General features: G+C 68.0%; 47 protein-coding genes (1 of these 47 only partly in view). 14 read left to right on the top strand and 33 right to left on the bottom strand.

Features of this window, described 5'->3' with window-relative positions; genetic code table 11:
• Nucleotides 1–1,568 precede the first annotated feature (1,568 nt).
• Together LNV23_RS20335 and LNV23_RS20330 are read right to left on the bottom strand one after the other, a co-directional pair.
• A complete protein-coding gene (locus LNV23_RS20335; RefSeq protein ID WP_263564665.1) occupies nucleotides 1,569–2,180 on the bottom strand; it encodes a YceI family protein in 612 nt (203 codons plus the stop codon).
• Nucleotides 2,181–2,338: 158 nt separating this feature from the next.
• Complete coding sequence (locus LNV23_RS20330) at nucleotides 2,339–2,740, bottom strand: cupin domain-containing protein (protein ID WP_263564664.1); 402 nt, start codon at nucleotides 2,738–2,740, stop codon at nucleotides 2,339–2,341.
• 197 nt (nucleotides 2,741–2,937) lie between these two features.
• Between LNV23_RS20330 and LNV23_RS20325 the strand changes: the two genes are divergently transcribed.
• On the top strand, nucleotides 2,938–4,506 hold the full coding sequence (locus LNV23_RS20325) for a methyl-accepting chemotaxis protein (protein WP_263564663.1): 1,569 nt from the start codon (nucleotides 2,938–2,940) through the stop codon (nucleotides 4,504–4,506).
• Nucleotides 4,507–4,530: 24 nt separating this feature from the next.
• Here the strand turns inward: LNV23_RS20325 and LNV23_RS20320 are convergent, their stop codons facing one another.
• Nucleotides 4,531–5,679: an acyltransferase family protein gene (locus tag LNV23_RS20320; RefSeq protein ID WP_263564662.1), complete on the bottom strand. Its 1,149-nt coding sequence runs from the start codon at nucleotides 5,677–5,679 to the stop codon at nucleotides 4,531–4,533.
• A 165-nt stretch (nucleotides 5,680–5,844) separates the two neighbouring features.
• Here LNV23_RS20320 and LNV23_RS20315 point away from each other — a divergent pair, with 165 nt between their 5' ends.
• From LNV23_RS20315 to LNV23_RS20305, 3 genes are read left to right on the top strand one after another with little or no spacing between them, the layout of a single operon-like run.
• A complete protein-coding gene (locus tag LNV23_RS20315) occupies nucleotides 5,845–6,063 on the top strand; it encodes a TOBE domain-containing protein (RefSeq protein ID WP_171829091.1) in 219 nt (72 codons plus the stop codon).
• 25 nt (nucleotides 6,064–6,088) lie between these two features.
• Nucleotides 6,089–6,682, top strand: a complete 594-nt coding sequence (locus LNV23_RS20310; protein WP_263564661.1) for an RBBP9/YdeN family alpha/beta hydrolase — start codon at nucleotides 6,089–6,091, stop codon at nucleotides 6,680–6,682.
• Nucleotides 6,683–6,731: 49 nt separating this feature from the next.
• Nucleotides 6,732–7,340 (top strand): hypothetical protein, encoded by a 609-nt coding sequence (locus LNV23_RS20305; RefSeq protein WP_263564660.1) that lies wholly within the window; start codon nucleotides 6,732–6,734, stop codon nucleotides 7,338–7,340.
• Nucleotides 7,341–7,353: 13 nt separating this feature from the next.
• Here LNV23_RS20305 and LNV23_RS20300 read toward each other — a convergent pair whose 3' ends face one another.
• Nucleotides 7,354–8,886, bottom strand: a complete 1,533-nt coding sequence (locus LNV23_RS20300; protein WP_263564659.1) for a methyl-accepting chemotaxis protein — start codon at nucleotides 8,884–8,886, stop codon at nucleotides 7,354–7,356.
• 476 nt (nucleotides 8,887–9,362) lie between these two features.
• Between LNV23_RS20300 and LNV23_RS20295 the strand changes: the two genes are divergently transcribed.
• Entirely contained in the window at nucleotides 9,363–12,017 is a 2,655-nt protein-coding gene (locus tag LNV23_RS20295; RefSeq protein ID WP_263564658.1) for a diguanylate cyclase domain-containing protein, read from the top strand.
• 19 nt (nucleotides 12,018–12,036) lie between these two features.
• Here the strand turns inward: LNV23_RS20295 and LNV23_RS20290 are convergent, their stop codons facing one another.
• The 4 genes from LNV23_RS20290 to LNV23_RS20275 form a co-directional block, all read right to left on the bottom strand.
• The gene (locus tag LNV23_RS20290; protein WP_263564657.1) at nucleotides 12,037–12,555 is read right to left on the bottom strand and encodes a 3'-5' exonuclease; all 519 of its coding nucleotides are present in this window, start codon (nucleotides 12,553–12,555) and stop codon (nucleotides 12,037–12,039) included.
• 41 nt (nucleotides 12,556–12,596) lie between these two features.
• Nucleotides 12,597–13,235: a hypothetical protein gene (locus tag LNV23_RS20285; protein WP_263564656.1), complete on the bottom strand. Its 639-nt coding sequence runs from the start codon at nucleotides 13,233–13,235 to the stop codon at nucleotides 12,597–12,599.
• A gap of 117 nt (nucleotides 13,236–13,352) precedes the next feature.
• A complete protein-coding gene (locus tag LNV23_RS20280) occupies nucleotides 13,353–14,066 on the bottom strand; it encodes a response regulator (protein WP_263564655.1) in 714 nt (237 codons plus the stop codon).
• Nucleotides 14,066–15,667, bottom strand: coding sequence for an ATP-binding protein (locus LNV23_RS20275; protein WP_263564654.1), 1,602 nt, complete (start codon nucleotides 15,665–15,667; stop codon nucleotides 14,066–14,068). Before LNV23_RS20275 ends, LNV23_RS20280 begins: the two co-directional genes overlap by 1 nt.
• Nucleotides 15,668–15,935: 268 nt before the next feature.
• Here LNV23_RS20275 and LNV23_RS20270 point away from each other — a divergent pair, with 268 nt between their 5' ends.
• Nucleotides 15,936–17,243 (top strand): di-heme oxidoredictase family protein, encoded by a 1,308-nt coding sequence (locus LNV23_RS20270; protein ID WP_263564653.1) that lies wholly within the window; start codon nucleotides 15,936–15,938, stop codon nucleotides 17,241–17,243.
• 28 nt (nucleotides 17,244–17,271) lie between these two features.
• On the opposite strand, the gene LNV23_RS20265 is transcribed toward LNV23_RS20270, so the two are convergent.
• From LNV23_RS20265 to LNV23_RS20230, 8 genes are all read right to left on the bottom strand, one after another.
• Nucleotides 17,272–19,248 carry a tetratricopeptide repeat protein gene (locus LNV23_RS20265; RefSeq protein ID WP_263564652.1) on the bottom strand — a complete coding sequence of 659 codons (1,977 nt, stop codon included), beginning with the start codon at nucleotides 19,246–19,248 and terminating at the stop codon, nucleotides 17,272–17,274.
• 298 nt (nucleotides 19,249–19,546) lie between these two features.
• Complete coding sequence (locus tag LNV23_RS20260; protein WP_263564651.1) at nucleotides 19,547–20,782, bottom strand: ABC transporter permease; 1,236 nt, start codon at nucleotides 20,780–20,782, stop codon at nucleotides 19,547–19,549.
• On the bottom strand, nucleotides 20,782–21,540 hold the full coding sequence (locus LNV23_RS20255; RefSeq protein ID WP_263564650.1) for an ABC transporter ATP-binding protein: 759 nt from the start codon (nucleotides 21,538–21,540) through the stop codon (nucleotides 20,782–20,784). Before LNV23_RS20255 ends, LNV23_RS20260 begins: the two co-directional genes overlap by 1 nt.
• Complete coding sequence (locus LNV23_RS20250; RefSeq protein ID WP_263564649.1) at nucleotides 21,537–22,919, bottom strand: efflux RND transporter periplasmic adaptor subunit; 1,383 nt, start codon at nucleotides 22,917–22,919, stop codon at nucleotides 21,537–21,539. The genes LNV23_RS20255 and LNV23_RS20250 overlap by 4 nt, the downstream gene beginning before the upstream one ends.
• On the bottom strand, nucleotides 22,916–24,391 hold the full coding sequence (locus LNV23_RS20245) for an efflux transporter outer membrane subunit (protein ID WP_263564648.1): 1,476 nt from the start codon (nucleotides 24,389–24,391) through the stop codon (nucleotides 22,916–22,918). The genes LNV23_RS20250 and LNV23_RS20245 overlap by 4 nt, the downstream gene beginning before the upstream one ends.
• A gap of 204 nt (nucleotides 24,392–24,595) precedes the next feature.
• Nucleotides 24,596–26,806 carry a xanthine dehydrogenase family protein molybdopterin-binding subunit gene (locus LNV23_RS20240; protein WP_263564647.1) on the bottom strand — a complete coding sequence of 737 codons (2,211 nt, stop codon included), beginning with the start codon at nucleotides 26,804–26,806 and terminating at the stop codon, nucleotides 24,596–24,598.
• A 10-nt stretch (nucleotides 26,807–26,816) separates the two neighbouring features.
• Nucleotides 26,817–27,257, bottom strand: coding sequence for a (2Fe-2S)-binding protein (locus LNV23_RS20235; RefSeq protein WP_263564646.1), 441 nt, complete (start codon nucleotides 27,255–27,257; stop codon nucleotides 26,817–26,819).
• A 151-nt stretch (nucleotides 27,258–27,408) separates the two neighbouring features.
• Entirely contained in the window at nucleotides 27,409–30,393 is a 2,985-nt protein-coding gene (locus LNV23_RS20230; RefSeq protein WP_263564645.1) for an adenosylcobalamin-dependent ribonucleoside-diphosphate reductase, read from the bottom strand.
• A gap of 292 nt (nucleotides 30,394–30,685) precedes the next feature.
• Here LNV23_RS20230 and alkB point away from each other — a divergent pair, with 292 nt between their 5' ends.
• Complete coding sequence (gene alkB, locus LNV23_RS20225; RefSeq protein ID WP_263564644.1) at nucleotides 30,686–31,339, top strand: DNA oxidative demethylase AlkB; 654 nt, start codon at nucleotides 30,686–30,688, stop codon at nucleotides 31,337–31,339.
• A gap of 37 nt (nucleotides 31,340–31,376) precedes the next feature.
• Nucleotides 31,377–31,859 (top strand): OsmC family protein, encoded by a 483-nt coding sequence (locus LNV23_RS20220; RefSeq protein ID WP_263564643.1) that lies wholly within the window; start codon nucleotides 31,377–31,379, stop codon nucleotides 31,857–31,859.
• On the opposite strand, the gene LNV23_RS20215 is transcribed toward LNV23_RS20220, so the two are convergent.
• A complete protein-coding gene (locus tag LNV23_RS20215) occupies nucleotides 31,844–32,395 on the bottom strand; it encodes a GNAT family N-acetyltransferase (RefSeq protein WP_263564642.1) in 552 nt (183 codons plus the stop codon). The genes LNV23_RS20220 and LNV23_RS20215 overlap by 16 nt on opposite strands.
• A 217-nt stretch (nucleotides 32,396–32,612) precedes the next feature.
• A complete protein-coding gene (locus LNV23_RS20210; protein ID WP_263564641.1) occupies nucleotides 32,613–33,134 on the bottom strand; it encodes a hypothetical protein in 522 nt (173 codons plus the stop codon).
• Between the two features lie 88 nt (nucleotides 33,135–33,222).
• On the opposite strand from LNV23_RS20210, the gene LNV23_RS20205 reads away from it, so the two are divergent.
• Entirely contained in the window at nucleotides 33,223–33,468 is a 246-nt protein-coding gene (locus LNV23_RS20205) for a hypothetical protein (protein WP_263564640.1), read from the top strand.
• Here the strand turns inward: LNV23_RS20205 and LNV23_RS20200 are convergent, their stop codons facing one another.
• Nucleotides 33,469–35,934 carry an ABC transporter permease gene (locus tag LNV23_RS20200; RefSeq protein ID WP_263564639.1) on the bottom strand — a complete coding sequence of 822 codons (2,466 nt, stop codon included), beginning with the start codon at nucleotides 35,932–35,934 and terminating at the stop codon, nucleotides 33,469–33,471. It abuts the gene before it with no gap.
• Nucleotides 35,931–36,617: an ABC transporter ATP-binding protein gene (locus LNV23_RS20195; RefSeq protein WP_263564638.1), complete on the bottom strand. Its 687-nt coding sequence runs from the start codon at nucleotides 36,615–36,617 to the stop codon at nucleotides 35,931–35,933. The genes LNV23_RS20200 and LNV23_RS20195 overlap by 4 nt, the downstream gene beginning before the upstream one ends.
• A gap of 163 nt (nucleotides 36,618–36,780) precedes the next feature.
• Here LNV23_RS20195 and LNV23_RS20190 point away from each other — a divergent pair, with 163 nt between their 5' ends.
• Nucleotides 36,781–37,404: a response regulator gene (locus LNV23_RS20190; protein ID WP_263564637.1), complete on the top strand. Its 624-nt coding sequence runs from the start codon at nucleotides 36,781–36,783 to the stop codon at nucleotides 37,402–37,404.
• On the top strand, nucleotides 37,394–38,608 hold the full coding sequence (locus LNV23_RS20185) for a sensor histidine kinase (RefSeq protein WP_263564636.1): 1,215 nt from the start codon (nucleotides 37,394–37,396) through the stop codon (nucleotides 38,606–38,608). Before LNV23_RS20190 ends, LNV23_RS20185 begins: the two co-directional genes overlap by 11 nt.
• 33 nt (nucleotides 38,609–38,641) lie before the next feature.
• Here LNV23_RS20185 and LNV23_RS20180 read toward each other — a convergent pair whose 3' ends face one another.
• Complete coding sequence (locus LNV23_RS20180; protein WP_263564635.1) at nucleotides 38,642–39,271, bottom strand: ABC transporter ATP-binding protein; 630 nt, start codon at nucleotides 39,269–39,271, stop codon at nucleotides 38,642–38,644.
• Between the two features lie 124 nt (nucleotides 39,272–39,395).
• Between LNV23_RS20180 and LNV23_RS20175 the strand changes: the two genes are divergently transcribed.
• Both LNV23_RS20175 and LNV23_RS20170 read left to right on the top strand, forming a co-directional pair.
• On the top strand, nucleotides 39,396–39,716 hold the full coding sequence (locus LNV23_RS20175) for a DUF6968 family protein (protein WP_263564634.1): 321 nt from the start codon (nucleotides 39,396–39,398) through the stop codon (nucleotides 39,714–39,716).
• Nucleotides 39,717–39,754: 38 nt separating this feature from the next.
• Entirely contained in the window at nucleotides 39,755–40,162 is a 408-nt protein-coding gene (locus LNV23_RS20170; RefSeq protein ID WP_263564633.1) for a DUF1801 domain-containing protein, read from the top strand.
• Nucleotides 40,163–40,512: 350 nt separating this feature from the next.
• On the opposite strand, the gene LNV23_RS20165 is transcribed toward LNV23_RS20170, so the two are convergent.
• The 8 genes from LNV23_RS20165 to LNV23_RS20130 form a co-directional block, all read right to left on the bottom strand.
• Nucleotides 40,513–40,716, bottom strand: coding sequence for a YbdD/YjiX family protein (locus tag LNV23_RS20165; RefSeq protein ID WP_102769604.1), 204 nt, complete (start codon nucleotides 40,714–40,716; stop codon nucleotides 40,513–40,515).
• 42 nt (nucleotides 40,717–40,758) lie between these two features.
• Nucleotides 40,759–42,822 carry a carbon starvation CstA family protein gene (locus LNV23_RS20160; protein ID WP_263564632.1) on the bottom strand — a complete coding sequence of 688 codons (2,064 nt, stop codon included), beginning with the start codon at nucleotides 42,820–42,822 and terminating at the stop codon, nucleotides 40,759–40,761.
• Nucleotides 42,823–43,029: 207 nt separating this feature from the next.
• Nucleotides 43,030–43,668, bottom strand: coding sequence for a response regulator (locus tag LNV23_RS20155; protein WP_263564631.1), 639 nt, complete (start codon nucleotides 43,666–43,668; stop codon nucleotides 43,030–43,032).
• Complete coding sequence (locus tag LNV23_RS20150; protein WP_263564630.1) at nucleotides 43,665–45,050, bottom strand: cache domain-containing protein; 1,386 nt, start codon at nucleotides 45,048–45,050, stop codon at nucleotides 43,665–43,667. Before LNV23_RS20150 ends, LNV23_RS20155 begins: the two co-directional genes overlap by 4 nt.
• Before the next feature lie 15 nt (nucleotides 45,051–45,065).
• Nucleotides 45,066–45,860 (bottom strand): tRNA-uridine aminocarboxypropyltransferase, encoded by a 795-nt coding sequence (locus LNV23_RS20145; RefSeq protein ID WP_263564629.1) that lies wholly within the window; start codon nucleotides 45,858–45,860, stop codon nucleotides 45,066–45,068.
• A gap of 78 nt (nucleotides 45,861–45,938) precedes the next feature.
• Nucleotides 45,939–46,223, bottom strand: a complete 285-nt coding sequence (locus LNV23_RS20140; RefSeq protein WP_263564628.1) for a hypothetical protein — start codon at nucleotides 46,221–46,223, stop codon at nucleotides 45,939–45,941.
• An 11-nt stretch (nucleotides 46,224–46,234) separates the two neighbouring features.
• Nucleotides 46,235–46,693: a DUF2141 domain-containing protein gene (locus LNV23_RS20135; RefSeq protein ID WP_263564627.1), complete on the bottom strand. Its 459-nt coding sequence runs from the start codon at nucleotides 46,691–46,693 to the stop codon at nucleotides 46,235–46,237.
• A complete protein-coding gene (locus tag LNV23_RS20130) occupies nucleotides 46,690–48,069 on the bottom strand; it encodes a nitroreductase family protein (RefSeq protein WP_263564626.1) in 1,380 nt (459 codons plus the stop codon). Before LNV23_RS20130 ends, LNV23_RS20135 begins: the two co-directional genes overlap by 4 nt.
• Nucleotides 48,070–48,246: 177 nt before the next feature.
• Here LNV23_RS20130 and LNV23_RS20125 point away from each other — a divergent pair, with 177 nt between their 5' ends.
• Nucleotides 48,247–48,963 (top strand): autoinducer binding domain-containing protein, encoded by a 717-nt coding sequence (locus LNV23_RS20125; protein ID WP_263564625.1) that lies wholly within the window; start codon nucleotides 48,247–48,249, stop codon nucleotides 48,961–48,963.
• A 14-nt stretch (nucleotides 48,964–48,977) separates the two neighbouring features.
• Here the strand turns inward: LNV23_RS20125 and LNV23_RS20120 are convergent, their stop codons facing one another.
• The 4 genes from LNV23_RS20120 to LNV23_RS20105 form a co-directional block, all read right to left on the bottom strand.
• Nucleotides 48,978–49,337, bottom strand: coding sequence for a DUF4902 domain-containing protein (locus LNV23_RS20120; RefSeq protein WP_263564624.1), 360 nt, complete (start codon nucleotides 49,335–49,337; stop codon nucleotides 48,978–48,980).
• A 73-nt stretch (nucleotides 49,338–49,410) separates the two neighbouring features.
• A complete protein-coding gene (locus LNV23_RS20115; protein ID WP_263564623.1) occupies nucleotides 49,411–50,091 on the bottom strand; it encodes an acyl-homoserine-lactone synthase in 681 nt (226 codons plus the stop codon).
• Between the two features lie 62 nt (nucleotides 50,092–50,153).
• Nucleotides 50,154–51,536, bottom strand: a complete 1,383-nt coding sequence (locus LNV23_RS20110; RefSeq protein ID WP_263564622.1) for a TfuA-like protein — start codon at nucleotides 51,534–51,536, stop codon at nucleotides 50,154–50,156.
• On the bottom strand, nucleotides 51,533–52,259 hold the 3' portion of the coding sequence (locus LNV23_RS20105) for a YcaO-like family protein (protein ID WP_263564621.1). The gene runs 545 nt beyond the window's last position; only the last 727 of its 1,272 coding nucleotides appear in the window; the start codon falls outside the window, past its right edge — the gene reads right to left on this strand; the stop codon is at nucleotides 51,533–51,535. Before LNV23_RS20105 ends, LNV23_RS20110 begins: the two co-directional genes overlap by 4 nt.

Raw genomic sequence — 52,259 nt, 5'->3', positions numbered from 1 at the left:
TTCCTGGCGCTTGCCCTGAAGGTCTATCGCGAAACAAACAGTGATGGGCGAAAGCGCTTGAAGCAGGTGCTGAAGACATTCCAACAGTAGGCCGCTATCTGAGCAAGATGCGGGACGCCCGACAGGAGATGCTGTGCTCGCGCCAGGCTTTGTCCTTCAATCTGTGGAAGAACACAGTCGTGGTTGATCAATCTTCACGCCGCTCCAAACCCCTCGAAGGCGTAGTCAATGCTCTGCGAGGCCTCCTTGATCTAAAAACGATAGATTGACGCCCTAGCCGAATGTCCTGCAACTTGCCCACAACGGCGTCCAGTGATGTGATTCCGTCGGCAGGTGTGGGTTGAAAATGCAGGGTGCCCTGCGCATGTGCTGCACGTTCCTATGCCCATCGATGGATTTGCAATGAGGCCCTATGCGTTCACTTAACCACCGGCAGGTTTTCATTGACACGCTGCGCCTCTATTTCGCGCCACTGGTGGGAGCGATACGCGGTGCGATCAGCGAGGTCAAAGCCGTGGAGTCCAGCATTGCCGCTCGTAGGTCACTCGAACAGCGATTTGGCCATGACGCCAGTTCAACTGCAGAGCCACCGAATCCGGGCGTTGGATTGAAGTAGTGATCTGTCTATCACTAAGCCCAGGTGACCACTCCCTCCCCTCCATACCAAAGCCAAGCGAGAGATCGACCGCCCGCCCGCCACAGGATGCCGCATGAAAGTTCCAGCCCGGCAAGGCACTTTGAAGCTTTGCCATTAGAGATTCCAGCTCGAATCGGCAGAGCGAGCTGGGACTTCGATACTTTGCCGTGCCTTTTACGGGTTATTTCACCGATCGATACAGGGGCATTGACTTCGAAACTTTGTTATGAGGTTCCTGCAGGAGGAGGCTGAGAACAAAGTTTCGAAGTTACTGTCAAATTATCGAAGTCTTGGGGGGAGGCAGCGAACGGGGTGAGGTCAAAGTTTCGAAGCAGGTTGAGGCGATTCGGGAAAACATGCAGTCGCTTTGCGGTGATGGGTGTCGGCTGAGGCTAAACCCGGCAGGGCCACCTGGGCACTTCGTTGACGAACCTCAGCGTGGGGCTGCATTCCCTTGCTCTCCCTCACTATCAGTCCACTGCCTTGATGACAGCAACCGAGATAACTGAACATTGAACGCCGAAGCCTTTGATCGGCAGCTTCTACCAACGGCTGTTCGACGCTCACTTCAACGCAGGCCTGCGTCGCGCAGCGCTGCACGAACGCCGACTCCGGCGCGTGCAGCGCTACCCCGAGGACCGGCGGGCGGAAGAGGCCCAGCGGCATCTGCTGGCAGTCCAAGCTCGAGCCGCCTCGCTCAGCCCGGGGCTCAGGCCAGGGAAGACTCGCTGAATGGCCGCCTTTGAGCACAGCTTGGTCGCTAAGCTCAAGCATTCCCGGGCCACAAAGATTGCCGTAGGCAGCCCGTTGCTTCCCAAGCCGCTCGAAGCAGACCGTCCCGAGCGCGAAGGCCAGAGTGATCAAAAGGGGTGAGCGCCAGGCCACCAGGCCATGTCGCACGGTTCATATCGCGCTCCGCGAGACCGATGGCTTACTCCCTTGCCACCGCCTCCACCTGAATGCGTAGCTTCACCTCCATCTTGAAGCCACAATCCTTGCCTGCTGCAAGGCCGAAGTCGTCGCGTTGAAAGCTGCCTGAGGCATCGGCACCGCAGAGTTCGCGTTTGTGCATGGGATGGGGCATGCACTTGAGCTGATGGAGTGTCAGCGTGATGGGGCGGGTCTGGCCGTGGAGGCTCAATTCACCCACAAGCTGGCTCGGGGCGCCGCCGGGCTGGGTGCCTTCGAAGCGGCCCTTGAAGTGGGCGACGGGGTGTTTCTCGATCTCGAAGAAGTCCTTGCCGCGGGCCCATGCGTTCATCGCGTCCAGGCCGAAATCAATGCTGGCCAGGTCCATCTGGACCTCGACGCTGCCGGCACCCGTCGCTTTGTCGTAGACGATGCTGCCGCTGTTCTTGTTGAGTTTGCCGCGCCAGACGGACAGGCCCATATGGTCGGCCTCAAAGCTGGGGTAGGTGTGCGTGGGGTCGATCTCGTAGCTCACGGGCGCCGCTTGAGCAGCAGGAGTGCCACTCAGGGCCAGGGCGAGCAGCAGGGCAGATGCGAAGATCGAGCGGCATCGGGTTGGGATCGTGTGATTCATGTAAGGCGTCCAGTTTGAAGAGAGAGTTGAAGCGTCGCGGCACGCATGAAATACGACGACGAGCAGAGGGGTCGCAAATCGACACTCTGGAGACTTCGCAACAGGAATCACAGGCAATCAGCCCAGCTACAGGCCGCGATCATTCTGCGCGCTGGCGCTCAAATCTTCGCATCGGCCTCCCGCACCGGCCGGTGCTCGCTGCCCGCGCCACGCGTGATGTGCAGCAAACGGCTGGGAGCGCTCACCCGCGCCGTATGCCAAACGCCGCGGGGCACGAGCGCGGCGCCACGGCCGCTCAAGGTGAGGGTCTGCGGGCCGCCAGGCAGCTCCAACAACAGCTGGACAGCGCCCGACAGAAGGTAGACGTACTCATCTCCACCGGGGTGGCGTTCCCAGTTCGGCCAGTCCTCGCTGCACTCGAATTCCGTCACCAGCCAGCCTGAGTCATAAGCAGCCATCTCGGCGGCAGGCAGGCCCCAGAACGCGGCGCCACCGGGCAGTTCGGTGGCTTGGCCATCTTCGGCCAGATGAACATAACGCTGTTGAGGATCGAAAGGCATGGCTCGGGCTCCGGAGCGATCGGGGATGGGGCGATTGTGGCCAGAACGCTGCCGCTGTTCCCGAGCGGCGTTTCTCGCCACAATCAGCGCCAGCACCAGCTTCAGAACTTGGATTCAGGGATGGGCGCGAGCGGCCACCCTCCCCCCGGGGCTCACACCACGGGCGACGCCGTTCTTGGAGTCACAGGGAGAAGAAAATGCAAGCATTGAAAGATCGCTCCATCGCCACGCGCATGCGGCTGGGGTTCGCCTTGTTGATCGTGATGAGCATGGCGGTGGCCGCCTTCGGCCGCGTGGCGCTCAAAGAGGTGGGGCAGCAGATGCACGAGCTCACCGACAAGCACATGGTCGTGGTGAGTCTGCTGGGCCAGCTCAAGGACAACGTCAACGTCACCGCGCGAGTGGCGCGCAATATCGCCCTGCTCAGCGAGCCAGCCGCCAAGCAGCGCGAGAAGGCCCGCATCGATGCCAACCGCAGCTCCACGCAAGAGCTGCTCAAGCAGCTGCAGGCCCAACTGGCCGCCGAGGCCGGCAGCGAGCTGCTGCAGAAGGTCACCCGCACCCGCGAGGCCTACATCAAGGTCATCAACCCGGCCATTCAGCTGGGCATGGCCGGCCAGAACGAGGCCGCGCGCGACGCCCTGGTGGGCGAGGTCGGCCGAGCTCAGACCGAGTATTTCAGTGCCCTGGATGAGCTGATCGCGATGCAGCGCAGGGAAATGGAGGCCGCCGGGTTTGCCGCTGACCGCACCATCCAGCGCGCCGGCTGGGCCATGCTGGGCCTGCTGATGCTCTCCGCCTTCTTGGGCTCGGGCATAGCCGGTTGGATGGCGCGCAGCGTGACCCGCCCCCTGCTCGCAGCGATGAACGTGACCCAACGCATTGCCAAGGGCGACCTGAGCAGCCGCATCGTGGCCGAGTCGCGCGACGAGGTGGGCCAGCTGATGAACTCTCTGCACCAGATGCAGGAGGCTCTTCGTCAGCTGGTGGGCGTGGTGCGCAGCAGCAGCGACTCGGTGGCCACCGGCGCCGGCCAGATCGCCACCGGCAATGGCGACCTCTCGCAGCGCACCGAGCGCCAGGCCAGCAGCTTGCAGCAGACGGCAGCCTCGATGGAGCAGCTCTCCGGCACCGTCACGCAAAGCGCCGAGACCGCCCGTCATGCCACCGACTTCGCCACCGCCGCCAACGGCGCCGCTGAACGTGGCGCCCAGGTGATGGGCGAAGTCATTCACACCATGAGCGACATCAACGAAGCCAGCCGGCGCATCAGCGACATCGTCAGCGTGATCGACGGCATCGCCTTCCAAACCAATATCCTGGCCCTGAACGCCGCGGTGGAAGCCGCCCGCGCGGGCGAAGAAGGTCGCGGCTTTGCGGTGGTGGCGTCCGAGGTGCGCAGCCTGGCCCAGCGCTCGGCCACGGCGGCGCGCGAGATCAAGACCTTGATTTCCAGCAATGTCGAAAAGGTGGAGGCCGGTTCACGCCTGGTCGGCAGCGCCGGCAACAGCATGCAGGACATCCGCGACCAAGTCGCCCGGGTGGTTCAGCTGATCAACGAGCTCGGCCAGGCTTCGCAGGCGCAAAGCCGGGACATCGTCCACATCAACTCGGCCGTGGCCCAGCTCGACGAAAGCACGCAGCAAAACGCGGCCTTGGTCGAGCAATCGGCCGCCGCGGCCGAGAGCCTGAGTCAGCAGGCCCGCATCCTGGTTGAGGCCGTGAGCGCCTTCAAGCTGGAAAGCTCGCTCCACAGCGCCGGCTGACGGCCCGCTCGCCCTGCGCCGCGCTCAAGCCGGGGAAGGCTCGCTGCGCGGCGGGGCCTGGGCTCGGCCGCGCTCGCGCCAGCGCAGTCCCGGCCGTTCAATGCCGTAATGCAGGACTGCGCCGAACAGCAGGATCACGGCCACATAGGCCGCAAACTGCAGCGCCGCCAGCTCGGGCAGCCAGGGCAGCAGCCAGGTCTGCACCGCATGCAAAGCCAGCTTGTGGCTCAGGTAGAGGCTGTAGGAAATGGCAGCGATCCAGGCGACGCCAGGCAGGCGCCAGCGGCCGATCAGGCTGTGCGGCGATGCGCCGGCCAGCACCAGCAGGCCGGCCGCCGCCGCCAGCACGGGCCAGCCCAAGGTGTTGGCCAGCAAGCCGGTGCGCGCGCGGAACAGCCACCATGCCAGGCCGAGCACCAGCAAGCCCAGCGCCAGCACGGCATTGGCATGGCGCTGTGCCCAGGCCCACCAGCGCGGGCGGTGGACCTGCGCCACGGCCAGCAGCACGCCCACCAGAAGCGCGTCCAGCCGCGACCAGGTCGGGTAGTAGAGCGCCTCGATGAACCAGGCCCGGTCGGGCTGCAGCGCGGTGTAGTGCTGCCAGACCGCGCCGCGCAAGGCCACGCCGCCCAGCACCAAGGCCGCGAACAGCGCCAGCAGTTGCCAACTCTTGACGCGCCCACTCAGGCCCAGGGCCAGCAGCGGAAACAGCAGATAGAAATGTTCCTCCACGCACAGCGACCAGGCATGGGAGAAGGCCGGATTGCGGGCGTAATCGACCAGTAGATTGAAGCTGAAGCTGAGGAACTTCCAGGCCGACTCCAAATTCGGATCCTCGCGCAGCACCGGAAACGCCAGGTAGACGGCCAGCACGGTCAGATAGGCCGGCAAGATGCGCCAGGCGCGCCGGACATAAAAGCTGGCCAGAGAAAAGCGTGTGGGTGCCTCTTGCAGCAGGCGCAGCAGGGGCGCGCCGATCAAGAAACCGCTGAGCACGAAGAACACATCGACGCCGACCCAGCCGAAGCGAGCCAGGCCCTCCCAGTCCGGCCCGACGCCACCGACCCACACGGAATGGAACAGCATGACCCAGGCGATGGCCAGGGCTCGCAAGAGGTCGAGGCCGGGCAGGCGGGCGGTGGTGCTTGGTGGCGCAACAGCAGCAAGATTCATGGGCGGAGATTGTGCCGCGACCTCCACGGCGCTCTGCCTCGCTTCGGCCCTTATCTGACCAGCGCATGTGCTCCCGCGCATCCCTTCCTTCCCCGCCTGGCCCTGCCCTCCTAAGCTGAAGGTTCACCAAGGCACACAAAGCCCTCGGGCAAGGAAGCAAGAACCATGAGCATCACCGCCATCAATGTACGCAACCAGTTTCGCGGCACCATCCAAGAAATCATCGAAGGCCCGGTGGTGTCCGAGGTCGACGTGATCACGCCCTCGGGCGCCCTGGTCACCTCGGTCATCACCACCCGCTCGGTCAAAGATCTGGGCTTGGTGGTCGGGCGCGAGGTGGTGGCCCTGGTCAAGTCGACCGAGGTCTCGATCGCCACGCTCTGATCGCCACACGACTTGCAATCCCGCCATGGCCACCACCTATCGCCCGCCGCGCCTGATCATCATCCCCGGCCTGCATGACAGCGGCCCGGCCCATTGGCAAAGCTGGCTGCAAAGCCAGTTCCGCGATGCGCGTCGGGTGCAGCAGCGCGACTTCAGCCAGCCCGAGTTGCAGCGCTGGGCCGATCGCATCGCCAGCACGGTGGACCACGCGGGACCGGGCGAATGGTTGGCAGTGGCCCACAGCTTCGGCACCCTGGCCCTGGCCCGCTACCTCGATGAACATGCAGACACACCAATTCGCCAGGCCTTGCTGGTGGCGCCGGCCGAGCCCGACAAATTCGGTCTGGCCGAGCTGCTGCCGCAGCAGCGCCTGCGCATACCCTGTACCTTGATCGCCAGCCAGAACGACCCCTGGATGACGCCGCACAGCGCCCAGCGCTGGGCGCGCCGCTGGGGCGCCAGCTACAGCAATCTGGGCCGGGTTGGCCACATCAACAGCGAATCCGGCTTCGGCCCCTTCCCCTTGGCCAAACGCTGGGTCGAGGTGGCCTTGGCGCGCGCGGCGCGTGAACAGCGTCCGTTGCATGCCAGCTTCCGGGAGTGGTCGTTCGCGATCTGAATCACGCGACCTCATCCATCCCTCAAGAATTCACAGCAAGAGAGCCCCCATGCGTTTGTACGCCCACGACAGCAGCCTGCTGTGCAGCCCATCGCTCTGGCATGCACCCGAAACCCTGGCCCAGATCGGCGCCCTGCTGGCGCCGCTGCAGCTCAGCGTCGGCCATCTGGTGCTCTACCCGGCCCGCTCGGGCCGCCCGGCAGGCCCGGTCTACGAGACCGAGCTGGCGGCCCTGCACCGGCGTTTCAAGCTCGACCAGGCCGAACGGCGTCACAGCACCCGGCGCGAGCTGCCGCAAACGCGCACACCGACTCTGGCTGCTTCGGGCAGCGAGTTTCTGCTGCTGATGGAGGGCCAGGTCACCTTGCTGCTGCAAGGCCGCGATCAGCGCTGGACCTTGCAGCTCGATGCCGGCGATTGGGCCTATGTGCCGGCCCGCCTCTTGCTGCGCCTGCAGGCACGGCCTAGCTTGAATGGCGCCGATCGGGTCGACCTGCTGCACTGGCGCGAGGCCGCTGCTCAGCTGCCGTCGCGCGCGCCCGATCTGCGCCCCTCGCTGGGGGCGGGTCCCGCCAGCTGGCTGCCGCTGCGCCAGCCGCAGCCGGTGGCCTGGCCAGCGGCACAGGCCAGGTCAGCCGCCACGGCCCTCACCGCCTGAACGCGGCCCAAGCTCAGCCCGGTAGGCGGAAGGCCGCCACCGCCCGGACCAGCTGCTGGGCCTGCTGGCTCAGGCTGTCGGCAGCCGCCGCGCTCTGCTCGACCAAGGCCGCGTTCTGCTGCGTGGCCTGATCCATGTGGGCGACCGCCTGGCCGACCTCTCGCACGCCGGCGCTTTGCTCACCCGAGGCGCGGCTGATCTCGGCCACCACGGCGCTGACACGGCCGATGGCGCCGACGATTTCGTCCATGGTCTGGCCAGTCTGGTTCACCAGGCCCGTGCCCTGCTCGACCTGGTTGACACTGGCGTCGATCAGGTCCTTGATCTCGCGCGCCGCCGCGGCGCTGCGCTGTGCCAGGCCGCGCACTTCGCTCGCCACCACGGCAAAGCCACGCCCTTGCTCGCCCGCGCGGGCCGCTTCCACCGCAGCATTGAGAGCCAGGATATTGGTCTGGAAAGCGATGTCATCGATGACGCCGATGATGTCGGCAATCTTGCGCGAGCTGCTGTTGATGCCGCCCATGGTGGCGATCACTCGGCCCATCATCTCGCCACCATTGCGGGCCACGCTGGAGGCCTGCTCGGCCAGGCCGCGCGCCTGCTCGGCGCTCTCGGCGTTGTTGCGCACATTGGCGTCCAGCTCGGCCATGGTCGAGGTGGTGCGCTGCAAGGCATTGGCCTGCTGCTCGGTGCGGTCCGACAGGTCCTGGTTGCCATGGGCAATCTCGGTGCTGGCACTGGCCACCTCGTCGGCGTTGCGCTTGACCTCGCGGACGATGCCGGCAAAGCTGGACTGCATCTCAGCCAAGGCTTGCAGCAGCTGCTGGGTCTCCAGATTTCCTTCGAGCTGGATGCGGTTGCCGAGGTCACCCTGGGCCAGGCTTTGCGCCACAGTCAAGGCCTGGCTCATGGGCCGGCTGAGCTGGCGCACCAGCCACAGCGATGCCAGCGTCATCAGTACGGCGGCCACCAGCAGGGCCGAGGCCATGGCATAACGCGTGGTCTGCACACCTTGCGAAGCCGCCTCGTTGAGGCGCGCGTTGTCGCTCTCGATGGCGTCAGACAGCCGGGCCATTTCGCGCTCAAGTTCCAGAAAGGCCGTCTGCAGGCCCGGGCCGAGTTTGCGGGCGGCGTCGGCATCGCTGCGCGCAGCCTGGATCATGGCGCGGGCCGATTCGAGATAGCGCTGCACCAAGGGCTTCACAGCTTGCAAGGCCTGGCGCACCGGAACGCTCAGCCGGGCCGAATCCATCGTGGCCAGATTGCGTTCAAAAGTCTTGCCATGTTCCTGCACACCTTGCTCAGCTTCGGCGATGCGCTCGGGCGCTTGCTCCAGTGCGCCCAGCAAGGCCAGCTGTGCATCGCCGCGGATGGCGTCATGCATCATGTCCGCTTCCTGGCTCGCCTGAAGGGTGGCGGCCGCGTGCAAAGCTTCATCGAGGTGCCCGCTCAGATGACTGGCCGACACCAGACCGATACCGCCGGTCAGCATGGCCAGCAAGGTGCCCGCCAGGCCCAAGGCCATGACTTGATTGCGCAATTTCATTGCCACTCTCCCGGATGCAGGGCTTGAATATCGGGCCAAGAGCCGGCCAGGGCAAGCGCTGTGAACGGACTCAGAGGGCGCTCTCGCAGGCTTTGAGCTGAAGAAGCAACAAAAGCTGTGGCTGAAGCGCGCTTGACGGGGCCGCCCAGGCGCAGCACGCCATGGACATCGGCGAATGGCCCCGGCGGCGGATGGGCCCAGCGGCGGCGTCCGGTCGTTGAAGTGGACCCCGGACGGAACCTGCGCACGTGCTAATCTGAAGCTTGAACTGCTGGCCCGAGGCCTCGCCCCCGCCCCTCTTTCTGGGTCGCCTTCAGCTGGATCCTCTGAACCATGTCCCTGCCCCTTGTTTCGCCACCACTGCTTGCGAGCTCCCGTTCTGGTCGGGAGTACATGCGCGCACAAAGGTCGCTCGCTCGGGTCCGCTTGGCGGCCAAGCGCCCGAGCCGCGTGCCCATGAGGGTGGGCCCGCGCTGATGGACAGCCGGAGCGACGCTGCCGACAGCGCGCACGCGCCAGCCGTCCTGGCCCGCTTGCTGGCCCTCGGCCCCTTTGCAGCCATCGGCCTGGTGCTGACCCTGCTCTGGGGCTTTGTCGTTTGGTTCACCTTGTTCTACCCGGCCCAGCTGGCGCAGGACCAGCGGGCCGAACTGAGCAGCAGTACCGAGGCCGCCGCCGCCCAGACCGAGGCGGTGTTCCGCGATGCCGAGCGCAGCCTGCGCGCCATCGATCTCTGGCTGTTGACGCGCGGCCAGCGCGAGCCCCTGGCCGATGCCTCGCTGGCCCAGCTGGCCGATATGTTGCGTGAGACCTCGCGCGGCATCATCGATGTGATGCTGGTCGACGGCACCGGCCAGGCCTTCCGTCTGCCCGCCATCAGCGGCCAGGCGGTGGCCGAGCTGGCGGCCATGCCCGAGTTTGCCCTGCTGCGCGACGGCTCCGGCACGGGCCGGCCCTTGCTCGGCCTGCCGCTGCGACTGCGCCACAACGGCCCGCCCCAGCTGCCCATGCTGATGCGACTGAGCGCGCCGACGGAGCAGCTGCAAATGGCGGTGGCCCTGATCGACCTGCCTCGCCTGCAGCGCCTGCATCAATACTTCGCTCATGGCCCGGCCGCCGCCGTGACCTTGCTGCGCCAGGACGGCGTGGCCCTGAGCCGGCTGCCCGAGCTGCCCGGATTTGTCGGCCGCGATGTCTTTGCCGAGCATCCGGAGCGGCGCGCCGAGTTCGCCGCGCGCGAGGGCTTCTTCAAGACCACCGGCAAGGTCTCGGACGGGGTGCCGCGCCACGGCGCCTTCCGCACCCTCGACGTCTTCGGCCTGCAGCTGCTGATCTCCCAAGGCGACAACGCCGCGCTGGCGCGCCACCGCGTCGAGCGCCTGGTGGTACTCAGCTTCAGCGTGCTGGTCAGCCTGGTCGCTCTGGCCCTGACCTGGCAGCTGGCACGCATGCAAAAACGTCTGCGCCTCGATGAAGCGGCCCAGCGCGCCGCCAGCGACGCCTCGCCCCTGGGCCTGTTCCGCTGCGATGCCTCGGGCCGCATGGTCTATGGCAACCCGACCTACTTGAACCTGCAAGGCCTGCGCGAGGACCAACTGGCCTGGGGCTGGGTGGACCTGATGCCGGCCGAGCGCCGCGAACGCCTGCGCGCCAGCTGGGTGGCGCTGATTCGTGCCGGCGAGCGGCTCAAGGTTTTCACCCGCATCACCCGGCCCGACGGCAGCCGCCGCCTGCTGGCGGTGCGGACCGCGCCGCTCTGGCTCGATGGTCGAATTCAAGGCCAGGTCGGCACGGTCGAGGACATCAGCGAGCAGGCCGAACAGCAGCGCGCCGCGCGCACCTTGAGTGCCATCTTTGCGCTGACGCCCGACTATGTCTGCCAGCTCGACCAGAACCACCGCCTGATCTATATGAACCCGGCCGCGCGTCGGCGTCTGGGGGTTCCCCTGGACAGCGACCTCAGTGCCACCGACTACCAAGATTTCTTCGCGCCCGGTGGGGCCGAGCGCTTCCGCGAGGAAATCCTGCCCGCCGTGCTGGCCCAGGGCCAGTGGCAGGGCCGCGGCACGGTGCTGGACGCGCAGCGCCAGCCCGTGCCTTGCGAGGCCACCGTGCTGCTGCACCGCAAGGCCAATGGTGCGACCGAGACCATCTCGGTGATCCTGCGCGACATCTCGGCCGACCTGAAAACGCAGCGCGAACGCCAGCGCACCGAGGCCATGATGCGAGCGATCGCCCAGACCTCGCAGGCCATGATCTCGGTGTTGGACTTGGAAGGACGCTTTCTGTTCTTCAACCACGCCTTCGAGAAGCGCTACAACGTGCGCCGCGAGGCCTGGCTGGGCCGACCGGTCGCCGAGCTGCTGGGCGCCGAGGAGTACCAGGCGCGCGAGGCCGCCATCGCGCGCGCGCTCTCCGGCTTGGCCACGCAGCTGGAGCGCGTCTACGACCGCAGCAGCGCGCCCGTCGAGGGCCCGCGCGGCAGCGCCGATGCCCTGGCCCTGGTGCTCTCGCTCAGCTACGCGCCGCTGCGCAGCGAGAGCGAGGCCATCGAGGGCGTGATCTGCATTGCCGTGGACGTGACCGAGGCGCGGCGCGAGGAACAGCGGCTGCGCGATGCCTCTCAGACCTGCCCGCTGACACAGCTGCTCAACCGGCGCGGCTTCAACAAAAAGGTGCAAGACCTGTTCGACGCCGCCCACAACCAGCCCGGTGCCGGCCATGCCGCCCTGCTCTACCTGGACCTGGACCGCTTCAAGCCCGTCAACGACCAACACGGCCACCCGGTCGGGGACGCCTTGCTCAAGGCCGTGGCCGGCCGCCTGCGCCATGTCTTGCGACCGCAGGATCTGGTGGCCCGCCTCGGCGGCGATGAGTTCGCGGTGCTGCTGCCCGGGCTGCAGCATCCCGGCGCGGCGCGCACGGTGGCGGAGAAAATCATCCAGGCCATTGGCGCGCCCTTCCGCATTGAGCAGCTGGAGCTGCACATCGGCATCAGCGTGGGCTTTTGCGTGCGGCCCAGCAAGCTGCTGCATCTGGAACCCATGGTGGCCGAGGCCGACGCCAAGCTGTACGAGGCCAAGCGGGCCGGTCGCAACTGCGCGCGCGGCAATCTGGGCGAGCAGGACTGAGGCCTGCCGGCCCGATCACTCAGCTGCCGGCGCGGGTCTTGAGGCGCAGCCAGGCCGTCTGCAAGACCCGGGCGTCGCTGCTGGCGCGGTGGCGCACCAGCTGCAACTCGTCGCGCACCTGCTCGCGCACCACATGCCAGCAAGCCGCCTCGGCATCGCTGAGCAGGCAGCGCAGGTCCTGCAGATGGAAGGCCGGCACCATGTCAACGCTGTCGAACAACCGCGCCAGCCAAGGATAGTCATGGGCCCAGGCGTCGCAGTAAACGGTCTGACCGGCCAGTCGCTGATTGATCTGAGCGGCGACCCAGGCGGGCGGCTTGCCATGCTGGCGCAGGATGTCGCGGCTGATGCCGTGCACACGCTCGGCGGCCAGGTCCCAGTGCTGCCAATCGGGCTCAGGCTGGATCAGGGAACAAAACACCGAACCGGCCGACTCAACAAAACCGACCTCGATCGGATAGCTGCCGCGGCCAAAACCCGAGGCCTCGACATCGAGGATGGCGGGGGGGCGCAGAGCCAGGGAGCTGGAGGCAGGCAAGACCGCAGTCATAGCGCAGTGTAGGCCGCCTCAGGCCAAAGTCAGGCAGGGTTGTCGAGCAGCTGTTCACGCTCGAACAGCTCGACCGCCGCCCGCCCGACCTGCTGGGTGTCGTAGAAGGCATAGGCGCTGACGGCCGCCGCGCCCAGCACCGGCACCCAGCGCGACACGGTCTTTTGCAGCAGCTTCTCACCGAGCTTGGCGCCGATCTGGCCCGCCACGCGCTGCAGCAAGGCGGTGGTCGCGGGCCGCACCAGCAGGCGCTCGCCGACGCGCACGGCGAGGTCGCGCACCGCCTGCGCCGCCGTGTGGCGGAACAGGCAGTAGAGCATCTGCGCCTGGCCCAACTCGGCCGAGCGGCCATAGAGCGCAGCAATGTCGGCCACCAGCTGCGACTGGATGCGCCAGACCGCCAGCATCTCGGGCATCACCGTCAGCCAGCCCAAGGGACCGGGCGGCAGGGCCAGCGAGCCGGCCGCCAGCGCCGCCCTGGCAGCCGCCTCGCCCGCAAGCTGACGTGCGCGCTCGGCCGGCTGCGCGCAAGGCAGGGCCTTGGACTCCGGCGGGCTCGCCACCAGCGTCAACAAGGTCTGGGACAAGCGCTCCGCCAGCGCTGGCGGCTGCGCCGGCAACTGCTGCAGCGGGTACTCGGCCGCGACGTCCTCAGAGGGGGTTTTCATGCCATCGCCTCGGGGCCTTGTTCATGGGCAGGACTCCAAATCAACGAGCCTCCAGCTCGGGTTCTGGCTTGCAGCGTACCTCAGTTGGTCCGCCCATGCGCCCACGCGAGCGGTCGCTCAGGTCGGCGGGTCGAAGCGGTAGCCGACCCCGTAGACCGAGGCGATGCACTCGCAGCCCGGCTGCGCCGCGGCGATCTTGCGGCGCAGGTTCTTGACATGGCTGTCGATGGCACGGTCACTGACATCGCGCAGCTCGCTGTGCACGGTGTCGAGCAGCTGGGCGCGGCTGAAGACCCGGCCGGGCCGGCTCAGCAGCAGGCGCAGCATGCGGAACTCCAGGGGCGTCAGCGCCAGCCATTGCCCACCCCAGGCGATGCGCTGGGCGCCCTCGTCGACCTGCCAGAGCACAGGCGCGGCAGCAGCAGCAGCGGGCCTACGGCGCTCCTGCGCACGCAGCTGGGCGCGAACCCGGGCCACCAGCTCGCGCGGGCTGAAGGGCTTGCAGATGTAATCGTCGGCCCCGCCGTCCAGGCCTTGCAAGCGGTCCTGCTCGGAGACGCGGGCGGTCAGCATCAAGATGGGCATGGCGCTGAACTCGCGCACCGCGCGGCACAGGCTCAACCCGTCCAGGCCGGGCAACATCAAGTCCAGCACCAGGGCGTCCGGCGGGTCCTGGCGGATCGCAGCCAGGGCCTGTTCGCCATCGGCCAGGCTGTCGGCAGCAAAGCCATCGGCGCGCAGATAGTCGAGCAGCAGCTGGGCAATCTTGCGATCGTCCTCGACCACCAGGACCCGCTGTGGCGGCAGCAAGGCCTTTGCGGTCTGCTCCATCAAGAGTGCTCCTGCGGCGCGCGCCTGGGCAGGCTCAAGGTCACCTGCAAGCCAGCCAACGAAGACGCGCCAGCGCTGAGGCGGCCGCCATGGGCCTGTACGATCGCGGCACAGATGGCCAGGCCCAGGCCGCTGCCACCGAGATGCCGGCTGCGTGCTGCATCGGCACGGTACAGAGGTTCGAACAAGCGCCCGACATCGGCTGCGGCCACGCCAGGCGCGCTGTCGTCGACGGTCAGCAAAAGCTGCTCACCCTGCAACGACAGGTCCAGCACGATGCGCCCGGGGGCGTCGGTGTAGCGCAAGCTGTTTTCCAGCAGATTGCCCAGCAGCTGCTCGATGCGCACCGGGTCCCAGAACACCGGCACCGGCCCCGAGGGCCAGGTCTTGCCGGGCTGCAAATCCAGACCGGCCGCCGCCGCCCTGGGGGCATAGCGTTGCAGCAGGCGCTGCAGCAAGACCTGGGCATCGCTGTCGACCCGGCGGCAGGGCAAGGCGCCCAGGTCGGCCATGGCCAGCAGATGAAGGTCGTCGACCAGGCTGGCCAGCTGCAGCACCTCCTCGCGCAGCGATTGCAGCGCCGTCGCGGACAGGGGGCGAACGCCGTCAATCAGCGCTTCGATCTCGCCGCGCAGCACGCTCAAAGGCGTGCGCAGCTCATGCGAGATGTCGGCGATCCAGCGCCGCCGCGTGCCCTCCAAGGCTTGCAGTCCGGCCGCCATGCGGTTGATATTGCGCAGCACATCACCGATCTCGTCGCTGCGCCCCGGGTCGGGCAGACGCACGGACAGCTCACCCTGGGCGATGCGCGCGGTAGCGTCCTGCACGGCCAGCAAGGCCTGCGACCAGCGGCGCGTCAGCCACCAAGCGCCGAGCAGGGCCAGCCCCAGCATCAGCACGGCCACCACCGCAATGCCCTGGTACTGGCGGCGCAGAAACAGGGCGTCCACGGAATCGGGCAGGGGCTTGGGCAAGCGCAGGCGCAACCAGGCCACGGGCAGCCGCTCAGCGCCGGCGGCCGGGCCGTAAACCGCTCGCTCCACCATCCTGTCGCCGGGGCCACGCTCGGGCGCCCAGTGCGGGCGAGCGCCCCGCCGCCCTTCGGCCTGGGGCCGGCCCAGCAGCAATTCCCCTTGCAGGCTGTACAAGCCGACCCGGCCGCCGAAGCCGTCCTCTGCCGGCGGTGGAGGCGGAGGGGCTTCACGCTCGCGCGGCCGGCGCCAGGGCGGCGGCGGGCCAGGGCGGGCCTCTCCGGCCAGACCGTGCGGCGGCGGCTCGCCCGCCAGGGCCGGGGGCAAGCCCGGCTGCATGGGCAGCGCCCGTCCGCCTGGGTTCAAGCCTTCGCGCCGCGCCAGTTCGTCGAGCAGGCCGCGAAGCGTGACCCGGCTGCGCAAAAAGCCGTCGAGGCCGGCACCGTCCTGCTGCAGCAATTCGGACGTCAGCTCGGCCAGCCGTTCCAGGCGATCGACCTCGCGCGCCTGCAGATAGTCATTGAAGCCGCGGCTGAGGTTCCAGGCCATCACGCCGCCCATGCCCAGCACCGTCAGGCTGACCACGGCCAGCAGGAGCAGGGACAAGCTGTGAACCAAACGCAAGCGCATGAATTGCCAGACCTCGGAAGTGAACCCGCAGTGGACCCGAGGATTGTGTGCTGAGTGTGGAGGCGTGCGTGGCCCCGACCGATGTGAACGATCTCACACGCAAGGCCACGGCAGTGCTGCCCCTGCCCGCCCAGACCCAGCGCGCAAGGGCAATCTCCACATTGCCTCCACAGTCGGCCGCCAAGCTCTGTGCCATGCCCTTGGACGCCGGTCCAAGCCCTTGTCAACTCAAGCGTCCCTTGCGGACTCAGGCCAGGAGTCGATTCCCATGAAACCAGTTGTTCTTGCCAAGAAGAGTCACTCGCCCCTGCTGCGCCTCGGCGCGCTCGGCTCTGCCCTCGCCCTTTTGCTGGCCGGCGGCGGCGCTGGCATGGCCGTGCTGGGCAGCAGCAAGGCATCGGCCCAGGCGGCCGCGGTGCCGGGGCAACGCCCCAAGCTGCCGCCACCACCCGCCGACCCCTCGCGCCCCACCCCGCCGCCCGGTCCCATGGGTGAGCCGCTGGCCGGCCTCGATGCCGCCAGCCTGGCGGCCTTCAATGCCGGTCGCACCGAATTCCTGGCTCAGGAAACGCCGGCCGGTGGCCTGGGGCCGATCTTCAACGACCGCTCCTGTGCCGCCTGCCATTCGGCCGGTGGCGTGGGAGGCGGCAGCCGCCGCAGCGTCACCCGATTCGGCCGATTGCTGGACGGCCAGTTCGATGCCATGGCCGCACAAGGCGGCAGCCTCTTGCAGGCGCGCGCCATCGATCCGGCCGCACTGGAGCATGTGCCCGCCGAGGCCAGCATCGTCGCCCAGCGCATCACCACGCCCTTGTTCGGCGCCGGCCTGATCGAAGCGATTGCGGACGACACCATCGTCCAAGGCGCCTTGCGCAGCAAACCCGACGGCGTGCGCGGCACGGTGGCCTGGATCATCGACCCGGCCAGCGGCACGCGGCGGGTCGGCCGCTTTGGCTGGAAAGCCCAGCATGCCAGCCTGCTGGGCTTCTCGGCCGACGCGTACCTGAATGAAATGGGCATCACCAACCGCCTGTTCCGCCAGGAAAACGCACCCAACGGCAATGCCGCCCTGCTGGCCCGCTTCGACCATGTGGCCGATATCGAGGACCAGCCCGACCCCTTGAGCGGCCGTGCGGACATCGACCGGGCGGCGGACTATATGCGCCTGCTGGCCGCTCCAGCCGCCCTGCGACCGAGCGCCCAGACCCTGGCCGGCGCTCGCCTTTTTGATCGCAGCGGCTGCACCGCATGCCACACGCCCAGCCTGAACACCGGTGCCAGCCCCTGGCCCGCGCTGGCCTTCAAGAACGTGCCGCTGTACTCGGACCTGCTCCTGCACGATATGGGCAGCCTCGGCGATGGCATTGCCCAAGATGCGGCTGGCCGGCGCGACATGCGGACCGCGCCACTCTGGGGCCTGCGCGTGCGCGAGCGTCTCTTGCACGACGGCCGTGCGGCCACGCCGCGCGAGGCGGTGCTGGCCCATGAGGGCGAGGCAGCGCCAGCGCGCCAACGCTTCCAAGCCATGAACGCCGCCGAGCAGCAAGCCATGCTGGACTTCCTGCGCTCGCTCTGAGCGCAGGACCGAGCACGCCGGGGGCCGCTCAGGCCCCGGCGCGCTTGAAGGCCAGGGCGGCGTCGGTGCTCAGATGGCGCAAGATGCCCTGCTCGCGCGTACCCCAGGCCTGGCCAGCGGCCAGCTCCAGCACCAGCACGGCCGGGTTGGCGTCGTCACCAACCATGGGCGCAAACACCCGGCAGCGGCCCGACTCGCCCAAGGGCAGCTGCCGTTCGGTCCAGTCGCGGCTGCACGCAGCCACCGGGCTGTCGGCGTCGCTGACCGCGATCTTGAAAGCCAGGCCCTCATGCTCGCCCTTGGATGACTCGCCCATCACCAGGGTCTGGCCGCTGGCATCGCGGCGGTAGACAGCCAACAACTCGGCGCCCAGCACCGAGCGCAGCTCGCGGCCAAGCACGGTGAAGATCAGGCCCGGGCTGCGCTGGCGGGAGATCTCGCGGCCCAGCACCACCAGCTGCTGCAGCTGCTCATGGGCCGCCTGCAGCTTGCTGAGGCGCTCTTCCTTGGCCTGGGCCTGCTGACGCGCATGTTGGCGCTCGTTGCGCGCAACCTCGACTTGCTGGCGGGCGTGCTTGGACGCCGTGGCCCAGCTCGCCTGGCGGGCGGCGGCGGCACGCCGGGCCATGGCATAGGCCTCCTGCGGCTGACCGGCGCGGTCGAAGGCCTCGGCGGCGGCGTCGAGCAGTTCGGGCTTGGGTTGGTAGCCGTCCAGGGCTTGGGCCTGTTCCAGGGCCAACTTCAGCCCGTCCAGCACCACGGCCGGCGCGGCACCGCTGCGCCGCTCGATTTCTGCCAGTGTGGCGCGCAGCTCGACCAGATCGGAACGCTGCTTCTGCGCGGTGATCACCGCCACCGCCTCCAGCGCCACCGCCCGAGCCTCGTCCAGGCGGCCAAGATGCATCAAGGCCCGGGCCCGCCCGAGCACGACACCGGTGCGCATGTCCGCGGCATGGGCATGGCTCTCGCGTTCACCGAGCAGCTCGAAATGCTTGAGCGCCTCCGCGTAATGGCCATGGTCAAGCTCGGCCTGGCCCAGGTAATCCAAAGCCATCATGGCGGTGCGGCTGTGCGGGTGCTGGACCAAGGTCTGCAGGCATTCCCTCAGCAGCTCGCGTGCCGACTCGGTCTGGCCGACGCGGCGCAAGGCCTCGCCGGTCTGCGCCAGGCACAGGCCGATGGCACCTGGCCAACGCACCCGCCGCGCCACCGCCAGACCTTTTTTCAGCCAGGCGAGAGCGGTTTCGTAGTCGGAAATGCTGGTGTAGGAATAGCCCAGATTGGAAGCGGCCGAAATGGCCCGCCGCACCTGGCCGGACTCCAGGCTGGCCTCGTAGCTGCGTTCGAGAAAGCGCGCGGCCTCAACATAGTCGGAGGCCAGGCCATGTTCGAGCGCGCGGTAGTCGTCCAAGGCCGCCGAGCACATGCGGGACAGACCCTCGCCGCTCAGCGGCAGTTGCTCGGACCAGGCGGCCCGGGCCAGCTCGAAATCACGGAACAAGTCAGCGCGCGCGAGATTGGCGCGGTAGTAGAGCTGACGTTCGGCGTCCTGGGCCTGGTCGGCCCAGTCCATGGCGTTTTGCAAGGCATCGCGCTGGCGGTCAACGTCGCCGCGATCGGCATGGACGGCGGCCTGCAGGCCTTGCAGATCGGCCTGGGCGCTCGGGTTGGGAAAGGCGTCGAACTCCGCCTGGGCGCTGGCGATGTGTTGCTGGGCTTCGTCGAGGCGCAGCATCAGCGCCGCCACCTCGGCCTGCACCAGGTACAGGCGCCCGCGCATGGCGGCCAGGGCGGCCGGATCCATGAAGGCGGTCTGCTCCTCGGCCTCGCCGAGCTCCTTCAGCAGCCCACTGGCCAGGCTTTGCGCACGCGGGCTGTTGAGCTGGCGCAAGCCCCAAGCCACTTCCAGCCGCGAGTTCCAGTCCGAGCTTTCGCTCAGCTGCTGGGCCGCGGCCTGTACCTCGCGCTCCAGGGGAAACAAGACCAGCTCATGTGCAAATGCCATCCAGGCCTCCACGGATTGCCGTGACTCAGATGGCAAACAGCCTAAACGCTTGTGGCTGGCAGTGAAACCCGGAAAAGCCGGGGGTTCGGGGAGGTGAATGGTGAATGGTGAATGGTGAATGGTGAATGGTGAATGGTGAACGGGTGAACAAGTGAACAAGCGGCCACTTTCGATTCACGATTCACGATTCACGATTCACGATTCACGATTCACCCATTCACCTGTTCACCCGTTCACCTGTTCACCTGTTCACCTGTTCACCTGTTCACCTGTTCACCTGTTCACCCCCTCACCGACCTCACTCATGCCTCAAAGCCTCGATCGGATCCATGCGCGCGGCACGGCGGGCAGGGAAGTAGCCGAAGAGCACGCCGATGCCGGCCGAGAACAGCAGGGCCAGCAGGTTGATGGCAGGGTCGAACTGGTAGGGCACGGCCATCAGGCGCGCGAGGCCGTAGGAAGCACCGGTGGCGATCAACACGCCGATCAAGCCGCCCAGAGCCGAGAGCACCACCGCCTCGATCAAAAACTGCAACAGCACCTCGCGCTCGAGCGCGCCGACGGCCAGGCGCAGGCCGATCTCGCGTGTGCGCTCGGTGACGCTGACCAGCATGATGTTCATGATGCCGATGCCGCCCACCAGCAGGCTGACCGCCGCCACCGCGCCGAGCAGGCGGGTCAGCACACCCATGGTGCTGGACAAGGTGTCGGCCAGCTGCTGGGTGTCAAAGATATTGAAGTTGTCGTCCTCGCTGTCGGCGAGCTGGCGGCGCTCGCGCATCAGCTGGCGCAGGCTGGCTTTCAGCGGCCCGCTGTCGCTCCCCTCCTCCATGGCCACCAGCAGATTGCTGACCTTGCGGCTGCCGGTGACGCGGCGCTGCAAGGTGTGCAGGGGCAGCAGCACCAGATCGTCCTGGTCGCCCATGCCGCTCTGGCCCTTGGCGACCAGGATGCCGACCACCTCGCAGCTGAACTGCCGGACCCGCAGCGCCTGGCCCAGGCCGGTCTGGCCGGGCGTGCCACCGAACAGCTCACGCCGCACCGTCTCGCCGATGATGCAAACGGCCGCGCCGGCCAGCTGTTCCTCCTCCTCGAAGCGCCGGCCGCTGGCCAGCAGCCAGTTGCCGGTGTCGAACCAGCTGTTGCTGCTGCCGGTGGCATTGCTGGCCCAGTTGCGGCCGTTCGCCACCAGGGTGACCGAGGCGCGGCTCTGCGGCGCCACCGCCGCCACGCCGCCGATCTGCGCTTCAATCGCCGCCGCATCGGCCTCGCTGAACTGGGGCACGCCGCCGCGCGGGCCGCTCCCCCCTCCTCCGCCGCCACCGCCACCCATCCGTTGACCCGGGCTCAGCATGAGCAGGTTGCTGCCCAGGCTGGTGATCTGGGCCTCGATGGCCTGGGTGGCGCCATTGCCCAGGGTCACCATGGTGATGACGGCGCTGACGCCGATGACGATGCCCAGAATCGTCAAAAAAGAGCGCAGCAGATTGCGCCGCACCGAGCGCAGCGCCAGCAAGAGCACGCTGAGCAGCATCAGGCGGCCTCGGCTTCGGTCTTGGCTTGCGGCAGCACGGTGGGCGTGAGATTGGCTGCATCGGCGGCGATGCGGCCGTCGAGAAACTGCACCATTCGCCGCGCATAGGCCGCCATATCGGGCTCGTGCGTGACCATGAGCACGGTGATGCCCTGCTCGCGGTTCAGGGCCAGTAGCAAGGCCATGATCTCGTGGCTGCGCTGGCTGTCGAGGTTGCCCGTCGGCTCATCAGCCAGCAGCACGGCCGGCTCGGTGACGATGGCGCGCGCGATCGCCACGCGCTGCTGCTGGCCGCCCGAGAGCTCGGCCGGCGTGTGGCGCTCCCAGCCGCCCAGGCCCACCGACTGCAGCGCCCGCAGGGCCGCCGTGCGCCGCGCAGCGGCCGCGTCGCCGCGGTAGAGCAAGGGCAGCTCCACGTTCTCCAGCGCCGAGGTGCGCGCCAGCAGATTGAAGCCTTGGAAGACAAAGCCGAGATAGCGCCGCCGCAAACGCGCACGCTGGTCGCGGCTGAGCGCCTCGACATGAGCACCGCGGAACAGATACTGGCCGGCGCTGGGTGTGTCCAGGCAGCCGAGGATGTTCATGGCCGTGGACTTGCCCGAGCCGCTAGGCCCCATGATGGCGACGAACTCGCCAGCCTCGATGCGCAGATCGATGCCCTTGAGCGCCAGCAGTTCGCTGGCTCCGCTGCCGTAGCGCCGGCTGATGCCCTGCAGCTGGATCAGGGGGACTGCGGGCCGGGCGGGGTCGGCCGTCATGAGCCGGCCTGGCTAGATTTTTTCTGGTCAGTGATGACACGCATGCCGGCTCTGAGCTCGCCGCCGATGATCTCGGTCATGCGGCCATCGCTGATGCCGGGCAGCACCGCCACGGCCTGCGGCACGCCCCTGCCCTCCTTCCCTTGCTGCCCGGGTTCGGTGGCGCCGGGCAGCACCCAGACCTGGCGTGCCGTGGCCGTGCTGGCACCGGCCGCCGCCTGCCGGCGCGTGCCGCCGCGCGGCATGCTGGGCAGCAGTCGGCTGGCGACGCTCTTGCCGCTGGCCGCCGCATCACCGGCCGCGCTGGGCGTGAAACGCAGGGCCGCATTGGGCACCAGCAGTACATCGTGGCGCTGCGTGGCGGTGATGGTGGCACTGGCCGTCATGCCCGGGCGCAGGCTGAGCTCGCGGTTGTCGACATCGAGGTAGCTCAGGTAGGTGACCACGTTGTCGGTGATGGTGGAGCCGAAGCCAAGCCGGGTGATGCGGGCCGGGAACTTGCGCGCCGGGTAGGCGCTGACGGTGAAGCTGGCGGCCTGCCCGAGCTGCACCGCGCCGACATCGGCTTCGTCCACATAGACCCAGAGGCGCAGCCGACTCAGGTCCTCGGCGATCACGAACAGGGTCACCGCCTGCAGCGAAGCCGCGACCGCATTGCCGGGCTCGACGCTGCGGCTCAGCACCATGCCATCGGCCGGCGAGCTGATGGAGGCCTTGGACAGATTGATGCGGTCGGTGGCCAGCGCGGCACGGGCATCGTCGACCCCGGCGCGCGCGCTGGCCACATCGGCCCGCGCCCGGGCCAGGCCGGCGCGGGCGGCGTCCAGCTCTGTCTTGGCCGGCACCTTGCCGCCGGACAGACGCGCAACCTCCTCCAGCCGCGCCAGCGTGGCCGTGGCCTGCTCTTGCGTGGCCGCCACTTGGTCCAATCGCGCGGCCGCCGCCTGCAAGGCCGCTTGCGAGCGTTGAATCTGGCCGCGCAGCTTGGCCGTGTCCAGCTCGACCAGGACTTGGCCTTTCTTCACCCGGTCGTTCACATCCACCAGCACCCGCAGCACCGTGCCCGAGAGCTCGCTGCCGATATTGATGGCCCGGGTCGGCTGCAAGCTGCCATTGGCGCTGACCGTGAGACTCAGGTCACCGCGCGCCGCCAGCTGGGTCACATAGACCGGTGCCGCCTGAGCGGCCCGGCTGGCCAGCCACCACCACAAGCCGAGGGCCAGCAGCGCCAGCAGCAGGCCCGTGCCCCAGAACAACGGCCGTCGGTACCAGACGCGCGCGGCCGGCTCGGCCAGCAGCTCGCTCAGATCGGCAGCCTCTGCGGACCTGGGACTGGGCGGCGGCACAGCCACGGCTGTCGGGCTCGGGCTCTCACTCATGGCTGCTGGCCGGCCTGCGGCTCGCGCCAGCCGCCGCCCAGGGCCCGGATCAGGCGCAGCTGGTCGGCGCTGACATCGGCGCCCGCACTGGCCAGGCCGTCCTGGCTGGCAAGCTGGCTGCGCTGGGTTTCCAGCACGGCCTGGAAGTCCACCAGGCCGCTGCGGTAGCGCTGCTGGGCCAGGTTCGCCGCCAGCACGGCTGCCGCGCTGGCCTGCTGCAGGCTGGCCACGCGCTGTCGGTCGCCGTGCAAGGCCACCAACGCATCCTCCACCTCCTGCAACGCCAAGAGCACGGCCGCCCGGTACTGCTGCTGCGCCTGAAGTAAGCCGGCCTGCTGCAGGCTGACTTCCGCGCGCGCCGCGCCGCCGTCCAAGACAGGCAGGGCAATGCCGGCCAGCAAGCTGCCGAGCACGGCGCTGCTGCGGCCCAACCCGCTGAGGCTGGCGGCACTCAAGCCCAAAGATCCGCTGATGGAAAAACTCGGCCAGCGCTGCAGCGCCTCGGCCCGATCCAACTGAGCGAGAGCGGCGGCGATGCGGTACTCGGCGGCGCGAACATCGGCGCGCTGGCGCAGGGTCTCGGCCGGGATGCGAGCGTTCAGCGCGCCGGCCTGGGCCGCTGGGTTCAGTTGCGGCAGGGCCCCGGCTGGGGCCAAGGTCTGCAGCAGCTCGGCCGGCGGCCGGCCGCTGAGCACGGCCAGGGCATGGCTGGCGCGGGTGATGCTGGTGCGCAAACTCGGCAGCAGCGCGGCCGTCTGCGCCGCAGCCGTGCGCGCCTGCGCAGCCTCCTGGCTGCTGAGCAAGCCGGCCTGCTCGCGCCAATCGGTGATCTCCAACGTCTCCCGCTGGTTGGCGAGGTTGTCATCGGCGATGCGCAAGCGCGCCTGAGCCGCGCGCAGCAGCACATAGTTCAAGCCCACTTCGGTGCTCAGCTGCAGCTGCACAGCGCCCAAGCTGGCCGCACTGGCCAGGGCCGTGGCGTCGGCGGCTTGCACCGCGCTGCGTGTGGCACCAAAAACATCGGGCTGCCAGCGCCCGTCCAGGCCCAGCTGCAAGCGCTGACCAGTGCTCACCCCCCCGGCGCGGCCACGCTGCGCCGAAGCGGAAGCGTCCAGCTGGGGCCATAGTGCGGCGGCCGCAAGATCCCGCTGCGCCTGCGCTTGCAGCACGGCCGCACGGGCGCCATGGATGCTGGTGTTGGCGGCCAGGGCCTGCAAGATCAATTCGGTCAGCAGGGGGTCGGCAAACGGGAACCACCAGATCGAGCTGGCCGGGTCGGCAGGCCATGCGGGACCAGCACCTTCGTCATCGTTCAGCATCGCCGACCATTGGCTTGGCAACGCGAGCGGCGCCTGGCCGGGTGTCTCTAAGGCAGTCGGACCGGGCGTGGCGCACGCTTGCAGAAGCAGCACAGACAGCACGCACGAACCCAAGGCCGAGCTACGGGCTCGACACCAAGGACTTCGAATCATGTGGAGGGCGCTCATGGCGGCAAGGAATGCATGCTGCAGTCTCTGCAGCCACGCCGCCTTGGTCTGTTCTCCAGCGCACCATTCAGACTCGCTGCACGCCTGAACCGGCCCCTATCGCGGCCTCACTAGAGGTGTTCGGCCGCCCCACCGTTCGGCCATGAGCGCATCGCCCAGAGAGCGTTCAAACCGAGGGCCGTCGAACACTCAATCACCCATGGTCGCGTTCGGCTGCAAGGGCAAAGAACGCAGGCGCTGGCCGCTGAGCCGGAACCAGGCATTGAGCAGGGCCGGCGCAAAGGTCGGCACGCCCAGCTCACCGACACCACCCAGCGGTGTGCTGCGGCTGCTCGGCGGCGAGGGCATGATGATGACCTTGACCTGCGGCATTTCACGCAGGCGGATCATGCGGCTGTTGTTGAAATTCTTGACCTGGGCCGCGCCATTGCTGAAGGTCTGACGGCCATAGAAGCTGGCATTCAGGGCATGGACAACGCCGCCGATCAGCTGCGCCTCGATCGAACCGGGGTTGACCGCCACGCCGCAATCGATCGCCACCCAGACCCGGGTGACATGCGGCAGACCGCCGACATTGCTGACCTCCACCACCTGGGACACGATGCTGTTGAAAGCTGTGCCGATGGCGATACCCAATGCCCGGCCGCTGGCCGCCCCAGCACTCCAGCCGGCAGCGTTGGCCGCAGCCTCCAGGACTGCAATCCAGCGCGGGTCGGTGAGCTGGGCACGGCGGAACTGGTAGGGGTCTTGCTTGGCGGCCAGCGCCAACTCATCGATCATGGACTCCACTGCGAAGGTGTTGATCGAGGCCCCGACCGAACGCCAGAAGCCCACCGGCACCGGGGCCGTGTGGCTGACCCATTCGGTCAGCCGGGCACTGAAGTTGTAGGGCAGGCCTTGCGAGGCTTCATAACCCTGAGAATCGCCGGTCTGGCCCAGGTTCGCACCGCGCTGCCCGAGGATGGAAGGCGAGACATTGCGGTAGCTCCAGGCGGTCGGCAGATTGCGGCTGTCCAGGCCGGCGCGCACCCGGACCAAGGCCATGGGCCGGTATTGGTCATGCGTGAAGTCTTCTTCGCGTGGCCACATCAGCTTGACCGGCTTGTTCAGGGCCATGCCCACCTGCACCGCCTGGCTGATGAAGTCGAGTTCGGCCTTGCGGCCGAGACCACCGCCCAGATAGGTCGTGTGTATCGTGACCTTTTCGGCCGGCAGGCCGGTCAAGCTCATCACCAAGGTCAGCGCCGACTTGGCCGATTGCGTCGGCGCCCAGACATCGCAGCGCTGGCCGGCCACATGGTCGACCGTGCAGTTCAGCACTTCGAGGCAGGCGTGCGCCACGTAGGGCAAGCTGTATGTCGCCTCCAGCAGCTTGCGCGAATTGCTCAGGGCCGTGCTCACATCGGCCGTGCTGCGTTCCACCGTGTAGAGCGTGCCGGGCGGATTGGCCGCCCCGGCCACATAGGGGGTGGCGCTGCTCATCAGGGCTTGGGCATCGGCCATGAACTGGGCACTGTTGAGCTGGGCCGCATGGGCCGGCAGTGTCCACTTTGGAGAAAGGCGACGCGCCGATTGCCAGGCATCCCAGGTGGTCGGGCCGACCACGGCCAAGGCGTTGACGTTGCCCACGGCCTCAAGGCCACGGCCGGTGCCGGCCATCACCCGGGTGCTCACCAGGGCGAGCGCCCCGGACGGCAGCGCCGGTGTGGCCGAGAGTGTGCCGCCCAGGCTGGGGCAATGCTTGATGACGGCGTAGACCATGCCGGGCAAACGAACATCGAGGCCGTAGATGGCGCTGCCATCGACCTTGAAGGGAATGTCCTGCCGCGGCAGGCTTTTGCCGATGCAGCGGAACTGGCTGTCAGGCACCAGGGCGGCGCTGCTCGGCGGCGGCAGCAGGGCCGCGGCCGCAGCAAGCTGGCCATAGCTCAAGCTCTGGCCGCTGGGCATGTGGGTGACCAACGCATTGCTGACGCTGTAGTTGCCACGCACGGGGTCGCCGACGCGGGCCATGGCCGCGGCCACCAGCATCTCGCGCGCGCTGGCGCCCGCGTCGCGCAACTTCCAGAAATTGCCACGGGTCACGCCGGAGCCCACGGTGTTGATGGCGCTGCCAACGGGCGCTGGCGTCGCCAGGCTCGGTGCGCCCTGAACCAGGCGGACGACGCTGGGGTCGACCATCAGGTCTTCGCACAACACCTGGGCCAGGCCGGCGAATGAGCCCTGGCCCATGTCCGATGCGCCGATGCTCAGCTGAATGCTGTTGTCGCTGCCGATGCTCAGCCAGCCGGTCACTGCCGGGGCGCCCGCCGCTTGCGCGCGGCCGGCCGGAAGCACAAAGGCCAAGGTGAGGCTGGACGCCCCGGCCATGAATTGGCGCCGATCGAGGGATGCACTCATGATCAGCTCCTTAAAGGCCGGACACAGCGGTCTTGATGCGCTGATAGGTGCCGCAGACGCAGAGGTTGTTGACCTCGTTGGCGATCTCGCTGCCGTGGTGGCCCTTGGCCATCGCACCGGCGACCGACATCAGCATGCCGGACTGGCAGTAGCCGCATTGCGGCACCTGGTGCAGGATCCAGGCCTTCTGTGCGGGATGGCTGCGATCGACAGACAGGCCTTCGATCGTCGTGATGGCCTTGCCGGCGGCGGAGGACACGTCCATGTCGCAGGACTTGGTCGGCTCGCCGTTGACCCAGACGGTGCAGGCACCGCAGATCTCGATGCCGCAACCGTATTTCGTGCCAGTGAGGCCGATCACATCGCGCAGCACCCAGAGCAGGGGCATCGAGGAAGAACTGACCGTGACGGGGTAGTCTCGGCCATTGACCTTGAGTGTGTAGCTCGGCATCTTTACTGCTCCTGATGGCGCCAACGATGCGTGCAATGTAGGCCGCGAAAACGGCCTGCGCTGTACGAATTTGTAAGCGCCGGGCAGCGAAAAGCGCCGGCTCGGCCCGGGCCTTGACTCAAGTCAAGACCGAGACCAATCGGGTCTCAATTCATCCGCATTGACCCACATAGCCACAGGCCGTGCAGAAGTCGCAACCGTCCTTGTGGATCATGGTTCGGTTGCCGCATTCCGGGCAGGGCTTGCCGGCTTGAGCCTGCAGCGCGACACCGGGCGCGGTGCGCGTCGACTGAGGCGCTTGCAGCAAGCCCATCTCGACCAGGGGCAGGCCTTGCTCGTCGAGCACGCCCAGCATGGCGTAGCGGTGAATAATCAGGCGCGCAACATAGGCCACGGTCGAGGGCCAGATCTGCTGGCGCCGCTCACCCGAGAGGTTAGGAACCGGCGCCATGAAGTGTCCCAAAGGCTCGCCGACATTGAGCAGCTTGCGCAGCTTCATGCCGATCCAGGCCGGGTCCATCACGCGCATGTCCAAGCTCAGCAGTCGGGCCATGCCGTCCAGGGCCTTGGGGTAGTTGCCCGAGAAGCCCATGGCGCAGGGCCGGGTGACGAAGCCACCATCCGGCGTGGGCAGACTGACCTCTTTCAGGGTCAAAGTGAATTGCTCGTTGGTGGCCGGGTTGTCCACATCCACCGCCCAAGCCAGGGTGCCCATGGTGCTGGTGCGCGGCTCCTCGCGGCTGAACATGGCGTCGATCACCGGCGTGGCGCCGCCCTCGGCCAGGGCGCCGAGTTGCTCGCAACGCCAGCGGATGACCGCAGCCGTGGCCGCCACCACGCCGGGGAAGAGGCGCTGCTCGCCGCCCGGCGGCATGGCCATCTCGAAGGAACGCTCCTCGGCCACGGTGGCCAGGGCATCAAGCTTGAGGCGCAGCCAGGCCGCGTCATTGCTGCGCAGGTCCATGGACAAGGTCTTGGCCACGGCCGACAAACCCCGCGGCTGCTCGGCACCGTTGACCCAGACCTCAAAGGGAAGGTTCTTGCCAAACAGGCCGGCATCGGGCCCCTCGGCCGGCAGCTCGCCGACGAAGAGCGCAAAGTCGCCATGCGGGTGGCGGATCATATAGCTCCAGGCGGGATTGCCGTTAGGCAGCTCCGGCCGGCTGGGCCAGCGCAGCGAGGCCAGCACCGCATTGGGCAGGCGCGCGACCAGCATGCGCTGGTTGCTGCCGTCTGAGGCCACCGGCTTGAGCGGCTCGGGCGAGCTGACCGCAGCGGCCGGCGCCGGCTGGGCCGCCTCAACGCTGAGCACCGAGCCGAGCACGCTATTGGGCCGGTAGGTGGCCAGGCCCTTGAGGCCGCTCTTCCAGGCCTGCGTGTACAGGTCCTGGAAATCGGCATAGGGGTAGTCGGCCGGCACATTGACGGTCTTGGAGATCGAGGTGTCCACATAGGGCGCGACCGCAGCCACCATGGACGCATGGTCGGACGCCGACAGCTCCAGCGCGGTCACAAAGGCCTTGGACAAGGGCGCGTCGGTGCCGAACATATGGCGATACAAGCGCCAAGCATGATCCTCGACCGCGTACTCCTTGTAGCTGCCGTCGGCCATGCGCTTCTTGCGGGTGTAGCTCCAGCTGAAGGCGGGCTCGATGCCGTTGGAGGCATTGTCCGCAAAGGCCAGGCTGATGGTGCCGGTGGGCGCGATCGACAGCAGGTGCGAGTTACGCAGGCCCTGGGCGCGAATCTTGTCCTTCAGGCCTTGCGGCAGGCGCGAGGCGAAGTTGCCGCCCGAGAGGTACAGATCGGCGTTGAAAAGCGGGAAGGCGCCGCGCTCCAGCGCCAGATCGGCCGAGGCCTCGTAGGCCGCGTCGCGCATCAGGGCGCTGATTTCGCTGGCCATGGCGCGTGCGGCCTCGCTGTCGTAGCGCAGGTTCAGCATCACCAGGGTGTCACCGAGGCCGGTGAAGCCCAGGCCGACGCGGCGCTTGTTGCGCGCTTCCTGCTGCTGCGCCGGCAGCGGCCAGGGCGTCACGTCCAGCACGTTGTCGAGCATGCGGGTGGCCGTGCGACAGACCTCGGCAAAGGCCTCGCCGTCGAAGCGGGCGTCCAGGCCGAAAGGCTGGTGCACGAAATGGGTCAGGTTGACCGAACCGAGGCAGCAGCAGCCATACGGCGGCAGCGGCTGTTCGGCGCAAGGATTGGTCGCCGAAATCGACTCGCAGTAGTACAGATTGTTGTCGGCGTTGATGCGGTCCAGGAAGAGCACGCCGGGCTCGGCGTGGTCGTAGGTGGAGCGCATCACCATGTCCCAGAGCTCGCGCGCCTGCAGCTTGCGGTAGACCCAGAGGCCGTCGCCGCGCTGGTAGGCGCCGGCCGCGCGCTGCTTGGCGCCGGGCTCGGCCTTGTGCACAAGTTCAATCTCGGCGTTCGCTTCCACGGCCTGCATGAACACATCGGTCACGCCAACCGAGATGTTGAAGTTCTTCAGATCGCCCTTGTCCTTGGCTCGGATGAACTCCTCGACATCGGGGTGGTCACAGCGCAGCACGCCCATCTGCGCGCCGCGGCGCGCGCCGGCCGATTCCACCGTCTCGCAGCTGCGGTCGAACACCCGCATATAGCTGACCGGGCCGGAGGCACTGCTCTGGGTCGAGCCGACCCAGGCACCGCGCGGGCGGATGCGGGAAAAATCGTAGCCGACGCCGCCGCCGCGCCGCATGGTTTCGGCCGCCTCGGTCAGCGCGGTGTAGATGCCCGGGTGGCCGTCGTCGATCGAGGCGATGGAGTCGCCGACCGGCTGCACAAAGCAGTTGATCAAGGTGGCGCTGAGCTCCGTGCCGGCGGCGGAATTGATGCGACCGGCCGGCACGAAGCCGCGGCGCTGGGCATCGAGGAATTTGGCTTCCCACTCGGCCCGAGCTTCGGGCGCCTCGGCCTGGGCCAGGGCTCGGGCCACGCGCAGGCGCAGCTCGTCCAGGGTCTGCTCCTCGCCTTTCGCGTACTTCTCCAACAGCACCTCGGCGCTGATCTCCTGGGCCGGCAGGGCGGCCGGCGCCGCCAGGGGCTGTCGGGGCGCTTGCGGGACGCTGTCGAAATCAAACTGGGTGGGCTGGGGGGTGATGGACGAGCTCATGCGAGGTACTCCGGGAGCGCAAGCAAAATCAGTGGCGGGATCGTGGCGGCTGGCCGGGCCATGAAAGCCCGGCTGCGCATGCTGCAAGCATCTTAGCGAGCCCGTTTTGACCCGGATCAGCAGATGGGCCTGCCCGGCCTGGGCGGCGTCCGCGCAAAAATAAAGATGTCAGCGGCCACTCGCTTTTCAAGCCTCGGGAATTCGGGTTTGCAAGCTTTTGCAAGCGAACTAGGCTGCTGAATTTGACCCAAAAAAGATTTCACCAATTGACAAGCACCCAGGCTCGCGCCACATGAATCTCGACCTGTTTGACGACACTCTGGAGCCGCCGCCGGCCCGGCAAGACCTGGCCCCCGGCGCCGTGTTTCTGCGCGGCCGGGCGCTGACCCAGGCGCCCCAGCTGCTGGCCGCTGCCGAGGGCGTGATGGCCGCGGCCCATCTGCGCCACTGGCTCACGCCTGGCGGCCGGCGGATGGCGGTGGCGATGACGAATTGCGGCCCCCTGGGCTGGGTCTCGGACGCGCGCGGCTACCGTTACCAATCGACAGACCCGCTGTGCGGCCAGCCCTGGCCGGCGCTGCCGCCGGTGATCGCCGAGCTGGCTGTGGCGGTGGCCGAGGAGGCCGGCTACCACGGCTTTCGCCCCGACGCCTGCCTGATCAACCGCTACCTGCCCGGCACGCCGCTGAGCCTGCACCAGGACCGCGACGAGCAGGATCTGCGGCAACCCATCGTCTCCATCTCCCTGGGCTTGCCAGCCCTGTTCTTGTTCGGCGGCCTGAGCCGCAGCGAGCGGCCGGCGCGCTGGCCGCTACAGCATGGCGATGTGCTGGTCTGGGGCGGGCCCTCGCGCCTGGCCTTCCACGGCGTGCAGGCGCTGGCGCCGGGCCGTCACCCGCTGCTGGGCGAGCAGCGCATCAACCTGACCTTGCGCTGCGCGGGATGACGGAAGATGCAGCCCTCCGCTGCAAAGGATCGCGCCCATGTCCACTCATCACGCCACCATCCGCTGGGCCCTGGGCCCCGATGAAGACTTCACGGGCCGGCGCTACAGCCGCGCCCACCGCTGGCAGTTCGACGGCGGCGCCGATGTGGCGGCCTCCAGCTCGCCCACCGTCGTGCGCCTGCCCTTCTCCGACCCCAGCGCGGTGGACCCCGAGGAGGCCTTCATCGCCGCCCTGTCCAGCTGTCACATGCTCTGGTTCCTGGACCTGGCGGCACGCGCTGGCTACGAGGTGACCCGCTACGACGACCCGGCCGAAGGCCTGATGGCCCCCAACGAAGCCGGGCAGGACGCCATCACCGAGGTGACACTGCGGCCCGAGGTGCAGTTCAGCGGCTCCATGGCGCCCGACGAGGCGGCCGTGCAGGCCTTGCACCATGCCGCACACGAGCACTGCTTCATCGCCAACTCGGTGCGCAGCAGCGTGCGCTGCGAAAGCAGCTGGAGCTACCTCGCAAGCTGAGCAGGTTTGGCCACACGGTAGTGATGTTCGACACAGGCCTCGCCGCGAAAGACCGCCTCCTGGCTGTCGACGCGCGCAAAGCCCAGCCGCTCCAGCAGGTGAATCGAGCCCCGATTGCGCGCATCGGTGATGGCAAGGACCTCGCCCGCTGGCGTGTGGGCCCAGAGCAGCGCGATCAAGGCGCCCACGCCTTCGGCGGCCAGACCCTGGCCCTGGCGAGACGCTCGCAGACTGAAGCCGATCTCGGCCGCTGCGGAGTCTGCGGCCAGACAGATGCCGATGTCGCCGATCAGCTGATCGCTGGCCGCATCGGCCATGCCCAGCTGGCACCAAACCCCGGGCTGCAAGAGCGGCGCCTCGGCCATCTGCTGCAAAAAAGCCAGGGCTTCGGTATCGCTCTGCGTCTGCCAACCTTGGTAGAGGCCCACTTGCGGATCTTGGCGGTAGGCCTGGAAATCCGCCAGGTCGCTGGCGCGCAGGCGGCGCAAGAGCAGACGGCCGGTGCCGTGAGGCAGCAAGGGTTCAATTGACGACATCGTCCATCCTCGTCCAATCCAAGAACTTGGTAGTTTTTGTAGCGAGCGCCCGTCAGGCTAGGCGGACTGAGCGCAGGAACCGGAACGTACTTCCTGTACGTGAGGATTCCGACAACGAGGTTGCGGCGAGACTCATACTCGCGAAGCGAATGTGATGTCGGAGCCAACACCGGACCAACAACGCATGGCGGTCGCGCAGTAAAAAACTATCAAGCTCTCAAGCCTGCACCGAACGCGCCGCCACCTTGGCCTTGACATCATCAGGCGACCAGAACAGCCAACTGTGCTCCTGCATATGGGCACGCAGCGCCTCACTCTGGCCCTGGTTGACCTTGCCAGCGATCAAGCCCAGGCACACCTGGGTCTGGGCATCGGCCATGCCGGCGGCGCTCAGGTCCTGCAGCAGGCGGGCCAGCACCACGCGGCGGTAGACCTCGCTGGTGAAGAGCTTGAAGCGGCCGGTCGGCACTTCGTGGACTTCCTGCATCTGCGCCAGTTTGACGCCGGGCGTGTCCTGGTAAGCCTTGACCTCCAGCGCCAGCAGCTCATTGCGGCCATGGTGGTAGGCCAGCATGTCGATCTCGGGCTTGGGCGCCGAGGTCTTGCCGATCTGGCGTTTTTCATCCTGGGTCAAGCTGACCTTGAAGCCGCGTCGCACCCAATAACCTTCTTCTTCCAGCAGCAGGGCGACGATGTTCTCAAACTTGTCCACCCCGACCATCAGGCGCTGCTCACTCATAGTCTCTTCACTTCCTTGTGGGTTCTCGCCGGCCTGCCCATTCGCAGGCCGGGGGGAGGAAGTCTACGCTGAGGCCCACAATGCGGCGATGAACGACACCCTGCTTGAGCTGCAAGCCCTGGGCCTGGAGCTGCCCAGCCCCGCCTACATCTTCGGCGCCATCGTCTTCGGCCTGATCGGTCTGGTGGCCTGGCGCCTGGGTCGCAAGCAGGGCAATCGGCGCCAGCTCTGGCTGGGCGTGGCGCTGATGCTCTACCCCTATCTGGTGCCGGGCACGGTCTGGCTCTATGCCATAGGCCTGGCGCTGTGCGGCGGGCTTTGGCTCAGCCGTTGATCAGCGCAAGGCCTCTACCGGCTGCAGGCTCAAGGCCAGGCGGATGTGGCGCGCCGCAGCCAAGACGGTGATGCCCAGGGTCAGCAAGGCCGCCACCAGCAAGGGCAAGGCCAGCCCGGGCAGCGGCGCCAGGCGGTCGACAAAGCCGTCGAGGTAGGCCATGCCCGCCAGGCCGGCCAGGGGCAGACCCAGCAGGCCCGCCAGCAGCAGCGGGCCACGGAACTCGCGCGCCACTTCGACGGCAATGTCCGCGTGGCTGGCGCCATGCAGGCGGCGCAGGACCAGCTCGGTGCGGCGGCGGCGCAGGGTGTCAGCCACCAGGGCGTAGGCGCCCAGCATGGCCACGCCGACCGCCAGCAGCGCCACCACGCTGAGCACCTGGCGCAGCTGCTCTTCCTGGCGGTAGACCATGGCGGTCTGCTCCTCGGCGCTCCAAACCAGATGCCCCAGCGGCGGGCCATGCGTGCGCCAGACCTCCTCCAGGCCGGCGCGCAGGGCGCGGGCATCGGGACCAAACACGGTCAGGTCCCATTGCGGCGCATCGCTGAGCACAAAGCCCTGCGGCTGGGCCGCATCGCGCGCCGACTCCTGCTTGATGTCATTGACCACCGCCACCACCCGGCGCTGCTCCTGGCCCTCCTGGACCTGATCGCCACCGCCGCGCAGCACGGCGCCCACGGCCGCCTGCGGCGTGGCAAAGCCCAGCAGGCGCGCCGCCTTGGCGTCGATCACCAGGCGGCCCTCGCCGCTGCCCTGCTCGGGCGCGCCGGCCAGCACCTTCATGCCGTAGGTGACGAAGTAGCTCGGCGAGACCGTGGTCATGCGCAGCATCTGCTTGGCGCCGCTGGGGCTGACGTGCAATTCGCTCGGACCCCAATGGTCCATGGCCGGGCGGGCGGTGCTGAAGGCGAAATGCTGGATGGCGGGATGCTGGCGCAGGCCGTCCACAAAGGCATCGAGCTTGGGCACGAAATCGCGCTCGACCATGGCGCTGAGCACCAGGCGGTTCTGGGTCTCGAATCCGCGGTCCAGCTGCAGCAGGTGGCGGTGCTGCAAGGCCATCACCCCGCTCAAGGCCAGCAGCAGCAAGGCGCCGCCCAGCTGCAAGCTCAACAAACCCTGGCGCAGGCGCCGGCCCCAAGGCCCTTCGCTGACCGTGCGGCCCTGCAAGGCCGGCGCCGGCACCTGGCGCAGGGCCAGCATGGCCGGCAGGGCCAGGCTCAGCGGCAGCAGCACCAGTTGCAGCAGCAAAAGCCCTTGCCAGGCCGGCGCGGGCAGCGCGTCCACCACCGGGCGCTGGGCGCTCAGGCCCAGCCAGTCGGCGGCAGCCGGGCCCAGCCACCAGGCCAGCAGAGCAGCGCCGGCCGCGGCCAGACCCAGGGTGATCAAGAGCTCGGCACACCAGAGCTGCAGCAACTGGCCACCGCTGGCGCCCAGGCTGCGGCGCAGCGCCGTCTCGCGCTGGCGCTGCAGCAGCTGGGCCGCTTGCAGATTCATGGTGTTGATGGCGGCCAGCAACAAGAGCAAGCCGCTGGCCGCGCCCAGGGCCGTCAGCACGGTCCAGAGCAAGTCCTGACCCTCGAGCGGAAGCTGGGGCAGGGGCAGCGCGCGGAAATCGGCCGCGGCCTGGTCCGCCCCGGCGGTTTTCCATTCGGCCGGCAGCTTGTCGTGCAGCGGATGGGCGCGGTAGGCGGCGGCCAGCAGGGGCGCGAGCTGCTGGACTTCAGCGCCCGGGCGCAAGCGGGCATAGATCTGCGCATTGCCCTTGTGGATGCCCTCCAGCGCCTCGGGGCTGTCGAGCAGGCCGCCGCGGAAATCCACGCCCGCCAGCTCGAAGCTGGCCATGGCCTCATGCGCCGCGTCCAGCGTGCTGCGGCTGTCGAGCGCCGGGATCACCGCCGTCACCGCGTAGCTCTTGCCCCGGCATTCGACGATGCGACCCAGGGCTTGGGCCAGGGGCAGATCGCCCCAGAGCTTGCGCACCAGCTTGGGCGTCAGGGCGATGGCGTCCTTGCGGGCCAGGGTGGCGGCCAGGTCGCCATGCAGGGTCTTCAAGCCCATCAGCGGCACCAGATCGGGGTCGGCGATCAGCACCCGCACCACCTCGACGCGGCTCTGGCCGTCACCGCTCATCTGCAAGGTGAAGCCCTCGCTGCTGCTGCGGCTGATGCGCTCCAGCGGCAGGCCGCGGGTCTTGAGCCAGGGCGCCAGGCCGGCCGGCGCGGCCAGCTGCCAGTCGCTCTCCGCGCCGCCTTCGCCCTTGGCATGGGCGCGGAAGTCCAGCATCACCACGCGTTCGGGCGCCGGCACGCCGGGGTCGATGGCGCTGCGCGACAGGGCCAACACGGCCACCAGCAGGCAGGCCGCCTGCGCCAGCATCAGGCCACCGGCCGAGACCAGGGTGGCGGCGCGGCGCTGGCGCAGGCCGGCCCAGGCTTCGCGCCATAAAGTTAGCAAGCCGCTCATGCGCAGGCCTCCGCATGGGCGTCCACCAGCACGCGGCCATCGAGCAGGCGCACGGTGCGCGAGGCCAGGGCCGCATGCTCGGGGCTGTGGGTCACCATCACCAGGGTCGTGCCCTCTTCGTTCAGCTGACGCAGCAGGTGCATGACCTCCTGGCCATGGGCACTGTCGAGGTTGCCGGTGGGCTCGTCGGCCAGCAGCAGGGCCGGCCGCGCGGCGATGGCGCGGGCGATGGCCACGCGCTGCTGCTGGCCGCCGCTGAGCTGGCTGGGCCGGTGGCCGGCGCGGTGGCTCAGGCCCAGGCGATCCAGCACCTCGGCCACACGCTGGCGCTGCGCCCGCTCGGGCTGCTTGCCGTAGCGCAGGGCCAGCTGCACGTTGTCCTGCACACTCAACTCTTCCACCAGATTGAAGCTCTGGAAGACAAAGCCGATGCGGCCGCGGCGCAGGGCCGCCAGCTCGCGCGGGCTCTTGCGGGCCAGGTCCTCGCCCTCCAGCAGGTAGCGGCCGCTGCTGGGCCGGTCCAGCAGACCCAGCAGGCCGAGCAAGGTGGACTTGCCGCAGCCCGAGGGCCCCGTGATGGCCACGTATTCGCCGGCCTCGATGCGCAGGTCGATGGCATTGAGGGCAGTGGTCTCGACATCACCGGCGCGGTGACGTTTGCTCAGTTGGCTCAGTTCGATCATGGATGGAGTGCCCACAAGAGGCTTGGAAGAAAGGAGGGCCTGCGGAAGACTTCAGCCCCGGCACTGCCAGCATCGCCGCCCCACAGGCCGGCCGCCAAGCCCCCTGTCCGCTTCCGGACACCGGGCTGGCGCGCGCGTGCGAGCTGCTGCGAAGATGCGGGCCGTGAACGAACACGATCCTTTGGCCCTGCCGCCCGCCCACCAGATCCTGCTGCTCGACGACGACCCCGGCGTCGGCCTGGCCGCCCAGCTGCTGCTGCAGCGCCGGGTGGCGCCCATCCATTGCCTGCGCCGGCCGGCCGAGCTGATGGCCGCCCTGGACCGGCTGCGCCCCAGCCTGCTTCTGCTGGACCTGAACTTCGGCCCCGGCCGCAGCGATGGCGCGCAAGGCCTACAGCTGCTGGCCGAGGTGCAGGCCCGGCCGCAGGCGCCCCTGGTGGTGGTGATGACGGCCTATGCCGACATCGATCTGGCCGTGCAGGCGCTCAAGCGCGGCGCTTTTGATTTTCTGACCAAGCCCTGGGACAACGTGCGCCTGATCGCCACCTGCCGCGAGGCCTTGCAGCGGGTGGATCAGCAACAACAGACGAGCCGGCAAGACCTGACCCCACTGCCTACCTCCAAGCCAGAACTGGCGCCTGACAGCGACCGCTCCCTCGCCGCCCAGGAGCGCGCCGCCGTGCTGGCCGCTATGGCCGAGGCCGAGGGCAACCTCAGCGCCGCCGCCCGCATCCTGGGCCTGTCGCGTGCGGCCCTGTACCGGCGCCTGGACAAACATGGTCTTTGAGTCCTTGCGCCTGCTGGCGGCCGCCCTGCTCTGGGCTGCGGGCGGTGCCCTGGGCCAGGTCCTGCTGGCACGCGGGCCGCTGAGCGCGCGCGGCGCCCTGGCCCTGCTGCTGCTGGCCCTGGCGGGCGCGGCCTGCGTCTGGCCCTTGCTGCGCGCCGCTGTTCAGCTGCGCCGCCGCCCACCCCTGCCCTTGCCGCCAGAGCCGCCCTTGGCTCTTGAGCAGCGCCAGCTGATCCTGCTGCAGACCCAGCTGGAGCACCTGCCGGTGGCCGCCTGGGTGCTGCGCGAAAGCGCGGCGCAGCCCACGCTGCAGGCCCTGAGCAGCCGGGCGCGGCGCCTGGCCGCACCGGGCGGCGTGCGCGAGCCTGCGGCCTTGCACGCCCTGCTGCGCAGGCCGGACATCCGCAGCGGCCCGGTGCTGCTGGACACCGAGCGCGGCAGCGAGCGCTGGCAGCTCCAGCGCCAGCCGCTCTCGCTGGACGGCGAGCAACAGACCCTGCTGGCCCTGGTGCCGCTGGAGAACGAGCTGGAGGGCGAATCGCTGCAAGCCTGGCAGCAGCTGGTGCAGGTGCTGACGCACGAGATCATGAATTCGCTGACGCCCATCCAGAGCCTGAGCCAGACCGCCCAGCTGCTGCTGGACGAGCCGCCCCTGGTGGAGGCCGATCTGCGCAGCGCCCTGGCCGGCATCGAGCTGCGCGCGGCCGAGCTGGCCCGTTTTGTACGCACCTACCGGCGCGTCAGCCAATGGCCGGCGCCGGTGCTGGCTCCGGTGGCGCTCGATGGTTTGCTGCAGCGCTTGCATCAGGCGGTGGGCCCGGCCTGGCGGCAGCGTGGTGGTGAGGCCAGCTTTGAGCCGGCCAGCGCGGGCCTGTGCCTTCAAGCCGACGAAGGCCAGCTGGAGCAAGCCCTGCTGGCCCTGCTACGCAATGCCGAGCAGGCCACCGAAGGCCTGAGCCAGCCGCGCCTCTGGGTGCAGGCGCGCCAGGGCCGCGGCGGCCGGCTGCAACTCAGCGTGCGCGACAACGGCCCCGGCGTGCCGCCGGGCCTGGAGCACAAGATCTTCATGCCCTTCTTCAGCGCCCGCGTAGGCGGCCAGGGCATCGGCCTGACCGTGGTGCGCCAGCTGGTGCACGGCATGGGCGGCCGCGTGCGCCATGTGCGGCCGCTGGAGGGCGGCGCGGCTTTTGTATTGAGCTTTTGAACGGCCGAGAATCCCAGCAGAGCGCCTGCGCGCTCAATCGCCCAGATCGATCTCGGCCATCAAGTCCACGGCCTGCAGGCAAGCCGGCCGTTCGTAGTCGGCCAGCAACCAGGCGCGCTCGCGCTGCAGCGCGGCCTCTTGCAAGAGCTCGCCCAGGACGCGGATGGAGCGCCCGTCCAGCGCAGCGAAGGGCGTGTCCAGGAGAGTCAGCCGGGCGCCGCAGACGGCCGCAGCCAGGAGGCCCAGTTTGCGTCGGCTGCCGGCCGAGAGCATGTAGAGCGGCTTGTCCAGATGCGGCACCAGCGCAAAGGCGTCGACCAGCGCCGGCTCCAGATCGGCGCGCCAGGCGGCATAGTGCTGGCGCAGGCCGCTCAGCCACGCCGAGGCCAACTGGGCGTCCAGCGCCGGGTCGGTCGGATTCTCGAAAAAGATGTCTGCAAGAGCCAGGCTGCATTCGATCTGGCCCGAAGCCGGCGCGCCCAGCTGCCCCGCAATCAGCCGCAAGCAGCGCGTCTTGCCCCGGCCATCACCCCCGCGCAACAAACTCAGGCCAGTGCGCAGCTCGAAGCTCAGGCCATCGAACAACGGCGGCTGATTGGGGTCGGGATGGGAGAGGCGGAGGGCCTGGGCGCGAAAGACAAAGGTGGGGGCAGTGGCGGACATGACAGGGCGGATGAGCGGGCTCGGCAGCGAGGCATGAATTCTCAGAGATGAACAAAGGTATCGGGTGAGCCTCACATCAGCCGGCACGACAATCTTTGCGGCCACCACTTCAAACCACCGTCCCATGGACCCCTTCATTGAACGCCAACTGGACGCCAAAGAAGCCGCCGGCAAGCGTTTCGAAATACGCATCCGCATCGATGCGCCCAGGCCTCAGCCCGATGGCGACTGGACCTGCCGACTCAGCATCACGCACTTGTTCGAGCCTCCGCGCGGCCTGTTCGGCGTCGATTCTTGGCAAGCCATGCAGCACAGCCTGCAAATAGCCTTCAGCACGCTGGAGGACTTCGTCAGGCATGGAGGCCAGCTGTTTCACAAGGGCAGCCAGACCCTGGTATCGCCCGCGGACTTGTTCATGCCCACGGCTGTGCCGAGGCGAATCTAGCGCGGAAAATGGGCGCAACGTTCGATACGAGGTTCCCCATGACCGAGAACAAGACCCAAGCCACCCAGGCCGAGCCGGCCGACTATCTGGAAACCATTGCCGACACGGCGCGCCGCACGGACTGCCAGGCCCTGAACGAGCTGATGCGTCGCGCGACCGGAGAGCCCCCGGTGATGTGGGGCAGCGCCATCGTCGGCTTCGGCTTGCACCGCTACCCGCTGGCGGGTGGCAAGACCGGTGAGATTTGCGCCGTGGGTTTTTCCTCTCGGGCAGCGGACATCGCGCTCTACGGCCTGACAGGGTTTGACGAAGCCGAGCCCTTGTTAGAAACGCTGGGCAAGCACAAGCGCGGCAAGGGCTGCGTCTACCTGAAGCGGCTGGCCGATGTGGACGCTGGCGTGTTGGAGCAACTGGTGACGCAGGCCTTCAACAGCAAGAAGGTCTGAGGCTGACGGCCGCAAGTGGCACAGAGCAGGCCATGGGTTTGGTGTTGATCGGGCCGACTGGGCACTCTGCTCCGTTCATGTCCCCCGTCGCCCGACTGCATCGGGCGCCTCCTCCTTGACTTCACTTCGCAGAGCACCCAGCCGTCCCGATCCAGCACGGCCTTGCCTTTTCGACGAAGACGCCCACCGGTTGAACTGACAAGGGGTGTCGGGTGAGTGCTGAAGCGAAGTCAAGTAGGAGGTCCGCGCAGAGCGCGGGCCGAGGGACATGAGCGGAAGCACTCGCCCGGCGACCCTTGGCACAAACCCGACCTTCAGCGGCTGCTCTGTGACGGCAGCCACCCGCCACATCAACAGCAGCGGCTCATCCGCCCATCCGCCCCGCCGTAGCGAGCGGCCTGGCGTTCGCGGAAGAACTGCTCATAGGTCATAGCCGGCTGGTCCGGGTGGGTGCGGGCCATGTGTTCGCGGTAGGTGTCGAAGTCGGGGAAGCCGACCATCAGGCGCAGGCCCTGGGCCAGGTAGCGGCCAGCCTGGCCGACACGCTGGCGCAGTTCGCGCGCCTGTTCGATCACGTCCTCAGCGGCGGCCATGGATCAAGACGCCGCAGCCAGCGCCACGAAGGGCGTTTCCTGCGTCGTGGGCTTGGCCGAATTGCGAGCGGCCAGGATGGCGCGCACGCTGTAGATCAGCACGCTGATGACCACGAACATGAAGAGCACGCACAGGGCGGCGTCCAGGCGGTCGTTGAAGACCACGCGGCCCATGGCTTCGGGCGTCTTGGCCGGGGCCAACAGCTGGCCCTCAGCCAGGGCCTTGCTGTACTTGCTGGCATGCGCCAAGAAGCCCACCTTGGCGTCGGACGAGAAGATCTTCAGCCAGCCGGCGGTCATGGTGCAGATCAGCAGCCACAGGGCCGGCAAGGCCGTCACCCAGGCATAACGCTGCTTCTTCATCTTGAACAGCACCACGGTGCCCAGCATCAGGGCCACAGCGGCCAGCATCTGGTTGGCGATGCCGAACAGCGGCCACAAGGTGTTGATGCCACCCAGCGGATCGACCACGCCCTGGTAGAGGAAGTAGCCCCAAGCCGAAACGCACAGCGCGGTGGCGATCAGGTTGGCGGGCAGGGAATCGGTGCGCTTGAGGGCGGGCACGAAGCTGCCCAGCAGGTCTTGCAGCATGAAGCGGCCAGCGCGGGTGCCGGCGTCCACGGCGGTCAGGATGAAGAGCGCCTCGAACAGGATGGCAAAGTGGTACCAGAAGGCCATCATGGCCTTGCCGCCGATGGCTTGGTGCAGGATCTGCGCCATGCCCACGGCCAGGGTCGGTGCACCGCCGGCACGCGCCAGGATGGTGTTCTCGCCCACGTCCTTGGCGGTCTGGATCAACATCTCGGGCGTGATGACAAAGCCCCAGGTCGAGAGCGTGGCGGCCACGGCCTCGGGCGTCTTGCCCACCAAGGCGGCCGGGCTGTTCATGGCGAAGTACACGCCGGGCTCGATGCAGGAGGCTGCCACCAGGGCCATCACCGCCACAAAGCTCTCGGCCAGCATGCCGCCGTAGCCGATGAAGCGCGCATGGGTTTCGTTCTCCAGCATCTTGGGCGTGGTGCCCGAAGAGATCAGCGCATGGAAGCCCGAGACGGCACCGCAGGCGATGGTGATGAACAGGAAGGGGAAGAGATCCCCCGACCAGACCGGCCCGCCGCCGGCGGCGAACTGGGTGATGGCCGGCATCTGCAGCGTCGGTGCGACGAAGACGATGCCGATGGCCAGGGCCACGATGGTGCCGATCTTCAGGAAGGTGGACAGGTAGTCTCGCGGGGCCAGCAGCAGCCAGACGGGGATGGAGGCGGCGACGAAACCGTAGCCGATCAGCATCCAGGTCAGCGTCGTGCCCTCGAAGGTGAACATCGGGCCCCAGACCGGGCTCTCATGCACCCACTGGCCGCCGACGATGGACAGCATCAGCAGCACAAAGCCGATGATGGAAATCTCGCCGATGCGGCCCGGGCGCAGATAGCGCAGGTAGACACCCATGAACAGCGCCACGGGGATGGTGGCCGCCACGGTGAAGGTGCCCCAGGGCGAATGCGCCAGGGCCTTGACCACGATCAGCGCCAGCACGGCCAGGATGATGATCATGATCATGAAGGCGCCGAACAGCGCAATCAGACCCGGCACCAAGCCCATCTCCTGCTTGACCAGATCGCCCAGCGAGCGGCCGTCGCGGCGGGTGCTGATGAAGAGGACGATGAAGTCTTGCACCGCGCCCGCGAACACCACACCGGCCAGCAGCCACAGCAAGCCGGGCAGATAGCCCATCTGCGCGGCCAGCACCGGGCCAACCAGCGGGCCGGCGCCCGCGATGGCGGCGAAGTGGTGGCCGTAGAGCACGTATTTGTTGGTCGGCACATAGTCCAGACCGTCGTTGTGCCGCCAGGCGGGCGTTTGGCGCCGCGGGTCCAGCTCCAGCACGCGGCTGGCGATGAAGAGGCTGTAGTAGCGGTAGGCGATCAGGTAGACGCAGATTGCGGCCACCACCACCCAAAGAGCACTGACCGCTTCGCCGCGGCCCAGGGCCACGGTGGCCAGCGCAAAAGCGCCCAGCACCGCGACCAGAAGCCACCCGAGGTGGCGCCTGATGTTCGAGGACATGAGTTTTGTCTCCTGATCCGCGCGGTCTTGGTTGTGGGAGCGAGAGAGAGAAGCAGGAAAGAAAAACGAGGGGGACCGCTGCGTGGCCGCAGTCTCGGCCAGCGGCCGGCCGCGCGCATCCGTCAGACCACGCGCGGCAGCGCGTGGCATCACTTAAGGGTCAACCCTGACGATCTGGTTTGAAGCGCCGGGCTCCAACTCACCCGTTCACCCGTGCGCGGCATGCTCGACGGCATACTTGATCAACTCCGCCTGACCGTCGAGATTGAGCTTGCGCTTGATGTTCTGCCGGTGCGCCTCCACTGTGCGCACGCTCAGGTCCATGGCGGCGGCGATCTGCTTGCTCGACTCGCCGCGGCCCAGCGCGGCCAGCACCTCGCTTTCGCGCGGCGAGAGCAAGGGCCGGGGCGTCTGCGCGCGGAACAGGCGGCGCGAAACGGCCGGGCTCAGAAACGTGCCCCCGCCCGCCACGGCCTGGATGGCGGCCACGATCTCGCTGGCTGGCGCATCCTTGAGCACATAGCCCTGGGCGCCCGCCTGCAGGGCGCGCTGCACATACTCCGGGTTGTCGTACATGCTGAGCATCAGCACGCGCAGGCCCGGCTGTCGCTGCAGCAGCTCGGCGGCCAGCTCGATGCCGCTGACCTCCTTCATACCCACATCCATCAGCACGATGTCCACCGCCGTATGCGCCAGCAAGGCCAGGGCCTCGCGCGCATCGCCGGCCTCGCCCACCACCGCGAACTCCGGCACCGCGCCCAGGCGCAGGCGCAGGCCGTCGCGCACCAGCGGGTGGTCGTCCACCAGGGCCAGGCGGATCGGAGCGGATACGAGAACTGAATTCATGCAGAGGCGGTGGAAGTGGAGTTCGAAGGCAACAGCGGCACCTCGGCCCGGACTTCAGTGCCCGCGCCAGGCTGCGAGCGGATCTGCAAGCGCCCGCCGATGGAGGCCAGGCGCTCGCGCATATTGCGCAGGCCGATGCCCTGGCGTGGATGCTCTTGCACGGCGGCTTCGTCAAAGCCGGCACCATCATCGCTGATCCGCAGCCGCACCCGAACGGGCTCGAAGCTCAGGTCCAGCTGCAGATGCGCAGCGGCCGCATGCTTGGCCGCATTGGTTAGCGCTTCTTGCGCCACGCGGAACAGCACGGTCTTGACCAGCTCGGGCAGCTCCACCGGCTCGCCCTGCACGCTCACCTCCACCAGACCCGCACCACCATCATCCTCAAACTCACGGCCCAGGGCTTGCAGCGCGGCCGGCAGGCCCAGGCTGTCGTCCAGCATGGCCGGGCGCAGGCGGTGCGAGATGCGCCGCACCTCATCCAGACAAGTCTTGAGCCGCTCCAGCGCGGTGGCCAGCACGCGTGCCGGCAGCGGCCGCCCGGCCTCCAGCGCATCCACGGCCGATTCCACCAGCAGCTTGGTCGCCACCAAGGTCTGGCTGGTGCCGTCGTGCAGCTCGCGCGCCAGGTGGGCGCGCTCGTCCTCTTGCGACTGCACCACCTGGTGGGCCAGCAGGCGCAATTTCGCATCGGCGATGCGGTGCTCGCTGACATTGAGCAAGAGCCCCGTACTGCTGATCAAGGCCACACCGAAGACGGCGATGCCGGCGATCCAGAGCAAGGTGGTGGCGATATTGCTGCTGGCTTGGGCGTCCAGCTGTTCCATGGTGGCATGCAGGTCGCCGAGGTAAAGCCCTGTGCCAATCATCCAGCCCCAGCGATCGAGCGGCACCACATAGCCGAGCTTGGCCTCGACCTGGCCCTTGGACGGGCGACGCCAGAGGTAATCGACAAAGCCGCCACCCTGGCGCGCCTGCGCGATCAGCTCCTGGATGGTCGGCCGGCCCTGGGGATCGCGCATGTCCCACAAATTGCGCCCAACCAATTCAGGCTGGCGCGAGTGCATCAGCGAGTTGCCGTCCAGGTCGTAGACGAAGAAGTAACCGTCCGGCCCATAGTCCAGCGAGGCCAGCAGCTTCAGCGCCTGCGCCCGCTGCGCCAGCGGGTCACCCGGCGCCTCGTACAGCGGCTTCACCGTGCTGACCGCCAGCGCCACATACGACTTCAACTCCGCCCGCCGCGCCTCCATATAGGCCCGTTCCACCAGCGCATGTTCGCGCTGCACCAGCTCGCGCTCCTGATGCCGCACCGCCAGCGCGATCAGCAAGAGGCTGGCCACCAGAGGCAGGACGGCGAGGAGGATGAACTTGGTGCGGAGCTGCATGGCCATCCGGCATTGTCAGGCGCGAGACCTATGCACCGCCGCCAGCGCCCGCAAGCGCTGATGCCCCTCGTCGCCCTCGTCCGCCGGCACGCTTTGCTTGGCGCTGATGTAACGGTTGCTGAAGACCTCCAGGTAAGCCTCCAGCGTCTGCGCCGCATGCTCATCACCAGCCAGTGCCAGGCACAGAGCCGCCACTTCCGAGGTGCAGAAATGGTGCTCGTGGGAGGAGCGGCGCAGGCGGTAACGCGAGAGCTGCTCGGCTTGCAGGCTCAGAACCGGCAGATTCGCCAGGTACGGGCTTTTGCGGAACATCTTGCGTGCCTCGGACCAGGTGCCGTCGAGCAGAAGAAACAAGGGGCGCTTGAGGACCGCGGCTGAAGCAGCCCCAGGCAGAAATGCCGCCAACTCCGTCACCACCTCGCGCCCCTCGGCGAATTCGCCCGGGAACACCACAAAGGGCTGCCATTGCGGATCGGCCAGCAAGGCCAGCAGACCAGGCTCCACCCGCACCCGCGACCATGAAAAGGCCTGCGTATCGGGCAGTACATCGGCAATCAGCCAGCCGGTATTGCTGGGCTTCAGGGCCTCGAACTCTGCCATGATCAGGCAGACAGCCGCCGGGCGCTGCCCCGGCGCCAAGCTCAGCTCCGGGCGCAGATGACACATGCAATGGCTGGGGATCAGACGGCAACGCCCGCAGCGCTCAATGCGCGGCTCGCCGCGGTCGAGTCGAGGGCGGGTGTTGTTCGTATCCTGCAGGAGGCAGGCGGCGCGCAGGCGTGAAACGGCGTGATCAGTAGCGAGGGGCATGGGTGGAGAGTCTAGGGCTGTGCCCTCAAGACCTCGCCCAGCCACCCCAAGCGCACGCCGTCCCGCCGGCGACAAGGTTCAGTGCAAATTGAGCAGCGCAGCACGCAGGATCAGCACCAGCAGCACGATCACAGCACAACCGATGAGGAGCCGAAGCCCTCCGGCCACATAGCGCCCGGCGACGCGTGAGCGCTGCGCCGTGGACCACCAGCGCTCGAACGAACGCCCGAAGGCGCCGGCCAGTGTGCCGCCAAGAACCAGGGCCAACACCGGCACAAAAGGCTGGTGCAAAGCCTGGGCGAGCAGCCAGCCGACCAGCAGTGCGGCCAGCATCTGCAGACTCAAAACACGGTAAGCAAACATCGCAGTCTCCTTCAGCGCATATAGCGCATCTGCACGGTGACCGTGCGTTCGCCGCGGGCGTCGAACGCAGCGGCCTTGAAATCGGGCACGCCGGAGCGGCTGATCGCGTTGTTGCTGAAGCCAAAACCCTCGGCCGGCCAGCCGGCCGCCGACATGGTCAGGCGCTGATTGCTATCTTCATCATGAATGGCGGCGATCGCGTACTGGCCTGCGGGCAGGCCCTTGAACACATACTTGACGACGCCGGCCTCGGCCTTGACGGTCTGCGACTTACGGCAGCCGCTCGGAAACTTGTCCTCGACGGTGCACAGGGAAATCACGACCTGGCCTTCGCCGTTGCGCAGGCCGGTCAACACCAGTTGCACATCAGCGGTGTCGGTGGCAGCAGCAGCTGCCGGCGGCAGGGCATGGGCGGCGAGCGCGGCACAGGCGGCGGCGAGCAGCAGGCGGGTTTTCTTGCTTGTGATCATGGGGTGGCTCTCGGTGGGTGAAGAAACGGAGTGGCGACGGCTGCGCCGATGGGTGGAACGGCGCCCGCAATGGCTATTTCGGCGATGGCCGGCAACTGCCATTCGGACCAACCACTGGCCTCGGCAAAAGCGGCGGCGTCGCCGCTGCCGAGTGGACACAGGCCAATGCCGAGCGCCGCACCGAGCTGGCACAGCGCCATGGACGCATGGCCGGCATTGAGCAGGGACAGGCGATAGGCAATGGCTTCGTAGCGCCAGGTCATCAAGGGCAGGTCGGCGCACAGCACGATCAGGCCGCGCGGCACCCCGTTGTCAGCCCCCCAGGCCTTGCGCGCCTCGGCGAGCATGGTCCGCAGCGGCTCCGGTGGGGCGGACTGGGGCAGCAAGGTGCCGGTCTCGCAGCAAAAACGATGGAGGCCCGGCGCCAGGCCCTCAATGTCGACAGCGACGAAATAGACGTCGAGCTCATGCATGCCGCCGGCCGAGGCAAACGCGCGTGCTTTGCAGGGCATGGCGCGAGTGGAATCGTCGAGGATGTCGGCGAAGCTCAGGCGCAACAGTCGTTCCACCGCGCTCCGCGCCAGCGGCGCGGCGGCACCGCGCATGCTGCGCCGCTGGCGCAGCACGTCCACGAAATGGATCGCCTGCAGATGGTCGAGATCCTCGCGGCGATGGGCCCGCTGTGGCGCCACGGCAGCCTGGGAACGCACGGTCGGCAGCTTGGGGCCTCGCCGGTAGGTCGCGCCGCGCGGCAAGCCGTCGGAACGGCCGCGCGAAGCGATATGGAACTGGCGGTCGGCGAGGTCCCAGTCCGTCGTATCGACCGCCTCGGGCAGGTCGCTGAGTCCCGCGCTCCACAGGAGCTCGCCCAGGCCCTGCAGCCACAGCTGCTCAGCGGCGTCCGGCGCATCGCTTGCGCGCTCAAAATGACCGTCGCCGAGGCCGGCGCCGTACAGACGCAGCTCGAAGGGCGAGCCCGGATTGCGCACGCGCAGGCCGTCGCCGTCGCGGTCCATCGAGCTGCCAGGATGCAGCGCATGGCGCCTTGGCGGTGGCCCTGCGCGCAGCCGGGCGCCGTCGACCGTGGCGCGCAGCAGCACCCTGGCCCCGAGCGCATCCAGCGTCCATTCGAGCTGGACCGCGCCCAGCTCCAGCAGGCGGCGTCCCGTTGCCTCCGGCAGTGGAACAGCCCTATCGGCCGGCTCCGCCAGATCACGCAAGGCCGCCAGCAATTCCGGATCGCCCATGCGCAGCGGGCGTGCGCCGCGGCAGCGCAAGAGAGCCCCCCCGTCGCCAAAGTCGACAGCGACTTGGGGCTGCAGGCGATAGCGGCAGCGGCTGACGAAGGATGTGGCGGTGAGAGTCGAGGCGTTCATGTGAGGCGGTGGGCCGGGTGGATGGCCCAACTATGCTGAGCACGCCGCCACGCCACAACTGTCAAAGCCTGCAAGGCCATCTCGCGGGTTTCCACTAGGCGAGTGCTTCGACCGCGGCACATCGCACAACATCTTCAGCGCGTAGACTCCCGCCTGCATCCAGAACAGGAGAGCTTCGTGAGCATCGGGTCGGTACAGGAATCGTCAACACCACCGTTCAAGGCGGCCAGTCCGGAAGACTGCTTCGCCATGATCGCGGAGCAGGCGCGCGAACTCGGCTTCGACTATGCAGTGCACGGCATGCGCATGCCGCTGCCCATCACCAAGCCACTGACAACCTTCTACAGCAACTACCCACCGGCCTGGCTGCAGCGCTATCAGGAGAAGAACTACATCGAGTGCGACCCGACCGTCGCGCATGGCATGCGCTCTTCAAAGCCGGTCGTCTGGAACGATGAATTCTTCGCGCAAACACCCGAGCTCTGGGCCGAGGCGCAATCCTTCGGCCTGCGCCACGGCTGGGCACAGTCACGCCGCGACGCCGAAGGCACTTACAGCATGCTCGTGCTGGCCCGCAGCGAACCGCCGCTGACGCCGGACGAACTGGCCGAGAAGGCACCGAGATTGCAATGGCTGGTCTATGCCGCCCATGTCTCGATGCAAGCCAGTTGCGACGAAGGTCCGGGGGCGCCACCGCAGGTCGCCTTGAGCCCGCGCGAGGTCGACGTGCTGCGCTGGACCGCCGAGGGCAAGACCTCGGCCGAAATCGCCTCCATCATGGACATTTCAGAGCGCACCGTGAACTTCCATGTCAATACGGCGGTCGCCAAGCTGGGCGCCTGCAACAAGACCAGCGCGGCCGTCCGCGCGGCCATGCTCGGCCTGATCTGGTGAGCTGAGCGAGCCGCTCAGGCCGCGCTCGACAGATCGAGAATTCGCACGACCTCACGCTGCCAGCCGCCGCGCTCCATGACGCGAGCGACGCAGGCACGCGTGGCTTCGGCATCGAGGTCGGCACCCGACTCGTCGACCAGCATCAGATTGGTGCGCAAGCTGCTCCAGTGTGCAACCAGCCCGATGTCAATGGGGGCGCTCCAGTCCCAGCCGAAGCTCAGCGCTCGGGGGCCGTCAGCCACCCACTCGGTCACGCCCTGCAGCGTCGGTGTCGCCATATCGCAGGGTGCGTCGTCGTCGAGCGCCGAGTAGAGATGCCGGGGAGCGAGCCGCTCGGCTTCCTTCACGGACAGGCGCACATAGACATCGAGCATTGGTCTTATGACTTCAAAGTTGGGCTGCGGCGCGATGGCCGACCCGAGGTTGGCGGAAATGAATACCGCATTATCAATGCACCGTCGCAGCCTCCGAGGCTGCCGCGGCGGCAAGATGACCAAGCAAGGCTGAACCGTCATGGCGCGGCGGGTTGGGCCGCTCAGCGCCGGCCAGTGCTGCCGACTCGTAGGACGCCAGCGCGTCGATCGAACGTTCGTTGACGCCGATCACAAACGCCAGCACTGGCTGGCCGCCGACAATCATCGGTGGGCCCAGACGCTGCAGTTCCACGCCAGCGCGCTGCATCAGGCGCTCGACCGGCAAGGTCGACACGGCCAGCAAATGGGTGACGCCACGTGCAGCGCAGAAGCGCAGCGCCGTCAGCAACACACGCTCGGCCAGAAAGCGCTCGGTGCCGACGCCGCGTTCCTGCTCCATGATGGCGAAGCGCGACAGCTCCCAGATCTGCTCGCTGCGTGGCACCGGCAGGCCATTGAGCAGATGCGGGAACACGCCTTCGAGCAGATAGGTTTCAGTCGTGGGCAGCAGGCGGCCGCAGCCGATCACGGCACCCGATTCAGCACGGGCGACGACATGGATGGTGTCGGGGCGATCGAACTGGTCGCGCTCGCAACCGGGTCGGGCTGGCAACTCCCAGCCTAGCCTTTCGACAAAGACCTGATAGCGAAAACTCGCCAGTTCGTCATAGAGGGCGGGGGCGAGATCTTGGCTGGTGGAGCAGACGAAGTTCACTGGAGACTCCCGGGGGGTTGCGTTCAGGATGGACGCACTGTGCCCGGACTGGTGGGGTGGGCTCAACTGTCAATGTCTGCATGCTCGGTTTCCCGAATCGAGCGGCCTGCCGCTTGCCAAAGCTCCCATTCGCCTCTACCCAAGGCTTCGATCAGCAGTTCCCCGACCCAGTCTCGCAGCGACTCGAAGCCGAGCTCCCTCGCATACTCATCGGGCCGCGTCGGCATGGGACCGTGATGTTTCTCGTACCAGTGACAAAGCGTTTCAATTTCAATGCCTGCGGCGGCGAGCGTCGGCTTGGCGATGCCGCGCTCGGCCAGCAGCGCCTGCTTGCGCTGCACATGGGCGGCCAGTTCGCCATAGCGGCCACTCAAGCGCAGGGCCTGTAGGAGATAGCCGTCGAGTGCATGCGGCTGCGCTGGGCTCAGGTCTTGCTCGCGCGCCAGCAGGTCGAGCGCACGCTGCCAGGCCAGGTCGTCGAGACCTTGCTCAGCGCGCCAGGCTGCAAGCTCGGCATTGCTGCGCAGACCGCGTTCGCGCGCCAGCCGCAGCGCAGCAGCGCGACGTTGCTCGGCCGAGCTCGCGCCGCCCCACAGCGCCGCCTGGCGCAGCAGCTTGGCCTGGGCCAGCAGCGCTTTGCGCTGCGGATCAAGCGCACGCACATGGCGCAGCACCGCCAGGTCCCCATCGCTGTGGCCGGCGTCGCCGCGCAGCGCGTTGTGCTGCACCAGCGCCTGCCAGAACACGGTACGCTCGACCCGGAAGGGCTCCGGCGTGCCGGCCTGCGGCGGCAGATCGCCGCGCGCGAGCAGCTCCAGCAGGCTGGCCGCATCCTCGGCCTTGGCGTCGGGCCGAGCGCCTTGTGCGCGCAGCGCGGCGAGCGCCTCGGCCGGCAGCCCGTGAGCGGCCGCTTCTTCAAGAACCGCGGGCCAGCAGCGCGAACCATAATGCAATGCCTTGGCGGCATCGACCAAGGCTTGAGCATCATCCGCGCTCAGTGCCCCTGAGGCGCACAAGTCGGCCAGACGCAGGCGAATCGAGACCATCGCCATCGACAAGGAGCGAAAGCCCTGCTCCGCCGTCGCATGGGCGACTGCGACCTCATCGTCGTCTTCGAGCTCGCCGCTGGCGAAGGCCTGGTACACCCGGCCGTGGCCGCGCATGCCATAGAAGTCGAGCTCGACGGCGCGCAGCGCGCCCATGCTCGAGGCGCCGACGACCTCGACGCCTTGCTCCAGCGCATGCAGCACCTCCTTGTGCCAGACCGCGCCGACCTGCTCGAACACACCGTCGATGATCGCAATCACGTCACCGTGGCGCGCCTCGCGCTCGACCAGGCGGTGCAGATCGCCGACCGCGACGGGTGGAAGAAATATCGCCTCGGGCAGCAGCGTGCGCGCGCGCGCCAGTGGCAAGCTCGGGCCGAGAAAAACAAAGATCCTCATGCGGCCTCCCGGGTGGCGGTCGAAACCTTGGCATGCCAAGGTTGGGCGTTGGAACGGCGCTGCTGGCGCAGGCCCTGGGTGCGCAGCATCGATGTCGGTGCTGCCAAGCCGGGCACCACGGCGCGGACGACGGCGACGCCGAGCTCGGGACGGCGCAGGTCCGCCACCAGCACCTGCTCGAGCCCGGCGCCGCGCAGGCGTTCGAGCAGCAGCGACACATCGCCCTCGAAGCTCTCGGTCGCCAGATCGGGCAGCGTCGCGAAGTCGACAGCGGCCGCTTGAGCGTCGAGGCGCGCGCACAGCGTGTCCAGTTCGTCGGGATTGCCGCCGCGCCGGTAGTCGCCGGGGCTGATGTCGTCGCGCGTGCCGCTGATGTGGGTGAGCCGGCTCTGCACCGCCTCGGTCAAGGCGCGCAGCAGCGCGATCTGCGGCGACAGGTGGCAGCCATAGCCGCTGAAGGCCGGCAGCGTGCGCCAGGCCCGCTGGCCGGGGCCATCGACGATGGTGGCGCCGCACACGGGAATGCCGAGGTCGGAGCGCAGATCGAACAAGGCCACGCGCACGTCGGCCCGCTCGAGCAGCGCCAGCACCTGACGGCAATGCGGGTCATCGACGGTCTCGGGGCGGATTCGTATCGGCGCATCGGCACTGCGCATCGCCGCGTCGCCGATCGCCACGGCATCGCGTTCGATCAGCTCGGTCAGCGCATGGCTGGTGGCTTCA

Source organism: Kinneretia sp. DJ1R-11, from assembly GCF_025717595.1.
GTDB lineage: Bacteria > Pseudomonadota > Gammaproteobacteria > Burkholderiales > Burkholderiaceae_C > Paucibacter_A.
This window is presented reverse-complemented; position numbering and strand designations above follow the sequence as displayed.

Bases quoted from the DNA above. Each gene is read 5' to 3' on its own strand.
- LNV23_RS20325 (WP_263564663.1), top strand. From the start codon at position 2,938: ATGCAAGCATTGAAAGATCGCTCCATCGCCACGCGCATGCGGCTGGGG.
- LNV23_RS20140 (WP_263564628.1), bottom strand. From the start codon at position 46,223: ATGTTTGCTTACCGTGTTTTGAGTCTGCAGATGCTGGCCGCACTGCTG.
- LNV23_RS20235 (WP_263564646.1), bottom strand. From the start codon at position 27,257: ATGCCGAGCTACACACTCAAGGTCAATGGCCGAGACTACCCCGTCACG.
- LNV23_RS20130 (WP_263564626.1), bottom strand. From the start codon at position 48,069: ATGAACGCCTCGACTCTCACCGCCACATCCTTCGTCAGCCGCTGCCGC.
- LNV23_RS20265 (WP_263564652.1), bottom strand. From the start codon at position 19,248: ATGGCATTTGCACATGAGCTGGTCTTGTTTCCCCTGGAGCGCGAGGTA.
- LNV23_RS20315 (WP_171829091.1), top strand. From the start codon at position 5,845: ATGAGCATCACCGCCATCAATGTACGCAACCAGTTTCGCGGCACCATC.
- LNV23_RS20195 (WP_263564638.1), bottom strand. From the start codon at position 36,617: ATGATCGAACTGAGCCAACTGAGCAAACGTCACCGCGCCGGTGATGTC.
- LNV23_RS20230 (WP_263564645.1), bottom strand. From the start codon at position 30,393: ATGAGCTCGTCCATCACCCCCCAGCCCACCCAGTTTGATTTCGACAGC.
- LNV23_RS20220 (WP_263564643.1), top strand. From the start codon at position 31,377: ATGTCCACTCATCACGCCACCATCCGCTGGGCCCTGGGCCCCGATGAA.
- LNV23_RS20300 (WP_263564659.1), bottom strand. From the start codon at position 8,886: ATGAAATTGCGCAATCAAGTCATGGCCTTGGGCCTGGCGGGCACCTTG.
- LNV23_RS20185 (WP_263564636.1), top strand. From the start codon at position 37,394: ATGGTCTTTGAGTCCTTGCGCCTGCTGGCGGCCGCCCTGCTCTGGGCT.
- LNV23_RS20180 (WP_263564635.1), bottom strand. From the start codon at position 39,271: ATGTCCGCCACTGCCCCCACCTTTGTCTTTCGCGCCCAGGCCCTCCGC.
- LNV23_RS20285 (WP_263564656.1), bottom strand. From the start codon at position 13,235: ATGAAAACCCCCTCTGAGGACGTCGCGGCCGAGTACCCGCTGCAGCAG.
- LNV23_RS20240 (WP_263564647.1), bottom strand. From the start codon at position 26,806: ATGAGTGCATCCCTCGATCGGCGCCAATTCATGGCCGGGGCGTCCAGC.
- LNV23_RS20150 (WP_263564630.1), bottom strand. From the start codon at position 45,050: ATGCAGCTCCGCACCAAGTTCATCCTCCTCGCCGTCCTGCCTCTGGTG.
- LNV23_RS20110 (WP_263564622.1), bottom strand. From the start codon at position 51,536: ATGAGGATCTTTGTTTTTCTCGGCCCGAGCTTGCCACTGGCGCGCGCG.
- LNV23_RS20120 (WP_263564624.1), bottom strand. From the start codon at position 49,337: ATGCTCGATGTCTATGTGCGCCTGTCCGTGAAGGAAGCCGAGCGGCTC.
- LNV23_RS20260 (WP_263564651.1), bottom strand. From the start codon at position 20,782: ATGCTGCTCAGCGTGCTCTTGCTGGCGCTGCGCTCGGTGCGGCGCAAT.
- LNV23_RS20255 (WP_263564650.1), bottom strand. From the start codon at position 21,540: ATGACGGCCGACCCCGCCCGGCCCGCAGTCCCCCTGATCCAGCTGCAG.
- LNV23_RS20310 (WP_263564661.1), top strand. From the start codon at position 6,089: ATGGCCACCACCTATCGCCCGCCGCGCCTGATCATCATCCCCGGCCTG.
- LNV23_RS20280 (WP_263564655.1), bottom strand. From the start codon at position 14,066: ATGGAGCAGACCGCAAAGGCCTTGCTGCCGCCACAGCGGGTCCTGGTG.
- LNV23_RS20215 (WP_263564642.1), bottom strand. From the start codon at position 32,395: ATGTCGTCAATTGAACCCTTGCTGCCTCACGGCACCGGCCGTCTGCTC.
- LNV23_RS20270 (WP_263564653.1), top strand. From the start codon at position 15,936: ATGAAACCAGTTGTTCTTGCCAAGAAGAGTCACTCGCCCCTGCTGCGC.
- alkB (WP_263564644.1), top strand. From the start codon at position 30,686: ATGAATCTCGACCTGTTTGACGACACTCTGGAGCCGCCGCCGGCCCGG.
- LNV23_RS20175 (WP_263564634.1), top strand. From the start codon at position 39,396: ATGGACCCCTTCATTGAACGCCAACTGGACGCCAAAGAAGCCGCCGGC.
- LNV23_RS20245 (WP_263564648.1), bottom strand. From the start codon at position 24,391: ATGATTCGAAGTCCTTGGTGTCGAGCCCGTAGCTCGGCCTTGGGTTCG.
- LNV23_RS20305 (WP_263564660.1), top strand. From the start codon at position 6,732: ATGCGTTTGTACGCCCACGACAGCAGCCTGCTGTGCAGCCCATCGCTC.
- LNV23_RS20170 (WP_263564633.1), top strand. From the start codon at position 39,755: ATGACCGAGAACAAGACCCAAGCCACCCAGGCCGAGCCGGCCGACTAT.
- LNV23_RS20145 (WP_263564629.1), bottom strand. From the start codon at position 45,860: ATGCCCCTCGCTACTGATCACGCCGTTTCACGCCTGCGCGCCGCCTGC.
- LNV23_RS20335 (WP_263564665.1), bottom strand. From the start codon at position 2,180: ATGAATCACACGATCCCAACCCGATGCCGCTCGATCTTCGCATCTGCC.
- LNV23_RS20135 (WP_263564627.1), bottom strand. From the start codon at position 46,693: ATGATCACAAGCAAGAAAACCCGCCTGCTGCTCGCCGCCGCCTGTGCC.
- LNV23_RS20155 (WP_263564631.1), bottom strand. From the start codon at position 43,668: ATGAATTCAGTTCTCGTATCCGCTCCGATCCGCCTGGCCCTGGTGGAC.
- LNV23_RS20295 (WP_263564658.1), top strand. From the start codon at position 9,363: ATGGACAGCCGGAGCGACGCTGCCGACAGCGCGCACGCGCCAGCCGTC.
- LNV23_RS20250 (WP_263564649.1), bottom strand. From the start codon at position 22,919: ATGAGTGAGAGCCCGAGCCCGACAGCCGTGGCTGTGCCGCCGCCCAGT.
- LNV23_RS20160 (WP_263564632.1), bottom strand. From the start codon at position 42,822: ATGTCCTCGAACATCAGGCGCCACCTCGGGTGGCTTCTGGTCGCGGTG.
- LNV23_RS20275 (WP_263564654.1), bottom strand. From the start codon at position 15,667: ATGCGCTTGCGTTTGGTTCACAGCTTGTCCCTGCTCCTGCTGGCCGTG.
- LNV23_RS20330 (WP_263564664.1), bottom strand. From the start codon at position 2,740: ATGCCTTTCGATCCTCAACAGCGTTATGTTCATCTGGCCGAAGATGGC.
- LNV23_RS20320 (WP_263564662.1), bottom strand. From the start codon at position 5,679: ATGAATCTTGCTGCTGTTGCGCCACCAAGCACCACCGCCCGCCTGCCC.
- LNV23_RS20205 (WP_263564640.1), top strand. From the start codon at position 33,223: ATGAACGACACCCTGCTTGAGCTGCAAGCCCTGGGCCTGGAGCTGCCC.
- LNV23_RS20200 (WP_263564639.1), bottom strand. From the start codon at position 35,934: ATGAGCGGCTTGCTAACTTTATGGCGCGAAGCCTGGGCCGGCCTGCGC.
- LNV23_RS20210 (WP_263564641.1), bottom strand. From the start codon at position 33,134: ATGAGTGAGCAGCGCCTGATGGTCGGGGTGGACAAGTTTGAGAACATC.